The organism is Mesorhizobium sp. EU05-FHT14A09, from assembly GCF_058790995.1.
The window spans coordinates 112,505-169,356 of the sequence record NZ_JBYTDF010000005.1 but is presented as its reverse complement, the minus strand read 5'-3'; the positions used below and the strand labels follow the sequence as shown (position 1 = coordinate 169,356).

General features: G+C 63.0%; 52 protein-coding genes (2 of these 52 running past the window's edge). 19 read left to right on the top strand and 33 right to left on the bottom strand.

The window, feature by feature from the left end:
* Both gltB and AC3WTO_RS18795 read left to right on the top strand, forming a co-directional pair.
* On the top strand, nt 1-2,028 hold the final stretch of the coding sequence (gltB, locus tag AC3WTO_RS18800) for a glutamate synthase large subunit (RefSeq protein ID WP_492462323.1). Its footprint begins 2,727 nt before the window's first position; 2,028 of the gene's 4,755 nt are visible here — the last part of the coding sequence; its start codon lies beyond the left edge, outside the window; the stop codon is at nt 2,026-2,028.
* Between the two features lie 146 nt (nt 2,029-2,174).
* Entirely contained in the window at nt 2,175-3,629 is a 1,455-nt protein-coding gene (locus AC3WTO_RS18795; RefSeq protein ID WP_492462321.1) for a glutamate synthase subunit beta, read from the top strand.
* Between the two features lie 31 nt (nt 3,630-3,660).
* Here the strand turns inward: AC3WTO_RS18795 and AC3WTO_RS18790 are convergent, their stop codons facing one another.
* Together AC3WTO_RS18790 and AC3WTO_RS18785 are read right to left on the bottom strand one after the other, a co-directional pair.
* Nucleotides 3,661-4,827 (bottom strand): SGNH/GDSL hydrolase family protein, encoded by a 1,167-nt coding sequence (locus AC3WTO_RS18790; RefSeq protein ID WP_492462319.1) that lies wholly within the window; start codon nt 4,825-4,827, stop codon nt 3,661-3,663.
* A gap of 70 nt (nt 4,828-4,897) precedes the next feature.
* On the bottom strand, nt 4,898-6,055 hold the full coding sequence (locus AC3WTO_RS18785) for a lytic murein transglycosylase (protein ID WP_492462317.1): 1,158 nt from the start codon (nt 6,053-6,055) through the stop codon (nt 4,898-4,900).
* A gap of 464 nt (nt 6,056-6,519) precedes the next feature.
* On the opposite strand from AC3WTO_RS18785, the gene galU reads away from it, so the two are divergent.
* Nucleotides 6,520-7,425 (top strand): UTP--glucose-1-phosphate uridylyltransferase GalU, encoded by a 906-nt coding sequence (gene galU, locus AC3WTO_RS18780; RefSeq protein ID WP_492462315.1) that lies wholly within the window; start codon nt 6,520-6,522, stop codon nt 7,423-7,425.
* Nucleotides 7,426-7,565: 140 nt separating this feature from the next.
* Here galU and AC3WTO_RS18775 read toward each other — a convergent pair whose 3' ends face one another.
* Nucleotides 7,566-9,482 carry an outer membrane beta-barrel protein gene (locus AC3WTO_RS18775; RefSeq protein WP_492558428.1) on the bottom strand — a complete coding sequence of 639 codons (1,917 nt, stop codon included), beginning with the start codon at nt 9,480-9,482 and terminating at the stop codon, nt 7,566-7,568.
* Between the two features lie 126 nt (nt 9,483-9,608).
* On the opposite strand from AC3WTO_RS18775, the gene AC3WTO_RS18770 reads away from it, so the two are divergent.
* The gene (locus AC3WTO_RS18770) at nt 9,609-10,610 is read left to right on the top strand and encodes a KpsF/GutQ family sugar-phosphate isomerase (protein ID WP_492462311.1); all 1,002 of its coding nucleotides are present in this window, start codon (nt 9,609-9,611) and stop codon (nt 10,608-10,610) included.
* A gap of 48 nt (nt 10,611-10,658) precedes the next feature.
* Here the strand turns inward: AC3WTO_RS18770 and AC3WTO_RS18765 are convergent, their stop codons facing one another.
* From AC3WTO_RS18765 to omp10, 5 genes are all read right to left on the bottom strand, one after another.
* Complete coding sequence (locus tag AC3WTO_RS18765; protein WP_492462309.1) at nt 10,659-11,123, bottom strand: NfeD family protein; 465 nt, start codon at nt 11,121-11,123, stop codon at nt 10,659-10,661.
* Nucleotides 11,124-11,138: 15 nt separating this feature from the next.
* Nucleotides 11,139-12,095: an SPFH domain-containing protein gene (locus AC3WTO_RS18760; RefSeq protein ID WP_492462307.1), complete on the bottom strand. Its 957-nt coding sequence runs from the start codon at nt 12,093-12,095 to the stop codon at nt 11,139-11,141.
* 239 nt (nt 12,096-12,334) lie between these two features.
* Nucleotides 12,335-13,381 carry a ferrochelatase gene (hemH, locus tag AC3WTO_RS18755; protein ID WP_492462305.1) on the bottom strand — a complete coding sequence of 349 codons (1,047 nt, stop codon included), beginning with the start codon at nt 13,379-13,381 and terminating at the stop codon, nt 12,335-12,337.
* A 99-nt stretch (nt 13,382-13,480) separates the two neighbouring features.
* Entirely contained in the window at nt 13,481-15,454 is a 1,974-nt protein-coding gene (locus AC3WTO_RS18750) for a 5'-nucleotidase C-terminal domain-containing protein (protein ID WP_492462303.1), read from the bottom strand.
* 280 nt (nt 15,455-15,734) lie between these two features.
* Nucleotides 15,735-16,115 carry an outer membrane lipoprotein Omp10 gene (gene omp10, locus AC3WTO_RS18745; RefSeq protein ID WP_492462301.1) on the bottom strand — a complete coding sequence of 127 codons (381 nt, stop codon included), beginning with the start codon at nt 16,113-16,115 and terminating at the stop codon, nt 15,735-15,737.
* 349 nt (nt 16,116-16,464) lie between these two features.
* Between omp10 and AC3WTO_RS18740 the strand changes: the two genes are divergently transcribed.
* The 3 genes from AC3WTO_RS18740 to AC3WTO_RS18730 all read left to right on the top strand — a co-directional run bounded on the left by AC3WTO_RS18740 (nt 16,465) and on the right by AC3WTO_RS18730 (nt 18,712).
* Nucleotides 16,465-17,859: a PTS galactitol transporter subunit IIC gene (locus AC3WTO_RS18740; protein WP_492462298.1), complete on the top strand. Its 1,395-nt coding sequence runs from the start codon at nt 16,465-16,467 to the stop codon at nt 17,857-17,859.
* 87 nt (nt 17,860-17,946) lie between these two features.
* Nucleotides 17,947-18,408: a PTS sugar transporter subunit IIA gene (locus AC3WTO_RS18735; RefSeq protein WP_492462296.1), complete on the top strand. Its 462-nt coding sequence runs from the start codon at nt 17,947-17,949 to the stop codon at nt 18,406-18,408.
* Between the two features lie 16 nt (nt 18,409-18,424).
* Nucleotides 18,425-18,712, top strand: a complete 288-nt coding sequence (locus AC3WTO_RS18730; RefSeq protein ID WP_492462294.1) for a PTS sugar transporter subunit IIB — start codon at nt 18,425-18,427, stop codon at nt 18,710-18,712.
* Between the two features lie 180 nt (nt 18,713-18,892).
* Here AC3WTO_RS18730 and AC3WTO_RS18725 read toward each other — a convergent pair whose 3' ends face one another.
* From AC3WTO_RS18725 to AC3WTO_RS18700, 6 genes are all read right to left on the bottom strand, one after another.
* Entirely contained in the window at nt 18,893-20,338 is a 1,446-nt protein-coding gene (locus tag AC3WTO_RS18725) for a homospermidine synthase (RefSeq protein ID WP_492462292.1), read from the bottom strand.
* 138 nt (nt 20,339-20,476) lie between these two features.
* Nucleotides 20,477-21,388, bottom strand: a complete 912-nt coding sequence (locus AC3WTO_RS18720) for a heme-dependent oxidative N-demethylase family protein (RefSeq protein ID WP_492462290.1) — start codon at nt 21,386-21,388, stop codon at nt 20,477-20,479.
* Nucleotides 21,388-21,672, bottom strand: a complete 285-nt coding sequence (locus AC3WTO_RS18715) for a YciI family protein (protein ID WP_492462288.1) — start codon at nt 21,670-21,672, stop codon at nt 21,388-21,390. The genes AC3WTO_RS18720 and AC3WTO_RS18715 overlap by 1 nt, the downstream gene beginning before the upstream one ends.
* Before the next feature lie 30 nt (nt 21,673-21,702).
* Nucleotides 21,703-22,368, bottom strand: a complete 666-nt coding sequence (locus tag AC3WTO_RS18710; protein WP_492462286.1) for an aminotransferase class IV family protein — start codon at nt 22,366-22,368, stop codon at nt 21,703-21,705.
* Nucleotides 22,317-23,462, bottom strand: coding sequence for an aminodeoxychorismate synthase component I (locus AC3WTO_RS18705; protein WP_492462284.1), 1,146 nt, complete (start codon nt 23,460-23,462; stop codon nt 22,317-22,319). Before AC3WTO_RS18705 ends, AC3WTO_RS18710 begins: the two co-directional genes overlap by 52 nt.
* 105 nt (nt 23,463-23,567) lie before the next feature.
* Nucleotides 23,568-25,403: a M3 family oligoendopeptidase gene (locus tag AC3WTO_RS18700; RefSeq protein ID WP_492462282.1), complete on the bottom strand. Its 1,836-nt coding sequence runs from the start codon at nt 25,401-25,403 to the stop codon at nt 23,568-23,570.
* Between the two features lie 143 nt (nt 25,404-25,546).
* On the opposite strand from AC3WTO_RS18700, the gene AC3WTO_RS18695 reads away from it, so the two are divergent.
* Nucleotides 25,547-27,085 (top strand): sigma-54-dependent transcriptional regulator, encoded by a 1,539-nt coding sequence (locus AC3WTO_RS18695; protein WP_492462280.1) that lies wholly within the window; start codon nt 25,547-25,549, stop codon nt 27,083-27,085.
* Nucleotides 27,086-27,374: 289 nt separating this feature from the next.
* Nucleotides 27,375-29,186: a peptidoglycan L,D-endopeptidase MepK gene (locus AC3WTO_RS18690; protein WP_492462757.1), complete on the top strand. Its 1,812-nt coding sequence runs from the start codon at nt 27,375-27,377 to the stop codon at nt 29,184-29,186.
* Between the two features lie 117 nt (nt 29,187-29,303).
* On the opposite strand, the gene AC3WTO_RS18685 is transcribed toward AC3WTO_RS18690, so the two are convergent.
* The 3 genes from AC3WTO_RS18685 to AC3WTO_RS18675 form a co-directional block, all read right to left on the bottom strand.
* Nucleotides 29,304-29,765, bottom strand: a complete 462-nt coding sequence (locus AC3WTO_RS18685) for a GNAT family N-acetyltransferase (RefSeq protein WP_492462278.1) — start codon at nt 29,763-29,765, stop codon at nt 29,304-29,306.
* Between the two features lie 163 nt (nt 29,766-29,928).
* Nucleotides 29,929-30,570: a 2-dehydro-3-deoxy-phosphogluconate aldolase gene (locus AC3WTO_RS18680; protein WP_492462276.1), complete on the bottom strand. Its 642-nt coding sequence runs from the start codon at nt 30,568-30,570 to the stop codon at nt 29,929-29,931.
* Between the two features lie 104 nt (nt 30,571-30,674).
* On the bottom strand, nt 30,675-31,556 hold the full coding sequence (locus tag AC3WTO_RS18675) for an N-acetylmuramidase domain-containing protein (RefSeq protein ID WP_492462274.1): 882 nt from the start codon (nt 31,554-31,556) through the stop codon (nt 30,675-30,677).
* Between the two features lie 157 nt (nt 31,557-31,713).
* On the opposite strand from AC3WTO_RS18675, the gene trhO reads away from it, so the two are divergent.
* From trhO to AC3WTO_RS18660, 3 genes are all read left to right on the top strand, one after another.
* Nucleotides 31,714-32,637, top strand: a complete 924-nt coding sequence (gene trhO / locus AC3WTO_RS18670; RefSeq protein ID WP_492462272.1) for an oxygen-dependent tRNA uridine(34) hydroxylase TrhO — start codon at nt 31,714-31,716, stop codon at nt 32,635-32,637.
* 204 nt (nt 32,638-32,841) lie between these two features.
* Entirely contained in the window at nt 32,842-33,570 is a 729-nt protein-coding gene (locus tag AC3WTO_RS18665) for a tellurite resistance TerB family protein (RefSeq protein ID WP_492462270.1), read from the top strand.
* Nucleotides 33,571-33,785: 215 nt separating this feature from the next.
* Nucleotides 33,786-34,541, top strand: coding sequence for an SDR family oxidoreductase (locus AC3WTO_RS18660; RefSeq protein ID WP_492462268.1), 756 nt, complete (start codon nt 33,786-33,788; stop codon nt 34,539-34,541).
* Between the two features lie 176 nt (nt 34,542-34,717).
* Here AC3WTO_RS18660 and AC3WTO_RS18655 read toward each other — a convergent pair whose 3' ends face one another.
* Nucleotides 34,718-35,929: a pyridoxal phosphate-dependent aminotransferase gene (locus tag AC3WTO_RS18655; RefSeq protein ID WP_492462266.1), complete on the bottom strand. Its 1,212-nt coding sequence runs from the start codon at nt 35,927-35,929 to the stop codon at nt 34,718-34,720.
* Nucleotides 35,930-36,012: 83 nt separating this feature from the next.
* Between AC3WTO_RS18655 and AC3WTO_RS18650 the strand changes: the two genes are divergently transcribed.
* From AC3WTO_RS18650 to denD, 4 genes are all read left to right on the top strand, one after another.
* Nucleotides 36,013-36,687, top strand: a complete 675-nt coding sequence (locus AC3WTO_RS18650) for a GNAT family N-acetyltransferase (protein ID WP_492462264.1) — start codon at nt 36,013-36,015, stop codon at nt 36,685-36,687.
* Between the two features lie 130 nt (nt 36,688-36,817).
* Entirely contained in the window at nt 36,818-37,783 is a 966-nt protein-coding gene (locus tag AC3WTO_RS18645; protein WP_492462261.1) for a cation diffusion facilitator family transporter, read from the top strand.
* A 53-nt stretch (nt 37,784-37,836) separates the two neighbouring features.
* Complete coding sequence (locus AC3WTO_RS18640) at nt 37,837-38,046, top strand: hypothetical protein (RefSeq protein WP_492462259.1); 210 nt, start codon at nt 37,837-37,839, stop codon at nt 38,044-38,046.
* A gap of 2 nt (nt 38,047-38,048) precedes the next feature.
* Nucleotides 38,049-39,014: a D-erythronate dehydrogenase gene (denD, locus tag AC3WTO_RS18635; RefSeq protein ID WP_492462257.1), complete on the top strand. Its 966-nt coding sequence runs from the start codon at nt 38,049-38,051 to the stop codon at nt 39,012-39,014.
* 63 nt (nt 39,015-39,077) lie between these two features.
* Here denD and AC3WTO_RS18630 read toward each other — a convergent pair whose 3' ends face one another.
* From AC3WTO_RS18630 to AC3WTO_RS18615, 4 genes are all read right to left on the bottom strand, one after another.
* Nucleotides 39,078-40,175, bottom strand: a complete 1,098-nt coding sequence (locus tag AC3WTO_RS18630) for a nickel/cobalt transporter (protein ID WP_492462255.1) — start codon at nt 40,173-40,175, stop codon at nt 39,078-39,080.
* 4 nt (nt 40,176-40,179) lie between these two features.
* Complete coding sequence (locus tag AC3WTO_RS18625) at nt 40,180-40,821, bottom strand: DUF1007 family protein (RefSeq protein ID WP_492462253.1); 642 nt, start codon at nt 40,819-40,821, stop codon at nt 40,180-40,182.
* A 133-nt stretch (nt 40,822-40,954) separates the two neighbouring features.
* Nucleotides 40,955-41,854, bottom strand: a complete 900-nt coding sequence (locus AC3WTO_RS18620; RefSeq protein WP_326889953.1) for a LysR family transcriptional regulator — start codon at nt 41,852-41,854, stop codon at nt 40,955-40,957.
* A 4-nt stretch (nt 41,855-41,858) separates the two neighbouring features.
* A complete protein-coding gene (locus AC3WTO_RS18615; RefSeq protein WP_492462251.1) occupies nt 41,859-43,052 on the bottom strand; it encodes an amidase in 1,194 nt (397 codons plus the stop codon).
* 537 nt (nt 43,053-43,589) lie between these two features.
* Here AC3WTO_RS18615 and odc2 point away from each other — a divergent pair.
* Together odc2 and AC3WTO_RS18605 are read left to right on the top strand one after the other, a co-directional pair.
* On the top strand, nt 43,590-44,723 hold the full coding sequence (gene odc2 / locus AC3WTO_RS18610) for an ornithine/lysine decarboxylase (protein WP_492462249.1): 1,134 nt from the start codon (nt 43,590-43,592) through the stop codon (nt 44,721-44,723).
* Between the two features lie 100 nt (nt 44,724-44,823).
* Nucleotides 44,824-45,399, top strand: a complete 576-nt coding sequence (locus tag AC3WTO_RS18605) for a GNAT family N-acetyltransferase (protein ID WP_492462247.1) — start codon at nt 44,824-44,826, stop codon at nt 45,397-45,399.
* Between the two features lie 135 nt (nt 45,400-45,534).
* On the opposite strand, the gene AC3WTO_RS18600 is transcribed toward AC3WTO_RS18605, so the two are convergent.
* The 8 genes from AC3WTO_RS18600 to AC3WTO_RS18565 all read right to left on the bottom strand — a co-directional run bounded on the left by AC3WTO_RS18600 (nt 45,535) and on the right by AC3WTO_RS18565 (nt 51,882).
* On the bottom strand, nt 45,535-47,007 hold the full coding sequence (locus AC3WTO_RS18600; RefSeq protein ID WP_492462245.1) for a M20 family peptidase: 1,473 nt from the start codon (nt 47,005-47,007) through the stop codon (nt 45,535-45,537).
* A gap of 202 nt (nt 47,008-47,209) precedes the next feature.
* The gene (locus tag AC3WTO_RS18595) at nt 47,210-47,494 is read right to left on the bottom strand and encodes an SCP2 sterol-binding domain-containing protein (protein ID WP_492462244.1); all 285 of its coding nucleotides are present in this window, start codon (nt 47,492-47,494) and stop codon (nt 47,210-47,212) included.
* A 381-nt stretch (nt 47,495-47,875) separates the two neighbouring features.
* Entirely contained in the window at nt 47,876-48,424 is a 549-nt protein-coding gene (locus AC3WTO_RS18590; RefSeq protein WP_492462243.1) for a DUF2076 domain-containing protein, read from the bottom strand.
* Nucleotides 48,425-48,460: 36 nt separating this feature from the next.
* A complete protein-coding gene (locus AC3WTO_RS18585; protein WP_492462242.1) occupies nt 48,461-49,177 on the bottom strand; it encodes a Bax inhibitor-1/YccA family protein in 717 nt (238 codons plus the stop codon).
* A gap of 23 nt (nt 49,178-49,200) precedes the next feature.
* Nucleotides 49,201-49,965, bottom strand: coding sequence for an anti-sigma factor family protein (locus AC3WTO_RS18580; RefSeq protein WP_492462241.1), 765 nt, complete (start codon nt 49,963-49,965; stop codon nt 49,201-49,203).
* Nucleotides 49,962-50,492: a sigma-70 family RNA polymerase sigma factor gene (locus tag AC3WTO_RS18575; protein WP_492462239.1), complete on the bottom strand. Its 531-nt coding sequence runs from the start codon at nt 50,490-50,492 to the stop codon at nt 49,962-49,964. The genes AC3WTO_RS18580 and AC3WTO_RS18575 overlap by 4 nt, the downstream gene beginning before the upstream one ends.
* A 61-nt stretch (nt 50,493-50,553) precedes the next feature.
* On the bottom strand, nt 50,554-51,204 hold the full coding sequence (locus AC3WTO_RS18570) for a DedA family protein (RefSeq protein WP_492462238.1): 651 nt from the start codon (nt 51,202-51,204) through the stop codon (nt 50,554-50,556).
* Between the two features lie 261 nt (nt 51,205-51,465).
* A complete protein-coding gene (locus AC3WTO_RS18565) occupies nt 51,466-51,882 on the bottom strand; it encodes a hypothetical protein (protein WP_492462236.1) in 417 nt (138 codons plus the stop codon).
* A 182-nt stretch (nt 51,883-52,064) separates the two neighbouring features.
* Between AC3WTO_RS18565 and AC3WTO_RS18560 the strand changes: the two genes are divergently transcribed.
* Complete coding sequence (locus tag AC3WTO_RS18560) at nt 52,065-53,315, top strand: GGDEF domain-containing protein (RefSeq protein ID WP_492462235.1); 1,251 nt, start codon at nt 52,065-52,067, stop codon at nt 53,313-53,315.
* A 36-nt stretch (nt 53,316-53,351) separates the two neighbouring features.
* On the opposite strand, the gene AC3WTO_RS18555 is transcribed toward AC3WTO_RS18560, so the two are convergent.
* The 3 genes in view from AC3WTO_RS18555 to AC3WTO_RS18545 are tightly spaced (each overlapping or abutting the next) and all read right to left on the bottom strand, a layout consistent with a single transcriptional unit that may run on beyond the window.
* A complete protein-coding gene (locus AC3WTO_RS18555) occupies nt 53,352-54,035 on the bottom strand; it encodes an SDR family oxidoreductase (protein ID WP_492462234.1) in 684 nt (227 codons plus the stop codon).
* Nucleotides 54,025-55,437, bottom strand: coding sequence for a GH1 family beta-glucosidase (locus tag AC3WTO_RS18550; protein ID WP_492462233.1), 1,413 nt, complete (start codon nt 55,435-55,437; stop codon nt 54,025-54,027). The genes AC3WTO_RS18555 and AC3WTO_RS18550 overlap by 11 nt, the downstream gene beginning before the upstream one ends.
* Nucleotides 55,418-56,852 carry the 3' portion of an amino acid ABC transporter permease gene (locus AC3WTO_RS18545; protein WP_492462232.1) on the bottom strand. Its footprint extends 206 nt past the window's final position, so 1,435 of the gene's 1,641 nt are visible here — the last part of the coding sequence; its start codon lies off the right edge, out of view — the gene reads right to left on this strand; its stop codon occupies nt 55,418-55,420. The genes AC3WTO_RS18550 and AC3WTO_RS18545 overlap by 20 nt, the downstream gene beginning before the upstream one ends.

Here is a 56,852-nt window from a genome sequence, read left to right as displayed (position 1 = left end):
AAGAAGGTGGCGCTGGAAGAGGTGATGTCTGCGGCCGACATTGTGAAGCGCTTCTCTACGGGCGCGATGTCGTTCGGCTCGATCTCGAGGGAAGCCCACACCACGCTGGCGATCGCCATGAACACGATCGGCGGCAAGTCGAACACCGGCGAAGGCGGCGAAGAGCCGGATCGCTATCTGCCGCTGCCCGGCGGTGGCCGCAATCTCGAGCGTTCGGCCATCAAGCAGGTGGCGTCGGGCCGTTTCGGCGTGAGCGCCGAATATCTCGTCAACTCCGACATGATGCAGATCAAGGTGGCGCAGGGCGCGAAGCCCGGCGAGGGCGGCCAGCTGCCCGGCCACAAGGTCGATGCGACCATCGCCAAGGTCCGTCATTCGACGCCCGGCGTCGGTCTGATCTCGCCGCCGCCGCACCATGACATCTATTCGATCGAAGATCTGGCGCAGCTGATCTACGACCTGAAGAACGTCAACCCGACAGCCGACGTGTCGGTGAAGCTGGTGTCGGAAGTGGGCGTCGGTACGGTTGCGGCCGGCGTTGCCAAGGCACGCGCCGACCATATCACCATCTCAGGCTATGACGGTGGTACCGGCGCATCGCCGCTGACTTCGCTCAAACATGCCGGCTCACCTTGGGAAATGGGGCTGGCCGAGACACACCAGACGCTGGTGCTGAACGGCCTGCGCTCCCGGGTGGCGCTGCAGGTCGACGGTGGCCTGCGCACCGGCCGCGACGTCATCGTCGGCGCGCTGCTTGGCGCCGACGAGTTCGGCTTCTCGACGGCGCCGCTGATTGCCGCCGGCTGCATCATGATGCGAAAGTGTCACCTCAACACCTGCCCGGTTGGCGTCGCCACCCAGGATCCGGTGCTGCGCAAGCGCTTCAAGGGCACGCCGGAGCACATCATCAACTACTTCTTCTACGTGGCGGAAGAGGTGCGCGAACTGCTGGCTGAAATGGGCTACACCCATCTCGACCAGATTATCGGTGACACCGACCTTCTCGAAAAGCGCGAGGTCATCAATCACTGGAAGGCACGCGGACTGGACTTCTCGAAGATGTTCCATAAGCCCGAGGCGCCGCGTGAGGCCGTGCACTGGACCGAGCGCCAGAAACATCCGATCGACGACGTGCTCGACCGCCAGATGATCGAACAGGCCAAGCCGGCCCTCGAGGCGCGCCAGCCTGTCGAGATCGCGCTGCCGATCCGCAATGTCGACCGTTCCGCAGGCGCCATGCTGTCGGGCGAGATCGCCAAGCGCTTCAGGCACAAGGGTTTGCGCGAAGACACCATCAAGGTGACGCTGACCGGTACGGCCGGGCAGTCCTTCGGCGCTTTCCTGGCGCGGGGCGTGTCGTTCGAACTGATCGGAGCCGGCAACGACTATGTCGCCAAGGGCCTGTCGGGCGGCCGCATCGTCATCCGTCCGCCGGAAGACGCCAAGATTGTCGCCGAGGACTCCATCATCGTCGGCAACACCGTGCTCTACGGCGCCATCGAAGGTGAGTGCTACTTCCGTGGCGTTGCAGGCGAACGTTTCGCCGTGCGCAACTCCGGTGCGGCGGCCGTCGTCGAAGGCGTCGGCGACCATGGCTGCGAATACATGACCGGCGGCGTGGTGGTCGTCATCGGCAAGACCGGTCGCAACTTCGCTGCCGGCATGTCGGGCGGCGTTGCCTACGTGCTGGACGAAGAGGGCGATTTCGCACTCCGCTGCAACATGGCCATGGTCGAACTCGAGCCGGTTCCGGAAGAAGACGACCTGATGGAGAAACTGCTCCATCATGGCGGCGACATCGACCACAAGGGCCGCGTCGACGTATCAGGCGACATGACCAGTCATGACGAGGAGCGTCTCTATCAGCTGATCTCGAACCATGTGCACTTCACCGGTTCGACACGCGGCAAGGAGATCCTCGACAATTGGGCAAGCTTCCGGCCAAAATTCCGGAAAGTCATGCCGGTCGAATATCGCCGCGCGCTGCAGGAGATGGAGCGCGCCCGCATGAGCGTGGCGGCCGAATAGGCATCCGGTCAGCCGGGAAGCAAGCGCTTCCCGGCGCCCGTCACAACGCAGCCAATCATTGACCCGATCCCGCGGTTGCGCTCGCGACCGGATGAGGATAACGGGTGCGGCGGTAACCCCGCCACGTGCTCTACAGGAACCGAGACATGGGCAAGGTAACAGGTTTTCTCGAGATCGACCGGCAGGTGCACAAGTACCAGCCGGCATCCGATCGTATCCGGCATTTTCGCGAATTCACGCTGCCGATGTCGCAGCCGGAGGTGGAAAAGCAGGCGGCGCGCTGCATGGATTGCGGCATTCCGTTCTGCCACGGTCCGACGGGCTGTCCGATCCACAACCAGATCCCCGACTGGAACGACCTCGTTTACAATGGCGACTGGGATGCAGCGATCCGCAACCTGCATTCAACCAACAATTTCCCGGAGTTCACCGGCCGCATCTGCCCGGCGCCCTGCGAAGAAGCTTGCACGCTGAACCTTGAAGACATTCCGGTGGCCATCAAGACGGTTGAGCAGGCGCTGGCCGACAAGGCTTACGAGACCGGCTATGTCCGTCCGTATCCCCCGGAGAAGAAGACGGGCAAGAAAGTTGCCATCATCGGGTCGGGCCCGGCCGGCATGGCGGCCGCACAGCAACTTGGCCGCGCCGGCCATGACGTGCATGTCTTCGAGCGCGAAAGCCGCCCCGGTGGACTGCTGCGCTTCGGCATTCCAGACTTCAAGATGGAAAAGCACTATATCGACCGCCGCGTCGAACAGATGGCGGGCGAGGGCGTGACGTTCCATTGCGGTGTCAATGTCGGTGTCGACAAGAAGGTTGAGGACCTGCTCGCCGAATATGATGCGGTGCTCTATTGCGGCGGTTCGGAAACACCGCGTCCAGCCGGGATTCCTGGCGACGATCTGGCAGGCGTGCATGACGCCATGCCTTACCTCGTGCAGCAGAACAAGCGTGTCGGCGGCGAAGACATCCAGTCGGTTGCCTGGGCGTCGCAGCCGATCGTGGCATCCGGCCAGCATGTCGTGGTCGTCGGCGGTGGCGATACCGCTTCCGACTGCGTCGGCACGGCATTTCGTCAAGGTGCGGTGCGCGTCACTCAGCTCGACATCCGCCCGCAGCCACCCGAAAAGGAAGACAAGCTTGCGGTCTGGCCCTATTGGGCGACCAAGATGCGGACCTCTTCCAGCCAGGCCGAAGGCGCCGAGCGCGAGTTCCAGGTGGCGACGCTGGAGTTCATCGGTGAGGAAGGCCAGCTCACCGGCGTGAAGTGCTGCGAGGTGGACGAGAAGCGCAAGCCGATCCCCGGTACGGAATTCGTCATCCGCGCCGATCTTGCCTTCATCGCCATCGGCTTCGCCGGTCCGATCGACGGTGGCGTGACCGCCGAGATGGACGGCAAGCTCGACATCATCACCGACGTGCGCCGTTCGAGGAACGTTGCCGCCAACGATCATGACTACCGCACCAGCGTGGACCGGCTCTATGCCGCCGGCGATATCCGCCGCGGCCAGTCGCTGGTGGTATGGGCAATCCGTGAAGGTCGCCAAGCCGCGCGCGCGATCGACGAGGCTCTGACCGGAGCGAGCGTGCTGCCGCGGTGAGTTGAGGCAGCAGAAGTCATTTCCCTACTGCCTACTGCCTATTCACTATGAAATCGTCGGCGCGGCCAGGTGAGGCCGCGGGCGCGATGCCCTGGACGGCCAGCTTTTCGCCTGGAAGGATCAGGGCAGGTTTTGCAGGCGGCGTTGCCCCCAGCAATTCGGTTCCGCCGTCGAGTGCGGGGTCGCCAAGCGCCATCGGTTCAGTTCGGTCGACCGGCATGGGCGCGGCCGGCGTCGCCGGCTGGCCCGACGGCAGGGGACCGGCCGGCAAGGATGCCGGTGCCGCCGGCGTTGACAGGCCGAGGATCTTCATCAGCGGCTTTTCGGCATAAAAGGCCAGCTTGCGCTTGCCGCCGCGGGTCAGATTGATGCCGTCATCGGCACGCAGGCGCACCGGCTGGCCATTGACGTCGGGACCGGTCGAGACGAAGGCGCCGTTCTCGTCGACGAAACCATCCCAGATGTCGACGAATTCGCCATTGTAGGCCTCGGCCGCCGCGCGATAGATGCCGTTGAAGGCCAGCATGTCCGCGGTCATCTTCTGGGTCTTGAAGGCCGGCATGCCGACCCAAAGATAGGGGATCTTCGAATTCGCCAGCGCTTTTGCAAGCGCCTCGGTGCGCAGTTCATAGGCCTTCGTCCAGATTTCCGTGCGCGGTTGCTCGCGCTCTTCCCCTACCTTCATCTGCTGTCGGTCGTTGGAGCCCATCATGATGATGACTGCAGCCGGCTTTTCGGCTGTCAGGAGAGCCGCGATCTCCTGCGGCCAGTTGTAAACATCATCGCGCACGAAACCCGAGGAGCCCTTGGCCTTGTCTGCGACACGGATGGCAGGATTGTTGGCAAAAACCTCGTTCAATCCTTCGGCCAGACCGCTCGCCATGAAGTCGCCAATGACCAGGATGGTGCGGGCATCGGTCGTCTTTTCGACCACCGGCACCTGCGGCTCGGCAGGCTTGCGCACGACGGGCTTCTTCTTTTTCGGACGCGCGGGAAAGCGATCTTCAGGTGGCGGCGCCACACGTTCGCTCCGACGCGGGAAGAAGAGATCACGCAGGGACCATGGCCGCGCTTCTTCCTCCTGTGCAAAGGCCGGAGCGTGGACCGTTGCAGCCGTGCCAACCAGCAACATGGCCGCTGCCACGAGGAGCAACGGCAGCCGGCGTAGTCCTGCCATCAAGCGCGTTGCCGCCGCCAAGCTGCCTCTCCGTTTGTGACATGGGCGATCCGGCCGGGCCGGATCGCCTCTCTTCAGGTGCTGAGGGCGCTTACCGCCGCCGCAGCGTCTTCAGCACTTCCATGCTGGGATTGCCGTCGGGGGTCAAGCCGACCTTGGATTGATAGGCCATGATGGCATCCTTGGAAGCCTGGCCTATCTTGCCGTCAAAATTGCCGCTGTAGTAGCCGTGATCGGCCAGACGTTGCTGCAATTCCTGCTTTTCAGCGAAGCTCAGCTTGGTGAATGGCCGGCTCCAGTCGTTCACCAATGTGCCGTAACCGGCGATCTGGTCGGCGAGCAGGCCGACGGCGAAGGCATACTTGTCGGCGTTGTTGTAGCGCTTGATCACCTGGAAGTTCCGGGTCACCAGGAAGGCTGGGCCTTCGCGGCCGCCCGGCAGCTTTAGCTCGGCCTTGTCGGCACCATTCCTGAACGGCTTGCCGCTGGCGCGAGCAACACCAAGCGACTGCCATTTGGCGAGAGACATGGAGCCGCCCGGCATCTTGCCGTCGGGCAGGGCCACTTCGTAACCCCAGGTCTTGCCCGACTGCCAGCCATTCTTCTTGAGCAGATTGGCTGCGGTCGCGAGCGCATCGGGTACCGAATTCCAGATGTCGCGGCGGCCGTTGCCGTCGAAGTCCACCGCATAGCTCTGGTAGCTTGTCGGAATGAACTGGGTGTGGCCCATCGCGCCGGCCCACGAACCTTGCAGATGGCTTTCATCGATATCGCCGGTCTGCAGGATCTTGAGCGCTGCGATCAGCTGGGTGCGGGCGAATTTTGAGCGTTTCTTGTCACCATAGCCCAACGTCGCCAGCGAGCGGATGACATTGCGCATGACATCGGTGCGCTTCAGCATCTCGCCATAGTTGGATTCCATCGACCAGATGGCGAGCAGGATGTAGCGATCGACGCCGAAACGGGCTTCGATCTTGTCCAGCCACGGCTTCCACTTGCGTGCCATCGCCTGGCCGTTGGCGACCGACTGCTCATGCACCCGGTTGTCAAAATAATCCCAGGCAGGGGCGGTGAATTCGGGCTGGAAACGTGCCTTTTCAAGCACTTCCAGGTCAGGATCCCTGATGTTACGGAATGCCTCGTCATAGACTGCACCCGACACGCCCGATTGCACGGCGGTGGCGCGGAACGAAGCAACCCAGTTGCGGAAGCCGGCATCGGCTTGCGCTGGCCCGGCCGGGATCAGCAAGGCAATCGACAGCGCCGTCGCCGTGGCAAGACTGGCAAGTCGTTTAGAGCAATTCCAGCAAAAGTGCGCAGCGGTTTTGCGTCCGGAATTGCGCAAAAACAAAGAGCTAGAGCTTACCCGCGTTTTCGTAAAGAACGAAAACGCTCTAGCGGCGGTGCGAAAGGGCATCATGTCCTCCATTTTCATCGCAGGAAGAGCATTCATGACCGAAGCCGGTTAGGATTTGGTTTACCATAGAGCGGCCGGTCTACAAAAACACAACCGACAGAAATTTTGACAGGAAGCGTGCAGCCGTTCATTAGAGGGTTTCCGCGTCAGCGGAGACACGGAAACACTCTAACTCCTTGTTTTTGCGCAATTCCGGACGCAAAACCGTTGCACACTCTTGCTGGAATTGCTCTAGTCTTCAATTCCGGCATGAGAATGTCCCGGCAAAGGGGTTACCCGCAACGGATGATGGATCGATGAGAAAAGTCAGAAAGGCAGTTTTTCCGGTCGCGGGCCTCGGCACGCGCTTTCTTCCGGCTACCAAGGCCATTCCGAAGGAAATGCTGACCGTCGTCGACAGGCCCGTCATCCAGTATGTGGTCGATGAAGCACGGGAAGCCGGTATAGAACACTTCATTTTCGTCACTGGTCGCAACAAGGCGGTGATCGAAGACCATTTCGACGTGCAGTTCGAGCTTTATGATACGCTCGCCCAGCGCGGCAAGGATCAGGTTCTCGAGCGCTTGCAGCGCCTGCAGCCGGCGCCTGGCCAGACTTCGTTTACCCGCCAGCAAGTGCCGCTGGGCCTCGGCCACGCCGTGTGGTGTGCACGCGAACTCGTCGGCGACGAACCCTTCGCCCTGTTGCTGCCGGACATGATCATGCAGTCGCAGAAAAGCTGCATGAGGGACATGGTCGAACTCTACGAGGAGACGGGCAACAACATCATCGCCGTACAGGAATGCGACCCGGCCGAGGCGCATAAATACGGCATTGTCGGCCGCGGCGAGGACACTCACACCGGGTTCCGCATCACCGAAATGGTGGAGAAGCCGAAAAAGGGTACGGCGCCGTCGAATTTCTACATCAACGGCCGCTACATCCTGCAGCCGGAGATCTTCCGGATCCTGGAAAACCAGGAGCGCGGCGCCGGCAACGAGATCCAGCTGACCGACGGCATGTTGAAGCTGATGAACAACCAGTCGTTCTACGGCTACCACTATCGTGGCCGGACCTTCGATTGCGGCTCGCCGGAGGGTTTCGTCGAAGCCAACGTCGCCTTCGCCCTGTGGCGCGAGGGGACCGACAGCAGCATGGCCGGTGTCATCCGTGGCCTGCTGGACGAGTTCGAGAACGCCGGTATCAAGACGTCCGCAGTCTGACCGTCATCGGCCGGGTTCGCTACCCGGCCGGATACGTTTTGCAATATGTTGCAGCGGCAATTGGATCGTTGCCGCTTTTCCCCCTTCGTTCTGAAGCAGTTGCGGACGGAAAACCGCTACGCACTCTTTCGGGAATTGCGCTAGCGCTGCATGGTGAGGCCGAGATAGACGCTGTTGGTCTTGCTGTCGCGGTTCTCGATGTTGCTGGTCAGCCGCTCGTGGCGCACATAAGACGTCAGGCCAAGATAGCGGTTGAGCCACCAGGTCGCGCCGATCTGGGCACTGTAGATCAGGTCATGATCGCCGGTGTTCTTGTAGTCACGATACGAAAAGCCCAATGCCGCGTTTCCGGTTAGATTGGCGCGCATCTGGCGCTCCAGGGTGATGCCCGTGGTGTAGAGCACCGAGCCGCTCTGGCCGGGGGTGGTGGTATCCTCCAGGACGGTCTGGCCGTTGAACCCGACGATGGTGCCGCGTACAGGCGACCAGCGCAAATTTGCTGCCACCGTCGCGCCTGACATCGAAAGCAGCCGGCTGTCGTCGAAATTCTGGCGCAGCCAGCCGACCGACATCTCGCCGTTCAGCTTCTCGCCCAGATCGAGCTCAACGCCGCCGCGCAGGCCGAGCCGCTTCGACGAACGCTCATAGCCACTGAGGTCGACCGTTTCGTCGAAGACGCGCCGGCCGATTTCGACCTCGGCGAAGGGAGTCAGCGCCGGCGAGATCTGGTACCCGCCGCGCAAGGTGGTGGTGTAGAGCGTCGAGTTGCGGGTCTCCTGCGACTGGGTCGTGCCGTCGCTGAGCGTCGCGTCGCCATAGATAGTGCGTTCGGCCCCGCCGGTCAGGCCGAGGCGCAGCTTGCCGACTTCCTTCTGCAGGGCAAGGCTGCCGTTGAAGGTCTTGCGCTGTGGCTGCGTGACTGCGCCTGCTACGCCTTCCGGCGAGGCGGCGCCTTCCGGCGCCGTATCGAAACCAAGCCTGGCGACGGCACGCCAATCATGATCGAGGTCGACATTGAACGTGCCTTGCAGGCTGCCACGCCATTCCTTGAGGTCCTGGCCGGAAAGGCTCTTCTGATAATTCAAATTGCCGTCGACAACGGCCGAATTGGTGGCCCAATCGGACGTCGCGTTGAGGCGAAGCGTGCTTTGCGAGATCGTCGCAGCACGGCCGAAGGCGCTGTTGCTGGCGTTCGACGTGGCGAGCACGCCCTGTTCCAGGGACGGCCTCAGAGTGAATGTGCCGACCTTGATGCCGAGAGGGGCGTAGGGCGTATCGTCCCGTCGCAGCACACCACCTTCGATCCCTCCCGTGCGAGCCTCGCGCGGATCGAGCGGAGCGCGATCTGGTGTGTCGATCGTCGCGGTGCGGACATTGCGGTCGACTTCCTGCCCCTCTGGCGTGGCCGCAGTGCCGGGTCGGCGGGCCGGGTTGCGTCTTGCTCGTGCAGTATTGGCCTGTGCGGGGTTGGCCTGGTCGGGATTGGCCTGATCTCCGTCCTGCGCCGCGGTCGCTCCGTTTCGGGCGCGCTGCCGGGCATCCTGAGGGTTGGTGGGGCGCCGTCCTGCCGCGCCCGCGGTCTGCCGGCGGGTTGCCGGTGCCGCTTGGTCTGCGAAAGGATCCGCCGCCTGGGCCGCGCCTGGCGCGTTCGGGTCTGCGGGTCGTGCGGCATCCAACGGGTTGGGAGCACCAAGCGGGGCGCCACCCAGTACGTTGGGATCGTCCGGCAGTGCGCCCGGGCTGGCGGGCTGATAGGCCGGATTCGGAATACCTTCGGCTGGTGCGATACCTTGAGGCTGGGCGCCGGCAGCACGGTTGAGTGGTGGCAAGCCAATGGCGCCACGCTGACCTACCGGCGGCAGCCCGCGGAGCTGATTCTGCGGGATGGTCTGCTCGTCGAGCGGGCCCCGCAGGTCGAGTTGCTGGGCAAAGGCGGCTGATGTCACCAGCAAGGGCAAAGCCGTTGCGGCCAGCAGCAGAGCGCTGGCGGCCGTCTTTCCTTGGCTGCTTTTGTCAGGCTGGGCCCGCGACATCATTACCACACGTTTGCGACGCACACCCCTGGCGCCATGCTTACCGAACCGTAAATTGGGATGGTTAATGGAGTGTTAGGTTTGGATGCCGTGTGGCCGGCAAACGAATGAAATGGACAGACGAAGCTGGAAAGGATAATCGCTTCGTCCATGCATGCTGCAAGCTTGAAGAAGAAGCCGGCGGATCGTCAGGCCGCCATCGCGTCGGCGCTTAGGACCGTGGCCACCGAGCAGACCGGCCTGGTCGCGCTCAGTACCGCGCTGAACGATGGCCTGGCCGAGCCTTTCGCGCAGGCCGTCGATGTCCTGTCCAGGATCACTGGTCGCGTCATCGTGACCGGGGTCGGCAAGAGCGGCCATATCGGCACCAAGATCGCGGCGACCCTTGCCTCCACCGGCACGCCCGCCTTCTTCGTCCATGCCGCCGAGGCGACACATGGCGATCTCGGCATGATCGCGCCGGATGACGCCATCATCGCGCTGTCCTGGTCGGGCGAAAGCGTGGAGTTGAAAAGCATCATCGCCTATTCGCGGCGTTTCTCGATCCCGTTGATCGGGCTGACATCCGGCGAAAAATCGGCGCTGGGGCGCGCAGCCGATGTCGTGCTGGCGTTGCCGAAGACGCCGGAAGCCTGTCCGCACGGGCTTGCGCCAACCACTTCGACGCTGCTGCAATTGGTGATAGGCGACGCGCTGGCGATTGCGCTGCTGGAAGCGCGCGGTTTCACGCCGGACCATTTCCGCACGTTCCATCCTGGCGGCCAGCTGGGCGCCAACCTGATGCTGATCTCCGAGATCATGCGCACAGGCGACCAGATCCCCGTCGTCCCGCTCGGCACCAAAATGCCGAAAGCGGTGCAGACGCTGGCGGAGAAGAAGGCCGGCTGCGTGTGCGTGGTCGATGGCGCAGGCAAGCTGGTCGGCATCATCACCGACGGCGATCTTGGGCGCAACCTGCACCGGAACCTCGCCGAAGCGACCGTCGACGACATCATGACCAAGTCGCCGAAGACGATCGAGCCGAGCCTGATGGCTGGCGCGGCGATCAGCCTGATCAACAAGCACGACATCGGCGCGCTGGTGGTGGTGGAGAACGAGATGCCTGTCGGCCTCGTGCATTTCCACGACCTGTTCCGTATCGGCGCCGCCTGATCTGCGCGCGGCGGGCAGCCGCCGCGCTGCTGCATGGAACGCTGAAAGTCAGATCTTTTCGACGGTCAGTTCCAGGTCGGTTTCCGCTGCGCCCGTCACCCGCACACGCGCACCAGCCGGCAGATCCGGCCCTGAAACCCGCCACAGTGTGTCACCGAGTTGGATGCGGCCACGGCCTTCGCGGATCGGTTCGGCCAGTGTCGCGGTGCGGCCGATCATCTGTTCGCCGCGCCGGTTGAGCAGCGGCTGGTCGCTGCTCTCGCGTTTGCTGCTGAAGAAGCGCTTGCCGGCATAGGCCGACAGCAAGGCCAGCACCAGGAAAGACAGCACCTGCGCTTGCCAGGTCCAGAAGGCGGCGTCCCACAGCACAAGCGAGGCCGCGCCGATCAACAGCGCGGCTATGCCGATCCACAACAGGAAGACGCCGGGGGCGAGGATTTCCGCCACCAGCAGCGCAAAGCCGAGAACCATCCAGTTCCAGGGGCCGAGTTCCAGAAGAAGCCGCTGCAGCATGGCCGTGCTCCGCAATCAGCTTTCGTTCGGACGGACCAGCGGCGGGCGTGCCGTCTGCCGCTGCGCGCCCGGGCCGTCGCCCTTGAACACTTCCTTGGCGATCTCGCCGATGCCGCCGAGGGTGCCGATCAGTGACGAGGCCTCCATCGGCATCAATACGATCTTGGAATTGCCGGCCGTGCCGATCTTGGCCAGCGCCTCGGTGTATTTCTGTGCCACGAAGTAGTTGATCGCCTGCACGTCGCCCTTGGCGATGGCTTCCGACACCACCTGCGTGGCGCGTGCCTCGGCTTCGGCGGAGCGCTCGCGCGCTTCCGCGTCACGGAAGGCGGCTTCGCGGCGGCCTTCGGCTTCGAGGATCTGGGACTGCTTCAGACCTTCGGCGGCCAGGATCTGCGCACGCTTGTCGCGCTCTGCCATCATCTGGCGGGCCATCGAGTCGACCAGATTGGCCGGCGGGTTGATGTCCTTGATCTCGACGCGGGTGATCTTGACGCCCCATGGATGGGCAGCCTCGTCGACCACGCGCAGCAGGCGCTCGTTGATGGCATCACGGTTGGAAAGCAACTCGTCCAGGTCCATCGAACCCATGACCGTGCGGATGTTGGTCATGGTCAGGTTGAGGATGGCATTCTCCAGTCCCGCCACCTGATAGGCGGCCTGCGCCGCATTCAGGATCTGGTAGAAGGCGATGCCGTCGACGCCGACAATGGCGTTGTCGCGGGTGATGATTTCCTGGGTCGGAACATCGAGCACCTGCTCCATCATGTTCATCTTGGCGCCGATGCGCTCGAAGATGGGATTGATGATGTTGAGGCCCGGCGTCAGTGTCTTGGTGTAGCGGCCGAAACGCTCGACCGTATGGTTGAAGCCCTGAGGCACCGTGCGGATGCCTTTGAAAAGCAGGATGAGGACCAGTGCGACCAGAACGACGATCGCGATGTCGAAACCCGTGAAACCGCTGAAATCCATTCGGCTCTCCCTCAATTGCCGACGCCGTGGCGAGATCCGCGCAGCAGCCTGAAATCAGATCGATTCCCGCAGGCACGATGCGCAGCTCAAGCGTGCCGGAGCATCCTTGCGCGTCCTATGGACCCGGGCCACCCCAACAGCTCACGAAACACTTAAGTGCGTTTCACTGCCGTTACAATCGGGGGAGGTGGTTCTGCTGGGGACTGCAGCCCTGTCCGGGCTGAATACCGGGAGCCGGATCAGATCCAGCCGGCCAGTTCGCGCCGCGCCAGGGTCTCGATCACGTCCATGCCTTCCGGGCTGTCGTTCAGGCAGGGGATGTGGGCAAACTTCTCGCCGCCGGCATGCAGGAAGATTTCCTGCGCCTCCTGTGCGATCTCTTCCAGTGTCTCGATGCAGTCCGACGAGAAGCCCGGATTGAGCACGGCAATGCGCTTGATGCCTTCCTTGCCCAGCCGCTCCATCGTCTTGTCGGTATAGGGCTGCAGCCACTCCTGCGCGCCGAAGCGGGACTGGAAGGTGGAGATCAGTTTCGCCTCGCTCCAGCCAAGCCGTTCGCGCAGCAGGCGTGTCGTTTCCAGGCAGTGCTGCTGGTAAGGATCGCCCTTGTCCGCATAGGGCTTTGGAATGCCGTGATAGGAGGCGACCACCACTTCCGGCTCGAAATCCAGCGTGGCGAGATGTTTTTCGACCGAGCGGGCGAGCGCGTCGATGTAGACCGGCTCGGCATAATAGGGCGGAACGGAGCGCACGGCCGGCGCGCGCCGCATCGTCATGAGCGCGCGGAACAGCTGGTCGTTGGCAGTGGCGGTGGTCGTTGCCGAATATTGCGGGTAGAGCGGGAAGGTGAGGATGCGGTCGCAGCCTTGGGCGACCAGCTTTTCCACCACCGAGCGGGTCGACGGGCTACCGTAGCGCATCGCCCAGTCGACGCTGACATTGGCAAGATCGCCAAGCCGTTGCACCAGCTTCTCGCCCTGACCGCGCGTGTAGGTGCGTAGCGGCGACTCGTTCTTCTCGCGATTCCAGATCTTGGCGTAGTTTGCGCCGGACTTCTTCGGCCGCGTCGTCAGGACCAGGCCGTAAAGGATCGGATACCAGGCCCAGCGGGGCAGCTCGATGACGCGGGGATCAGACAGGAATTCGCGCAGGTAGCGCCACATCGGCCCATATTCGGTGCCGTCCGGCGTACCGAGATTGATGAGCATAAGCCCGACTTTTTCGGGGCTGTTTTTTGTCAGGCTGCCAGAGGACAAGGGAGCCTCGATTTCGGTAGCGAATGTCATGGGCATCTAATTAGCAGCGCATGACGCGGTTTCAATGCCGCGTCTGGCCGCACCCCGGAAATGCCGATCTCCTCGCTAAGGAGGAGATCGGGGCACCCTTCATTTTGCCGGTATCTTCAGTTCGCTGCCCACCAGCAACCGATGCGGCTGCTGGCCGGGATTGGCATGCGCGATGCGCCGCCATTTGGTGCCGTCGCCATAGGCCTTGACGGCGATGTCCCAATAGGTGTCGCCCTTGGCGATGACGTGGGTGCCGCCGGCCTGGACCGGCGCTGCGGCTTCGGCCGGCTTGGCGGCTTCCGCGGGAGCGGCTTCGGCTGGTTTCGCGGCAGGGGCTTCGACGGTCGGTGGCGTGTTGGCGATATCGCTGGATGCAGCCGGTGGGGCCGGCACTGCCGGCGTGGCCTCGCCGCCGCTGGCGGCCGGAGCCGGTTCGGCGGGCTTCGCAGCCTCGGCCGGTTGTGCGGCAGCGATGTCGACGATGCGGCCGTCGAGCTTCGGCGTGTAGGGATTGTGGGCGCCGAGATAGTCGGCCACGGTCTGCTCCAGGCCCGGGCCGTAGTCGTAGGCGTTCTTGCCCTTGTCGGCGAACACCTTGTAACCGTCGCCGCCCTGGCGGGTGTAGTTGTTGGCCGCGACCAGGTAGTCCTTGTTCGGATCGAGCGGCACCCACTTGCCGTTCTCCATCACCTCGACCGACTTGATGCGGCTTTGCGCGGGCGCGGCCCGGTCGAGGGAATATTTGAGGCCGGCGACCTGGGCGAAGCGGCCGCCGCCTTCCTCCACCTGGCTGGCGCCGTTCTCCAGCGCGGCCTTCACGTCGGCGCCGGAAAGCTGGAAGGTGGCGATGGTGTTCTGGAAAGGCAGCACCGTCAGCACTTCACCCATCGAGACCTTGCCCTGGTCGATCGAAGCGCGCAGGCCGCCGCCATTGGTGAAGGCGATCTGCACGCCCTGATCCTTGACGCGATCGAGCACCGCATCCGAAACAAGATTGCCCATGGCGCATTCGCGCGTGCGGCAGTTCTCGCGGCTGCCGTCGATGACCGCGGTGGTCTCGCCGACCTGCTTGGCCTTCAGCTCCTCGATCGGCGCGCCGAGCTCCTTGATGCGCGCCAGCACCTGCGGATCCGGTGTTACGGACTTGTCGAGCGGGATCGGGTTGCCGCTGGCTTCCTTGACGATGCCATTGTCGTCGAACACCACCTTGAATTCGCCGAGCAGCTTGGAATAGGAGGCGGCCTGGGTCACCGGCACCTTGTAGCCGTCCGGATTGTCGATCATGGTCGGGTAGGGACCCTCAGCCTTCGGATCGGTGTTGGACAGCAGCGAGTGCGAATGTCCACCGACCACGACGTCGACGCCCGGGATCCTGGCGATCATCTCCTTGTCGCGCGGGTAGCCGACATGGGTCAGCGCGATGATCTTGTTGACGCCCTGGCCTTTCAGCTTCTCGACCTCGGCGGTGATGGTCTTGACGTCGTCCTCGATGGTGATGTTGGGGCCGGGGGTGGCAAGTTCCGGCGTGTCGTTGGTGACGGCGCCGACAATGCCGATCTTCTGGCCACCCAGCTCGATCACCACGGACGGCTTGATGCGGTCGCCGACCTTGGCGGCGGCGCTAGCCTTCACATTGGCCGACAGCACCGGGAACTTGATGATGTCGAGGAACGGCGCCAAGGCGTCTTCACCGTCGTCGAACTCATGATTGCCGACGGTCATGGCGTCGAACTTCATCTGGTTCAGGAATTCGGCTTCGGTCTTGCCCTTGTAGGTCGTGTAGAAGAGCGAGCCCTGGAAGTTGTCGCCGCCGTTGAGCAGCACCACGTTCTGGCCTTCCAGCCTCTTGCGTTCGGCGGCGATCGCGGTAACCAGCCGGGCGGCGCCGCCGAAGCACTCACCCTTGGTCTCTTCCTCTGCGGAACAGGTGGATTCGTACTTGTTGTTGCTTTCGATACGGCTATGCCAGTCGTTGATGTGCAGGATGTTCAGCGTGTAGTCGGCAAAGGACATGCCGGTGCTCATGCCGAGGGCCGAGGCCGACAGTGCGGTGGCGACAGCGATCTTCTTCATTCCTGCTCTCCCGTTGCGTTCGTGATGCCGCGCTCCGCGCAGCGATCGTGTCGATCGCGGGAGCGATGCGGATGGCCTGCCGTGGTGTTGTAGACGCCCTGCTTGACTGGAGTTTTACATGCCCTCGACAGGCATGTTCCCATTGCCTTTCCGTCGTTGCAAGCGGATTCGGGGCGGGGTTTTTGCCGGCGAAACGTTGCGCGTAACAGAAACGGCCGCACCTTGCGGATGCGGCCGTTCGACAAGATGTCGATTGCGAGCGCCTGTGGCGCGGCTTGCGTCAGCTGCGGCGCGTCAGCACGAAGTTCTGGCCGGCCTGGCTGGTGCAGTTGAGCTGGTTGATCGAGACGAGCAGGCAGTTGAAGGCGATCGGCGACTGGCGGATCAACGAGGTGCCATTGATCTCGATCGACGTCTGGCTGGTCGAGCGATAGCTGCCGTCGGCGAGCTTCTGGCCGGTATCGGTGGCAACCGTCTGGAACTTGCCGCCCGAAATGGTCGAAAGCCCGGTGCCCTGGGCATCGATCCAGGAGCCTTCCACACCCTTCGGCGCTGCCGCCGGTGGCGGTTCGCTGGGGCCGCCGCCGGTCTGGCAGGCTGCCAGTGCCATGGTCGCGACTACGGCAAGGCTGGCCGAAACAAGTTTGCGCGCTGTCATCATGTCGTAAAACCTCTCCTCGGTCCGCGTCCCTTCCATCGCTCGAATTGATGATGAAAACAAGGCTCGCTATAGCAATTCCAGCAAAAGCGCGCAGCGGCTTTGCGTCCGGAATTGCGCAAAGACAAGGAGTTAGCGCGCTCTGCGTTTCCAAGAAAATCCAAACTCTCTAACAATGCGGTTTGCAAAGCGTGGCGTGTCGGCAACAGTTCAAAGAGGTGCTGCGGTCCACCGGTTTGTCGGGGAGAGTCGATTGACAGCCTCTTGAAAGGCTGCAACTTTCGTATATCGAAGAACACAAATGTTCTTGGAATGGCGCGCCGGAAACAACCGGGCGTCTTGGGGAGGAAAAATGGACACGTTTTTGACCGGCCTTAAATCGGCCGTGGACACGCTTGGCGCGACGGTTCTGTTGCCCATCGTCATTTTCATCATCGCGGTGGTGCTGGGGGCCAAGGTCGGCAGGGCGTTTCGCGCCGCCGTTACCATCGGCGTCGCCTTCATCGGTATCAACCTGGTGCTCGGCCTGATGCTCACCTCGATCGGCGACGTGGCCAAGGCCATCGTCACCAACACCGGCATCCAGCGCGATATCGTCGATGTCGGCTGGCCGTCTGCCGCGGCCATCGCCTTCGGATCATCCGTCGGTCTCTGGGTGATCCCGATCGGCATCGCCGTCAACGTGGTACTGCTCCTCCTGCGCCTGACACGCACGCTGAATGTCGACGTGTGGAATTTCTGGCACTTTGCTTTCGTTGGCTCGCTGGCCACGGCCGCGACCAACAGCCTTGCCTATGGCCTAATCGTTGCAGCCCTCGTGGCGGCCCTGGCACTGCTGTTCGCCGACTGGTCGGCTCGCGCCGTGCAGCAATTCTATGGTATTCCGGGCGTCTCGGTGCCGCATCTGGCTTCGGCCCAGATCCTGCCGATCGCCATTGTGCTGAACTGGGTGATGGACCGTATCCCGGGCATCAACAAGATCAACATCAGCACCGAGACGATCGAAAAGCGTTTCGGCGTGTTCGGCGAACCGGTGGTGCTCGGCCTGATCATCGGCCTCGTGCTTGGCCTGATCGCCTATTACAACGCCGGCGATTTCGGCACCGTGCTGTCGAAGGTGCTTTCCACCGGCATGACGCTTGCCGCCGTCATGCTGCTTTTGCCGCGCATGGTGAAGGTGCTGATGGAAGGCCTGCTGCCGGTCTCGGATGCCGCACAGGAATTCGTGCGCAAGCGCACCGGCGACCGCGAGCTGCTGGTGGGTCTCGACTCGGCGATCCTGATCGGACATCCGGCCGCAATCTCGTCGTCGCTGATCCTGGTGCCGATCGCCATCATCCTGTCGGTGATCCTGCCCGGCAACCGCGTCATCCTGTTCGCGGACCTTGCGGTCATCCCGTTCATCGTGGCCATGACCGCGCCGCTGCTCAAGGGCAACGTCTTCCGCATGGTGGTGGTGGGTACCATCACGCTCGCCCTCGGCTTCTACGTCGCCAACGCACTCGCCCCGCTGTTCACCAGCGCTGCCGTCGCCTCCGGCTTCAAGATGCCCGAACATGCGGTGCAGATCACCTCGGTGGTCGACGGCTTCCTGTGGATCCCCTACGTGATCATCGAGGCGATCCAGGGTCTTGGTGTTGCCGGACTTGCCGTGCTGGCGCTGTTGATCGCGGGAGCCTTCGTGCTCTACCGCCGCAACACGCTGGCCTGGGAACGTGCGGCCGGCGCCGAGGACGAAGCAGCCTGAGGCTGATCGTCGGGTAGCCGTCACCTGAAAGGAAACATGGGGCCGGAGGCGGAGATCGCCGTCGGCCCCAAATCTGGAGAACAAAGCATGGCGCAAGCCCTGATCGACCACATCGACCCCGAAGCGATCCTGCTGGGTGTGAACGCCGCCGACAGTGAAGCGGTGATCCGTCAGTTAGCCGCGCGCCTGGAGTCCCTGGGTTACGTCAAGCCGAGCTATGTCGATGCGGTGGTGAAGCGCGAGCAGACGATGCCGACCGGCCTGCCGCTCGGTCTTGCTGAAAACGTCGCCGTGCCGCACACCGACCCGGTCCACGTCAACAAGGCGGGCGTGGCGCTGGCGGTGCTGTCGCAGCCGGTCGACTTCGCCAATATGGAAGAACCGGATGAAGCGGTTTCCGTCGGCATCGTCTTCCTGCTTGCCATCAACGACAAGGACAAGCAGATAGAAATGCTGCAGGAGATCATGGGCACCATTCAGAGCCCTGAAGCGCTGGCCGGCCTGAAACAGGCCACGAGCGTCGACGATGTCAGGGCACTATTGAGCTAGCAGGAGTAAATTCGACATGGCCAGACAGAAGACCATTCTTTTCGCCTGCGGCACCGGCGTCGCAACCTCGACGGCCGTCAATGTCACGGTGACGGAAGCCATGAAGGCACGCGGACTGACGTTCAATGCCCTGCAGTGCAAGGCGACCGAAGTGGCCAGCATGGCCGATGGCGTCGACCTGATCGTCTCGACCACGCCGATCTCGGCTTCGGTGACGGTGCCCATCATCAAGGGGCTGGCCTTCCTTACCGGTATCGGCAAGGACAAGGCGCTGGACGACATCGAAGCGGAATTGCGGAAATAGCCATTCCTGGAGGGTTTCCGTTTTTAACGGCAACGCTCCAACTCTTTGTTTTTGCGCAATTCCAGACGGAAAACCGGTACGCACTTTTCCTGGAATTGCTCCAGCTCCGCCAGAGGCCGTTCTGATCCGAACAACGAAAAAGGGCGCCGATCGGCGCCCTTCTTGTTTATGGATTGGCGGTCAGCGCACCAGGATGTTGCGGAACTGCCAGGGATCCTTCTGGTCGATGTCTTCCTCGAACAGTCCCGGCCGGCCGTCCAGCGGCGTCCAGTCGGTGTAGTATCCGTTGACCGGGCCGAGATAGGGCTTCTGCACTTCCAGGCAGCGGTTGAAATCCATCTCGTCGGTCTCGACGATACCGGCTTCCGGATTTTCGAGCGCCCAGACCATGCCGGCGAGCACCGCCGACGACACCTGCAGGCCAGTTGCGTTCTGGTGCGGAGCCAGCTTGCGGGCTGCCTCCAGCGTCAGCTGAGAACCGTACCAGTAAGCATTCTTCTTGTGACCGTAGAGGAGCACGCCAAGCTCGTCGGAACCATCGACCAGTTCGTTTTCCTCGAGCACGTGCTGTACCGGCTGCGCCTTGCCTGCAGCGCCGAACATCTCGTGCAGCGACAGCACGGCATCGTTGCTCGGATGGTAGGCGTAGTGACAGGTCGGACGGTAGGTCACCTCACCATGCTTGTCGCGCACGGTGAAGAAGTCGGAGATCGAGATCGCCTCGTTGTGGGTGACCAGGAAGCCGTATTGCGGACCGGGGGTCGGCACCCAAGTGCGCACGCGGGTGTTGGCGCCGGGCTGTTCCAGGTAGATCGCCGCCTTCGAGCCCTTCTTGTGCTTCTTGGCGTTCTTGGGCATCCACTTCTCATGGGTGCCCCAGCCGAGCTCGGCTGGCTGCAGGCCTTCCGAGATGAAGCCTTCGACCGACCAGGTGTTCCAGAACACGTTCAGCGGCTTGGGCTTCTTTGCGCGCTGGGTGTCGCGTTCGGCGATGTGCACGCCCTTGACGCCAGCCTTCTTCATCAGCTTGGCCCAGCCTTCGCGGTCGTCCTGCGCGGGCGTCTCGATCTCAAGGCCAAGGTCCTTGGCGAGATTGACCAGCGCCTGCTTGACGAACCACGACACCATGCCGGGGTTGGCACCGCAGGTGGAGACGGCGGTAGGGCCGCCCGGATGCTTGCGCTTTTCCGCCAGCAGGCCTTCGCGCAGCGCGTAGTTGGTGCGCGAGGCGTTGCTGGCTTCGGTGTCGAAGTAGAAGCCGAGCCACGGCTCGACGACCGTATCGACATAAAGGGCGCCGAGCTTGCGGGTGAGCCGCATCAGGTCGACCGAGCCGGTGTCGACCGAAAGGTTGATGCAGAAGCCCTGGCCGCCGCCATTGGTCAGCAGCGGGGTCAGCACTTCCTTGTAATTGTCCTTGGTGATGGCCTGCTTGATGAAGGTGATGCCGCGTTCATCCGCCAGTTTGCGGTTTTCCTCGCTGGGATCGATGATCACCATGCGAGACTTGTCGAATTTGAAATGGCGCTCGATGAGCGGAAGCGAGCCACGGCCGATCGAACCGAAGCCAATCATCACGATTGGGCCGGTGATCTCACCATAGACGGGCCATTTTTCATTCGCCATTTTTTGCGGCACTCCTTCGTTTTCGTATGTCCTCAACAGAAAAACCGGACGCGGATGCGTCCGGCTGCGACTGCTAAACCATACATGCTTGTCACAATAAAGCGAATCTGGTCGCTGGCGTTAACGGCGCAAAGGCCGTCAGCCGTCAGCCATCCCGCGAAGGTAAGCCACCAGCCGCTCCCGATCGGCGGTCAGGCCCTTGTAGTCGAGTTGGGCATCGTCCAGTTCCCCGAGTTGCGTGGCGAAACCGGCCGCGACGCGGGCGCGGTCGGGATGGCGGGCGAGCACGGCCAGCGGGTCGAGATAGATGCGAATGGTGAAGAGGATGTCGCGCGAGTGGGGCAGTTTGCGCAGCGTCTGCCGCTCCACGCGAATGAAGGCGTGCGCGTTGAGGTCGCCATTCGGGAAAGTCGACTGTCGCTCAGCGGAGCGGGCGATGCGCTGGCGGTCCGACAGCGGATGATAGAGCGCATCGTTGGCCTGGACCGACCAGTTGAAGCGCTCCACCGCCTGGCCCTGCAGGTTGTCGAACATGCGGCTGATGATGTCGGCCGGCCGCGTGCCGGTGCCGAACCCCGGGACAGGGTCATGGATATGGTGCAGCGGCTTGCCGAATTTTTCCCTCAGCGACCAGGACGAAGGAAAACACAGCGAACCCGCCGCCAGGCGCCAGCCGTCGTCGCTGCGGCGCATCAGGATGAGATCGTCCTGCGTCATCAGCGAAGCGGTCACCAGCGGAGCATCGGCCAGCACGGCTGGTCCGGTCGTGCCCAGGGATCGAGCCTCGGCCAGTGCCTGCGTGTGATGCTCGTCCATACTCGCCTCGACGAGTTCGAGCACTTCGCGTTGCGCGTCGCGCGTGTCGGGCTCTTCGACGAAAACCTTGTCCGGCAGCTCGCGATAAAGGCGATGTTTCTCGGCCAACTGGGCGCCGAAATAGCCGTCGACCTCCAGCCAACGGTCGAGTTCCAGCGGTTTCAGGCCGATGGCGAAGGCTTTTGAAGAGCCGTCATAGGGTGTGTGCGGGGGCAGGGGGCGTTGCACGTCCATCAGTCTTTCAAGGCTTCCAGTCCTGCCTCGGTACTCGTCGCGGCAAAGTCGATCACGTCGTAGTCAGCGACATCGGCTTTGGTAAACGGATCTTCCGCCAGCCGTGCATCGAGCGCTTCGCGTGTGCCACGGGCCAGGATCACGCCGCCGGTACGCGGGCGCTTGGCGCCGGAGGCTATGAAGATGCCATCGGTGTAACCGGCTTTCACCCATTCCATATGCGCGTCGCGCAGTTTGTCGATCTCGGTCAGCGGAACCTTGTAGGTGAGATTGACGACGAACATGTTTTCTCCGGATCGGTTTCGACGTTCGGCTCAGACCAGCTTTGCCGCGATCAGTCCGCGCAGCGAATTGCCGACAAACAGCTGTCTTGCCGCCGTCAGATCGCGCAAGGTTAGAACTGCTTCGCGCGCTCTGCCTTGGTCCAGCAATTCGCCGCGCAATATGCCTGGCAGCAGGCCGCAGGTCAGTGCCGGAGTCAGCAATGGGCCGCCTTCGCCCGTATCGACGAACAGATTGGTGATGGTGCCTTCGCAGATTTCGCCGCGCTCATTGGCGAGCAGCACTTCGTCGGCTTCGGCGGCTGTATGTTCGGCGCGCGCCTGCTGATAGGCATCTCGGCGGCTGGTCTTATGACGCAGCAGCGTGTCCCGCGAGGAAAGCTGTTCGCGCGCCAGCCGCAAGGTCCAGACCGTGCCGTCCGGCAGGGGGTGGAACGGCTGGGTCGTCACAGCCACACTGCCGTCCGTGGTGAGCGCGAGGCGCATGCGTTGCGGTGCCGATGCACCTTGGACGGCGCTCAGCAATGCGGCGCTTGCGGCGTCATTGTCGTAGTGGAAGCCGAGGGCTGTGGCCGAGGCGCTCAGTCGAGCAAGGTGGCGATCGAGGCGCAGGAAGCCGGTTTGCGGTTCCCAGCGCAGCGTCTCGATCAATGTGAGGCCGGAAGCGTCCCCGTCGCAAAGCGGGCTTTCAGCAGGCACTCCTCATACTCCTCCTCCGCCGTGGAATCGAACACTACGCCGCCGCCGACATTGTAGACGGCTTCACCGTTTGCAAAGAGCGAGATGGTGCGAATGGCCACCGAAAAGCGCATGGTGCCGTTGGGCGCGATCCAGCCTATGGCACCGCAATAGGCGTCGCGCGGCGTTCCTTCCAGCTCGCGCAGGATCTCCATGGCGCGGATCTTCGGCGCCCCGGTGATCGAGCCGCAGGGAAAGAGAGCGGCAAAGATGTCGCGGATGGCGAGATCCGGCAACAGTCTGGCCCGCACCGTCGAGACCAGCTGATGCACGGTCGGGTAACTCTCGATGCGAAACAGGTCCGGAACGTCGAGGGTGCCGACCTCTGAGATCAGCGAGATATCGTTGCGCAGCAGGTCGACGATCATGCGGTTCTCCGCCTGGTTCTTCTCGTCGTTGCGCAGGAATTCCTTGAGAGCGGCATCCTCTTCCGGCGTCTTGCCGCGCGGCGCGGTGCCCTTCATGGGATGTGTCTCGATCCAGCCGTCGGTATCCACCTGGAAGAACAGCTCCGGCGAGCGCGACAGCACCGTCGGGCCCGCCAGGGAGACGAGTGCGCCATATTTCACCGGCTGGCGGGCGATGAGTGCATTGAAGGCGGCAAGCGGATCCCCCGACCATTGCGCCTTGACGGGAAAGGTCAGGTTGCCCTGGTAACAATCGCCTTTGCGCAGGTGCAGATGCAGGCGCGCAAAGCGCTTTTCGTAGTCTTCATAAGACCATTGTGCCCGCGCGTCGAAGATCGGGCCATTGGTGGCAGCCTGGGCTGACGGCAAGATGCGATCGGACGGTCCATCGAAGACGCCGAGCGCGACCAGGGGTGCCCGTCGGCCTTCGGGCAGCAGCGGCTTCAGCTTGGGCTCAAGCAGATAGCCGGCCTCATAGGAAAAATAGCCGGCCAGCCATTTGCCGTCGCGGCGCGCTGCCTCAGCCTGCTCCAGCGCGTGTTCGAAATCCTGCGGGCTATCGGCAACGATCAATGCGGACGGCTGTTCGAACAGCACGTCGCGACCGGCCGGATCATCGCGAAAAAGTGCGAAACGGGACGCCGTCAATTTATCTTATACCCCCAAACCCCGTCCGGCTTTGCCGCAAAACGCATGACGCCAAAAATCGTCTTCGGCTCTTAGCATCATGCGCCGGGTCGGACCGGAAATGCTCTAGTCCAGGGCTTCCAATTCGTCGATCAGATTGGAGATCACGCCAAGCCCGATCTGCCAGAAGGCCGGATCGCTGGCATCCAGGCCGAACGGCTTCAGCAGCTCGGAGTGATGCTTGGTGCCGCCGGCGCGCAGCATGTCGAAATACTTCTCCTGGAAGCCGCGTTCGGCGTTCTGGTAGACGGCATAGAGCGAGTTCACCAGGCAATCGCCGAAGGCATAGGCATAGACGTAGAACGGCGAATGGATGAAGTGCGGGATGTAGGTCCAGAAGGTCTCGTAGCCTTCCCGCAACTTGATCGCCGGCCCCAGACTCTCGGCCTGCACTTCCAGCCAGAACTTGCCGAGCTGGTCGGAAGTCAGTTCGCCGTTCTTGCGCTCGGTGTGCACCTTGCGTTCGAATTCGTAGAAGGCGATCTGGCGCACGACCGTGTTGATCATGTCCTCGACCTTCTGGGCGAGCATGGCTTTGCGCTCGCGTCGGTCCTCGGTCTTGTCGAGCAGCGACCGGAAGGTCAGCATCTCGCCGAACACCGACGCGGTCTCGGCCAGCGTCAGTGGCGTCGATGCCATCAAGGCGCCCTGGCCGCCGGCCAGCACCTGATGCACGCCATGGCCGAGTTCGTGGGCCAGCGTCATCACGTCGCGCGGCTTGCCCATGTAGTTCAAAAGCACATAGGGATGCGCCGACGGCACCGTGGGATGCGCGAAGGCGCCGGGCGACTTGCCGGGCCTTACGGGGGCATCGATCCAGTTGCGATCGAAGAAGCGGCGGGCAATGTCGGCCATCTCCGGCGAGAAGCGGTGATAGGCTGACAGAACGGTGTTCCTGGCTTCGTCCCACGATATGGTCGCCTGCGGCGTTTCGGGCAGTGGCGCGTTGCGGTCCCAGTGGTTCATCTCGTCCATGCCGAGCCAGCGCGCCTTCATGCGATAATAGCGGTGCGACAGGCGCGGATAGGCATCGCGAACGGCGCTCGCCAGCGCATCCACGACGCTGCGCTCGACGCGGTTGGCGAGGTGGCGGGAGTCGGCAATGTCCTCGAAGCCACGCCAGCGGTCGGAGATTTCCTTGTCCTTGGCGAGCGTGTTGGTGATCAGCGTAAAGGTGCGCAAATTCTTGGCGAAGGTTGCTGCCAGCGCTTCCGAAGCCTGACGACGGACCGCGCCATCGGCGTCCTGCAACCGGTTCAGCGTCGGTTCCAGCGTCAGCTTTTCGCCGTCGATGTCGAAACGCAGCTCCGTCATCGTCTCGTCAAACAGGCGGTTCCAGGCGCCGCGTCCGGTGACGGACTTTTCATGGAACAGCTGCTCGATACGGTCTTCGAGCTGGAAGGGTTTGTCCTGCCTCAGATCCAGCACCCAGGGCCGATAATGACCGAAACCCGGATCGGCATCGAGTGCCTGCTCGATCGCCTGGTCTTCGACGAGATTCAGTTCCAGGCCGAAGAACAGCAGATGCGAGGACGCATCCGTCATCTTTTCCTGCACGTCGCCGTAAAGCTTGGCGCGCTGTGGATCGGAAGTGTCGCCGGCGTAGACCAGACCAGCATAGGAGACGATCTTGCCGACAAGCTCTTCCAGGGCTTCATAGGCTTTCAGTGCCTCGCCGAGCTTGCCCTCGGCACCACGCGCGGCCTCGGCAGCCAGCGTTCCCTTCCAGCGGTTCTCAAAAGCGACGGCATCCGCGGAGGCCTTGTCGATGTCGCGCTTCAGTTCCGGGGCATCCATGCCGGGATAGAGGTCGGCAAGGTTCCACTCAGGCAGGTTGCCGAGCTCCAGAGCTTTGCGACCGGATTGAGCCGGCGCATGCAGTCGGCCGAAAAAAGTATGCATTCCAACACCTTCCGGAAATGTCGCGCGAAGCCGATCAACTTCTAAGCAATTCGTTCACCGGCTTTTTTGAAAGCTTATTTAGAACCCTGTGCCAAGATGATCCATAGGCCAAGGCATAGCGCAGGGGCGAATTCGCAACACTCATGACAGGTTCGATCCTCATCGTCGATGACGACCCGGTTCAGCGCAGGCTTGTCGAGGCTGCGGTCGGACGTTTCGGCCATTCAGCGCTGACCGTCGAAAACGGCGAAGCAGGCCTTGCGATGATCGACGGTCCCAATTCCCGCGACGTTTCGGTGGTGGTGCTCGACCTCGCCATGCCCGGTATGGATGGCATCGCTGTCCTGCAGGCAATGCGCGACCGTGACATCCACATACCCGTCATCGTGCAGACCGCGCAGGGCGGCATCGAGACCGTGGTCAAGGCGATGCGCCATGGCGCCTTCGATTTCGTCGTCAAACCGGCCTCGCCGGAGCGTCTGAATGCCGCGATCACCAGCGCACTCAAGGTGGAAGAGGTCGAGGTCGCGGTGAAGCGCTCGTCGCGCCGCCTCGGCCAGGCGCTTACCTTCAAGGATCTCGCCACGCGCAGCGCGTCGATGGAGCGGGTCATCCGCCTCGGCCAGAAGGCGGCAGCGTCTTCTATTCCGATCCTGATCGAAGGCGAGTCCGGCGTCGGCAAGGAAATGGTGGCGCGGGCGATCCAGGGCAGCGGCGACCGCCGGTCGAAGCCTTTCGTCACCGTCAATTGCGGCGCCATTCCGGACAATCTGGTCGAATCGATCCTGTTCGGCCACGAGAAGGGCTCTTTCACCGGCGCCACCGAAAAACACACCGGCAAGTTCGTCGAGGCGCACACCGGCACGCTTTTCCTGGACGAGATCGGCGACCTGCCTCTCGACGTGCAGGTGAAACTGCTGCGTGCCGTGCAGGAAGGCGAGGTCGACCCAGTTGGCGCCCGTTCCACCGTCAAGGTCGATATTCGCCTGATCTCGGCCACCCATCGCGACCTGTTGCAGCAGGTGAAGGACAGCCGCTTTCGCGAGGATCTGTTCTATCGCCTCAACGTCTTCCCGATCCTGGTGCCGCCGTTGCGCCGTCGCAAGGAGGATATACCCTTCCTGGTTCGGCATTTCATGGACAAGGTTCCGCCGGTCGGTCCGCGTCGGCGCCTCACCATCTCCGATGCCGCGCTCGCCATGCTTCAGGCCTATGACTGGCCGGGCAATATCCGCCAACTGGAGAACGCCATTTATCGCGCGTCGGTGCTAGCCGAAGGTGAGATGCTGACGCCTGAGGAGTTTCCGCAAATCCGCGCCCAGGTGGAGGGCACCGTGGTGCTGGAGGCTCCGGTACCGTCGGTCGTGCCCGATCTGCCGGGCGAAACCGTCATCGAACCCGAGCTGCCCCCGGAGGGACCGATTGACGCAGAGGTCGTCGGTGACCGCATGCTCAGGATCGAACCAAGGTTCGGTACGCTGACCGCGCTCGACGAACGCGGCAATGTCCGTTCGCTCGCGGCCGTCGAGCTGGAGATGATCAGGCTGGCCATCGACCATTACAACGGCCAGATGAGCGAGGTGGCCAGACGGCTTGGCATCGGGCGTTCTACGCTGTACAGAAAGCTCAAGGAGTACGGCATCGACCCGGAAACCGGGCGCGCGGAAAAACTGGCTTCCTGAATCCCGCGCAAGCCTGGGGCGAGTTTCCTGGTTTAAACCAGTGGTTTACCACGTGCTGAGGAGCTGCATTTTGGGCGGGATATCGCCATGGTGTTACCGCATTTCAGCTTCAATAAGCGTCGATTAACCATTAGGATCGATTATCGGGTGTGAATCCAACCGCATCCGTTTGATCAAATCCGGGGACAAACGGCAGTCTGCAAGGCCATTTGATTTGAACAGAATCGAACGACACCAGAACGGGCGTCCATCCTCATTGAGCGTCTGGCAGAAGTGGTTGACCGGCGCGATGATGGCTGTCGGCCTGCTGGCCGTGTCGGCGGGAACCGCCAGTGCCGAAGTCCGCGCTTTGAAGCTGCGCAACCTGCACACGGGCGAAGTCGACGAGATCGTTTTCAAGCGTAACGGCCGTTACGACCAGGCCGGCCTCAAGAAGCTGAATTTCTTCCTGCGCGACTGGCGCCGCAACGAGCCCACCAAGATGGATCCGCGCCTGATGGATCTGGTCTGGGAAGCCTATCGGCAGAGCGGCTCGCGCGGCTACATCCAGGTGATCTGCGGTTACCGCGCTCCCTCCACCAATGCCATGCTGAAGTCGCGAAGCCGCCGCAGCGGCGTCGCCGAGAAGAGTCAGCACATCCTCGGCAAGGCGATGGACTTCTATATCGAAGGCGTGCCGCTGAAGAAGCTGCGCGACATCGGTCTCAAGATGCAGGGCGGCGGCGTCGGCTATTATCCGACCTCAGGCTCGCCTTTCGTGCATATGGATGTGGGCAATGTGCGCCACTGGCCCGGCATCAGCCGGCAGGAACTCGCGCGCCTCTTCCCGAACGGCAAGACGCTGCACGTGCCGAGCGACGGCCGGCCGCTGCCCGGCTATGAGCAGGCAATGGCCTCCTACAAGGCGCGCAAGTCCAACGGCACGCCGAACATCGAACTCGCCAGCGCTGGTGGCTCGACGCACAAGTCGGGCGGCTTCCTGGCCGCCTTCTTTGGCGGCGGCGAGGACGAGGAAGACGATTCGGCCGATGTCGCCATGGCGCCGGCGCCGAAGCCGAAGGCGGCGATGAAGCCGGCCGCATCGGCCAAGAGCACTTTGCCGGGTATCGCCATCGTGTCGCCTGAGAATGCGCAGCGCGTCGACATGCCGGCGACCGAGGCGGAAGAGCCGCAGGTGGCTGAGGAACCGAAGCAGGAGACTCCTGAGACGATCCTGGCCGCATTGCCGGCGCGTTCGGTACCCGTTCCGGGCGCCGCGCCGCGTCCGCAGGCGGATGTCGGTGTTGCCGCTGCGCCGACGCCTGAAACCGTTCCATTCGGTGTTGCCGACGCTTCTGCCGTGCAGGCAGAGCAGCCCACTGTGATGGCTGCCGCCGCGCCGATCCCGCCGGAGAACGTGCCTTTCGGCATGGCTGATGCCAATGCGCCTGCACCGGCTGCCGAAGTCGCGCAGGTCGCCGGTGTTCAGGCTGTGGCCGGCAATGTGCCAGTCCCGACATGGCGTCCCAAGGCGCCTGCCGTTGCTGAACCCAACCAGGAATCGGTGCTGCTCGCGCTTGCCGACACCGCCAAGCGGGATGGACAGCAGACGGCGACCGATGCACTGGCGATGTTGCCGACAGAGCGTCCTGACGAGGTCAAGGCGGTGCTGGAGCAGGCGTCGACCGACACCTATCAGGTCGCAGCGCTGCCGGCTTCGCGTTCGGCCTTCAGCGATCCCTCCGGTGTCGATGCGGCTACGCCGCGCGCCGTCGTGGCAAGCCGTCCGGCTGGCTCCGATCCTGCTGCGGCTATGGGCGGCAATGTGAAGACGACACGCAAGGCGGCTCGCGCCAGTGCGCAGGATGCCAAGCCCGATCACAAGTCGGTGGTCGTTCCGGCCGCACCGAAGGTGGCGCGCTGGGCTCTCCAGGGCAATGAGAAGATCGCCAAGGTGACCGATGCCACCACGGCGCCGCGTATGGCTTACAATGTGGTTCGCACGGCACCGAGCGAGGTCTATACGGCCGGCTTCCAGACCGCGAACGAGATGGCGGATTCGAACCGCTTCACCGGGACCGCTGTGAAGTTCATGTCGGTCGCACGGTTCCCGACTAAATAGGTCGCAGGTTTCCCGAAACACAAGAACCGCGCCATTTGGCGCGGTTTTTTGTTTCTGGCTGACAATTGCGGCCGCATCTGTTCGGTGAAGCAGGGCCTGGTCCGATCTCGCCGGATGTCATCCCAGGTCGTAGCGCTTGCAGATGGTGCCCGGCGACAGCCGATAGGTGCGAAAGCCCATTGCTTCATAGTAGCCAAGACCGAGCGGGTTATCATCGGCGATGCTGGCGTCGATGCTTGGCAATCCGGCCTTTTGCGCGGCGTCTCGGGTCACGGCAAACAAACCGGTGCCCACGCCCTGCCGGGCGGCGCGCGGGCTGACATGGGTGCCGATGATACCCCACCCTTCCGCGACATCGTAAGGATTGCCCTGTGTGGCCAGCAGCAGTGACTGGAAACCGAGGATCCTTCCGCTGTCGTCTTCAGCGACGGAGCAGCGAATTCGGTCGGGATGCTCCAGATAGCGCGTGCGCACTGCCTCGACGTCCCTGGGACGCTCGCGCCCGGTCATGACGACGATTTCCGATAGGACATCGCTCATACCCTGAGCGTCGTCGATCGTGGCAGCCCTGATCTTCATGGAATCTCCAGCCTCGAATGCGTCGGCAACAATGCATGAGGGGATGCATGCGGCCAGAGCGTTTCCGTTCTTCACGGAAACACTCCAGTTTTTGTCTTACGCCATTCCGGTCGGAAAACGGCCGCGCACTGTTCCTGGAAGTGCTCGATCAGGCAGGCTTCTTCTATGACTTGCGCAGTTTGTTCGCTTCGCGTGCGAGGGCCTCGATGCCGGCCCAGTCACCGGCCTTGACCATCTCGTCGGGCGCGACCCAGGAGCCGCCGACGCAGATCACGTTGGGAAGGCTGAGGTAGTCGTTGGCGTTCTTGGCGCCGATGCCGCCGGTCGGGCAGAACTTCACGTCAGCGATCGGCGAAGCCAGCGCCTTGAGGAAGGCAGCTCCGCCTGCCTGCTCGGCCGGGAAGAATTTCAGGAAGTCGAGTCCGGCCTCGCGTGCGGTCATGATCTCGCCTGGCGTGATCGCTCCTGGCAGCAGGGGTACCGGACTGTCGGCGGCGGCCGACAGCAACTGGCTGGTGATGCCCGGGCTGACGATGAATTGCGACCCGGCTCGGGATGCCTCCTCGAACTGGCGGGCATTCAAGATGGTGCCTGCGCCGACGATCGCTTCTTCCACTTCCGCTGCCGCGCGGCGGATGGCCTCGAGCGCGGCGTCGGTACGCAGCGTGATCTCGATCGCCCTGAGGCCACCGCGCGCCAGCGCGCGCGCCAGTGGCACGGCATCCTTGGCGTCGGCAATCTTGATCACCGGGATGACGGGTTGGCCGTCGAGCAGAGACAGGAGTTTCTGGGTTTTGCTGGTCATGATTTCGCGCTCTCTCACCGTCTTTCAATCGATTTAACAGACCATGTTTTCCAAGTCTACGGCGTCATGATGACACTGTGTCGGAATGACCGGCCATCGGTAGGTCAGGCACGGCGGGGCCCGAAAACGCTGCGAACGCACTGCGCTGCCCAACTCCAGAAAGATGATCCGCCCTTGGTCGCCCGCAACGCATTTTCGACGGCGACCTGGGTGGCCTGACCGGCAATGCCATCGGCGGCCAGGCCGTGTTCCTGCTGAAATCTGCTCACCACACCGGCCGTTCCGGGACCGTAGATGCCGTCAGTATCGACCGCATACCCCAGGGCAACCAGAGCCTCCTGCAACTCGGTGACCAATTCGCCGCGCGAGCCGATCTTCATCAGCCGTTCGCCTGGCGCCGGCCCTTCGACCTGCTGCCTGTAGGCTTCCGCCAATTTCAGGTGATAACCGTTCTTCGCGAAACCGGGCCCATTGTAGCCATGGCCAACGGCTTCCCAGTCGTGGCTGTTGAGTGCCGTCGTCAGTCCGGATTTGTCGATGTAGCGCGCCATCAGCCGGGCCTGGCCGGCCGCTCCCGAGCGCGCTTCTTCGACCAGGCCGTCGACTGTATCGAAACCCAGCCATTGCCAGTGTGCGCCCATGACCTGGCCCAGCCCCCAGGATGTCGATTCATAAGCCGCCTGCCGGTCGATCTCCGCGGCTCGTCCGATCAGCAGCCAGCGCTCCGCCTGACTGCGCGGATTGGCGACCGCGCCGGCGACGGGAGAGGCAAGGCCAGAGGTTCGTGCCCTTTCCTGCCTGTCGCCCGAAAGGCGGCGGTCGAAATAATGTCCCTCGAAGCGGATCAAGGGTTCGTTGCGTCCATCGATCCTGGCAAAAACCTGGCCGGCACTTTCCACTTCGGCGATGGCAAGCAGGGCCTTGGGCTCCAGGCCGAACTCGCGTGCCGCCTTTTCGATTTCGTCGGCCGTGTGCTTGCTGAACATGTGATGCCCTCGGGCGGAGGTGTTGTCGGGCGACCCTATCGGCTGCGGGTGAACATTTGGGTAACTGGACTGTCTTCTGGGCCAGCGATGCGCCTGGAATCCTTGATTTTTCCGGCTTGCATTGAAAATTTTCGGGCAAGGCGCTAGGCCACCGCGTATGAATCTTTGCACTTCTCCCTTCCGCGTTGCTGCGCTTTACCGTTTCGTGCGCCTCGCCGACCATGAAGCGCTGCGCCAGCCGCTGGCCGCCTTCTGCTGCGGGCGCGACATCAAGGGGACGCTGCTTCTGGCGCACGAGGGCATCAACGGCACCGTCGCCGGCAGCGAAGAGGCCATCACGGAGCTTGTTGCCTATCTGGAAGCAATGCCGGAGTTCCGTGGCCTGGAGGTCAAATATTCCTCAGCCGCCGAGATGCCGTTCCATCGCATGAAGGTGCGGCTGAAGCGCGAGATCGTTACCATGGGGGTGGAGGACATCGATCCGCTCCACGCCGTCGGCACTTATGTCGAGGCCCGCGACTGGAACGCCTTGATCTCCGATCCGGGTACCGTCGTCATCGACACGCGCAACGACTACGAAGTAACGCTGGGTACCTTCGAAAATGCGATCGATCCCCAGACCAAAAGTTTTCGCGACTTTCCGCAATGGGCGCGTGAGCACAGTGCGGAACTCGAAGGCAAAAAGATCGCCATGTTCTGTACGGGCGGCATACGCTGTGAAAAGGCGACGGCCTATGTGAAGTCGCTTGGCTTCGACGAGGTGTTCCATCTCAAGGGCGGCATCCTGAAATATCTGGAAGATGTGCCGCGGGAAGAGAGCCTCTGGAAAGGCGAATGCTTCGTCTTCGACGAGCGCGTCTCGGTCTCGCACGGGCTGGAGGAGGGGGAGGCGGAACTCTGCCGCGCCTGCCGGCACCCGCTGAACCCACAGGAGCGGAACTCGCCATTGTACCAGCCGGGCGTTTCCTGCCTTCATTGCTACGAAACGCGCAGCAACGAGGATCGCGCCCGTTATGCGGAACGCCATCGCCAGGTGGAATTGGCGGATCAGCGCGGCGAGCGCCGGCATATCGGCAGCTAGAAGCGTTTTTGTCGGCTTCCGGCCGGAAACAGGTTCAGAAACGTTGTTGTAATACAGCCCTGGCAGACCTACCTCTGCGGGATCAACCGCCGAGCCTGGAGCGGTTCCGTTTTTCACGGAAACGCTCTAACTGTTTTGTTTTACGCAGTTCCAACGCAAAGCCGCTACACGCTTTTGCTGGAATTGCCCTAGCTGGAGCCATGGATGTTCGACCCCAAGAAACTGCTCGACGATCTCCTGAGTTCACAGGTTCCCGGCACCGCCGGAACGGTGCGTGACAAAGCTGATCAGGCCGTGCAGATGGCCAAGGACAATCCGCTGGCAGCGGGCGCACTGGCAGCCGTCCTGCTCGGTACCGGTGCCGGGCGCCAGGTCACCGGTACGGCCGTGAAGCTCGGCGGTCTCGCTGCCATTGGCGGTCTCGCCTACAAGGCTTATCAGAACTACAAGGCAGGTCAGCAGCCGGCCGAAGCCACCAAGCAACCGGAGTTGCTGCCGCCGCCGGCGGGAGACAGTTTCGACCCCGCGCAGGCGCCGCAGGGCGAGGGCGAGTTCGCGCTTACCATCGTGCGCGCCATGATTGCGGCCGCCAAGGCTGATGGTCGCATCGATGAAGAAGAGCGCGGCAAGATCATCGACAAGGTGAGCCTGTCCGGCCTGGGTGCCGAAGCGACGGACTTCCTGCGGGAAGCTCTGGCGGCACCGGCCGACATCGATGCGCTGGCCTCTGCCGCGAAGAACGAAGCGCAGAAGATCGAGCTCTACACCGCTTCACGCCTGGCCATCGAGCCGGACACGCGCTCCGAGCGCGGTTATCTCGATATGCTCGCCGGAAGGCTCGGCCTGGACGACAAGCTGGTCGACCACATCGAGGCGACGGTTTCGGCAGCAAAGGCGCCCGTGCCGGCGTCTGGCGGCAACACCAAGTGGTAGCCGCCAGCTTTGCGCGGGCTGCTCATTAAGCTTTCGTTAACCAGTCAGGCGCATCATTTTAATTAGTCGGATCGGCTTTCCTCCTCCCAAGCTGGTTCAGATCGGGGCGGTCGCCAATGACCGCCCTTTTTGTTGGCGCCAAGCTCTGCGGGCTTCATGGCGCTTGTCTTCGATGATGTCATTTGCCATGCCTGCCTGATTGCAGGGAGGACGACATGACAATCAAAGGCACGGCAATCGTCACCGGCGCCGGCACCGGTATCGGCGCAAGCGTGGCAGGCGCGCTGCTGAAGAACGGCTGGAACACGGTGTTCTGTGGTCGCCGCAAGGCCATGCTCGACACGGCGATCGCAGCTGCTGGCAAGACCGAGGCGCAAGCGCTGGCCGTGGCCTGCGATATCACCCAGCCGGATCAGGTCGAAGACCTTTTCAAGGAAACTGTCGCTGCCTTTGGGCGGGTGGACCTGCTCTTCAACAACGCCGGCATGGGCTACAAATCGACGCCGATCGACGAGATCCCGGTCGAGGTGTGGAACGATGTCGTGGCCGTGAATCTGACCGGCTCGTTCCTGTGTGCGCGCGCGGCCTTTGCCGCCATGCGGCGGCAGACACCGATGGGCGGCCGCATCATCAACAACGGCTCGGTCTCCGCGCAAGCGCCGCGCCCCGGTTCCGTACCCTACACGGCGACAAAACACGCGATCACCGGACTTACCAAGACGCTGGCGCTCGACGGGCGTCCCTTCGACGTCGCCTGTGGGCAGATCGATATCGGCAATGCCTTGACCGACATGGCGGTGCCGATGACTGTCGGCGTGCCGCAAGCCAACGGCACGATCGCCGCCGAAGCGGTGATGGATGTCGAGCGGGTCGCGGAAGCGGTGGTCTACATGGCCGGTCAGCCGCTCGACGCCAATGTGCTGTTCATGACGGTGATGGCGACCAAGATGCCGCTGGTGGGGCGCGGGTAGGGACTGTTCCCGACCAGCACTCCCCATCCTTGAGCTTGGCGGCATCTGCCGCACGAAGCGCGCAGTCATTGCCATAAGCCTTGCCGTCGCAGCTGTAGACCGGCCCATCGGCAAGGCTGGGGCGCATGGTCGCAGCAAAGATGGCGAAGCCTGCAAGTCCAATGGCAATCACCGTTTCATTGCGCGCGCTCCCGGGTCTCTGCGCGCGTTGCGAGGAAGTCGCCGATACGCTCCAGCGCGCGGAGAATATTCTCTTCCGAATTGGCGTAGGACAGGCGCATGTAGCCTTCGCCGAGCACGCCGAAATCGGGGCCGCCAATCAGGGCGACACCTGCTTCTTCCAATAGCGCCGAGGCCAGTTTTTTGGCCGCCCAGCCGGTGCCCGAGATGTTGGGGAAGGCGTAGAAAGCCCCCTTCGGCGTGATGCATGAAATGCCGGGCAGCGTGTTCAGACCCTCGACCACCAGCTTGCGGCGGCGGTCGAAGGCTCGCATCATGGTCGCGACCTCGTCCTGCGATCCGTCAATCGCCGCGATGCCTGCATGTTGGCTCGGTGCGTTCACGCAGGACCAGCAGTTGACCGCAAGCTTGCGCACCTTGTCGTAGAGATGCGCGCCTTTCTCCCCGTTCGGCCAGATCGACCAGCCCATGCGCCAGCCCGTCATCGCCCAGGTCTTCGACCAGCCGTTGAGCACGATCAGCCTGTCGCGGATCTCCGGGAATTGAAGCAGGGAGGTGTGTGCCTCGCCGTCATAGGTCATGACGTCGTAGATTTCGTCGGAGAGGATGGCGACATGCGGGTGCATCTCCAGTCTCTTCACCAGCTTCTCGATCTCTGCACGCGGGGTAACGCCGCCGGTCGGATTGGCCGGGGAATTCAGGATAAGCAGGCGGGTGGCCGGCGTGATCAAGCCCAGTGTCTCCTCGGCCGAAAAGGCAAAGCCGTTTTCCTCGCGGATCGGCACCGGCACCGGCCGCGCGCCGGTGAACTCGATCATCGAGCGGTAGATCGGGAAGCCCGGGTCCGGATAGAGGATTTCGGCTCCCGGCTCTCCGAACATCAGGATGGCCGCGAACATGGTCGGCTTGCCACCTGGCAGGATCATCACATTGTCCGGTGAAACCTCGATGCCCGTGGTCGTCAGCGTGCGGCGCGCAACTGCCTCACGGGCCGCCAGCAGGCCGGTGGCCGGCGTGTAGCCATGATGGCCGTCACGCAGCGCCTTGATCGCGGCCTCGACAATATGGCCCGGCGTGCGGAAATCCGGCTGGCCGATGCCGAGATTGACGATATCGCATCCCTGTTCGGAAAGCGCAGTGGCGCGGGCGAGCACGGCAAAGGCATTTTCTTCGCCGAGACGGTCGAAAGCAGGAACTGTGTGGATCATTTTGTTGGTCCAGCTGGAGCTAGTTGCGGGCTCATGTTTTTTGAAAGGGTGGCGAGGCCCTGTCAAACAATATGGAGCGGATGGTGAGCGAGGATCTGAAGAATTGGCAGCCGCGTCCGCGTCCCGAACGCAAGGTGCTCGAAGGTCGCTACGTGCGGCTTGAACCGCTCGATGCCGCTCGCCATGGCGACGGATTGTTCGAGGCTTCTTCGGTCAGCGATGCCGACGGCCGTTTCCGCTGGCTGCCGGAATTCGCACCCCAGAAACGCGAGGATTTTCAGCCTTGGCTCGACAAGGTCGAAGCCAGCCAGGATCCACTCTATTTTACGGTGATCGACAAGGCGAGCGGCCGGGTCGCCGGCCGGCAGACACTGATGCGCATCGAGCCTGCTTTCGGTGTCATCGAAATCGGCAACATCTATTGGGGTCCGCTGATTTCGCGCAAGCCTGCCGCGACGGAAGCGCAGTATCTGTTTACCCGCTATGCCTTCGACGAACTTGGCTACCGACGCTATGAATGGAAGTGCAACAACAACAACACGCCGTCGAAGCGCGCGGCGGAGCGATTCGGCTTTACGTTCGAGGGAATTTTCCGCCAGCATCTCGTGGTCAAAGGCGAGAACCGGGATACAGCGTGGTATTCGATCATCGACAAGGAATGGCCTGCACTGAAAAAGGCTTACGAAGCCTGGCTCGATCCGAGCAATTTCGATGAAAAAGGCCAGCAAAAGCGCCGTTTTGAGCAATTTCGAGCCTGAATATATTTTAGCGTCCTAATGAGCCTTTGTTAGCTGGAAAAATCTTGTCTGGTTCAGTGCATGATCATCATCGGATACTTTAACATCCAAATCACTTGAATTAAGTTCGGCGCCCAAAGAGGGGTGGCCGATGGGTCATGAACATCATTCCCACGTGGGCGATGACCACGGCGCGGAACATCAGCATGGGACGTCCGACAAGAAGCGCGTGTTGATCGCCGCGCTGCTGACCGGTGGTTTCATGGTCGCGGAAGTGGCCGGCGGCATGCTTACCGGTTCCCTGGCGCTGCTCGCCGATGCCGGCCACATGTTCACCGACACCATCGCGCTGGCCCTTGCATGGTACGCCTTCCACCTGGCCGACAAGCCTGCAACGGGCCGCCACACCTATGGCTACGGCAGGGTCAAGACGTTGGTCGCCTACACCAACGGCCTGGCGATTTTTTTCGTCGCCTTGTGGATCTGCTATGAGGCCTGGCGGCGGTTCCAGGCGCCAACGCCAGTGCTGGGCGGGCCGATGCTCGTGGTCGCCATGCTTGGGCTTGTCGTCAACATAGCTGGCTTCGTGATCCTGCATGGAGGAAGCCGCGAGAGCCTCAACATGCGCGGCGCTATCGTGCATGTCCTCGGCGACCTGCTGGGCTCGCTGGCGGCAATCGTTGCCGCTTTTGTCATCATGGCGACAGGCTGGACGCCGATCGATCCGATCCTGTCGGTCCTGGTGGCTGTGCTGATCCTGTCGACAGCCTGGAGCCTGATGCGCGCAGCCGCGCATGTGCTTCTGGAAGGTTCTCCGGCAGGCCTTGATCGGGACGCCATCACCCATGACCTGCAAACCTCAATCAAGGGTATTCGCGAAATCCACCATGTGCATCTGTGGTCGATCGACGGCGCCAGCAACATGGCGACACTGCATGCAAGCCTGATGGACGGGCTGGATGCGCACATAGCCGTCGATGCCATCAAGCAGCGGCTGCTTACACAGCACGGCATCAGCCATGCCACCGTGGAAATCGATTTCGACCGCCGCGCCGAGGACGGCCGCACCCGCGACCAGGCCCGTGGCGTCACATCGCAGCCCAGGCACCTGCACTAGAGTGCCGTCTGTGCTAACCATCTGTGCAAGAAGCGCAGGCTGGTTTCGGAGTTATGATGAGTCCTGAAAACAAGAGCGCCGCGATCGCGGCGCTGTCGATCATGCTGCTGTTCGGCGTGACGGCCTATTATCTGCCGACCATCATGCTGGCGATCGGTCACGTCTCACCGGTGCTTGCCGGCATTTTCGCAGTTCTGTTCGTAGCCGCCTTCTTCATGGTGTTCTGGTTGCGCGGGCGAAAGCGTGCGCAAAGGAGAGATTGAGCATGCGGGTGCTGATCACCGGCGCGGCTGGCATGATCGGCCGCAAACTCGTTGCGCGGCTTCTCGATGAGGGGATGCTGCGCGGTAACAAGATCAGCCAGCTCGACCTGCATGACATCGTGACGCCCGAAGGGAACGCCAGCGCTGATGTCGTTATCAACACCCGCACCGGCGATCTTGCGGCTCCCGGAGCCGCCGCCGCACTGGTCGCATCGAAACCGGATGTGATCTTCCATCTTGCCGGGGTCGTTTCGGGTGAAGCGGAGGCCAATTTCGACCTCGGCTATCGCGTCAATCTCGACGGCACACGTGCCTTGTTCGATGCGGTGCGGCAGGCCGACTACAATCCACGCCTGGTGTTCACGTCCTCGATTGCGGTGTTCGGCGCACCCTTTCCCGACATCATTTCCGATGATTTCCACGCGACGCCGCTGACCTCCTATGGCACCCAGAAGCTGATGGGAGAAGCGCTGCTGTGCGACTATTCGCGGCGCGGCCTCTTCGACGGTGTCGGGATCCGGCTGCCGACCATTTGCGTGCGACCGGGCAAGCCGAACAAGGCTGCCTCCGGCTTCTTCTCGGGCATCATCCGCGAACCGCTGAAGGGCGAGGCCGCCATGCTGCCGGTGCCGCGTTCGGTGGTGCATACCCACGCCAGTCCCCGCTCGGCCGTCGGCTTCCTGATCCGTGCTGCCGAGATCGACGGCGCGGCCGTCGGGCCACGGCGCGCGCTCAACATGCCGGGCGTCGGCGTCAGTGTCGCCGAGCAGATCGAGGCACTCGGCCGCGTTGCTGGGAGTGAAGCCGTCGCGTTGATCCGTGAAGAGCCGGACGAGGCTGTCTGGGCGATCGTGAAGAACTGGCCGACCCGTTTCGAGGCGCGCCGTGCGCGAGAACTCGGATTTGTCGCCGAAACCAGCTTTGACGAAATCATCCGCGCCCATATCGAGGACGAGATGAGCCGGTAACGCTCCCAGGAAATTCCGGACGCAAAACGCCGACGCGCATTTGCCGGAATGGGAGTGGGGGCATCAAGCCCCGAGGCTGGCGGTCAGCAGGATCAAGCCGAACAGGAAAACCAGCGCCGCGCCACCGATCTCGATGGCCGAGTGGACGCGGTTGCCGAGACGGCCGTCGCCCGCAAGCGCCACGGCCCAATCCTTCGCGGTGACGGCCAGCGTCGCCAGGATGGAAACCGTGATGGCGGTACCGACAGCCATCGCCAGCACCGACAGGATACCGCCGGCCCACAGCCCGTTCAGGAAGGCGAAGGACAGTACGATCAGGGCGCCGGAGCATGGCCGGATGCCGACGGCCGCGACCGCGGTCCAGGCTGTGCGCCAGTCGAAGTGATCGCCGGAAAGCAGGCCCGGATCCGGCGCATGGGAGTGGCCGCAGGTCGAGCAGACTTCGCCCGGCCCGTGATGGTGGTCGTGGTGATGATGGCCGCCATGGTCGTGGCCATGGTGCTCGTGATCATGGTGGTCGTGATGATCATGCGCAGCGTGACCATGGGCGTGGCTGCCGTGCGAATGGCCGGCATGTGCGGCCGACAGGCTGTATCCCGGCGCTGTTCCAAACAACCGCATCAGCGACGGCCCAAGTTTGCGCCACAGCAACCAGGCGCCGAACAGCGTGACAAAGGCATAGGACGCGATCTCCAGAAACCAGGCGGTGTCGGTCATGGAGATGGAGGTGCCACGCAGCACGAAATAAGCCAGCAGCATCACCACGATCGCCGTCACCGCCTGCAGGAAGGCGGAGATGAACGACAGCAGGATGCCGCGCCGCAGCGCGACCTCGTTGGCCAGCATGTAGGAAGAAATCACGGCCTTGCCGTGGCCAGGACCCGCGGCGTGGAAAATGCCGTAGAGGAACGACAGGCCAATCAGCAGCCACAGTTTCGAGCCGTCCTGGCGCATCGCTTTGATGGCTTCGGCAAGGGCGTGGTAAAAACGCTGCTGGTGCAGGTTTACCCAGTTCAAAAAGCCCGCAAACAGGCCCGTCGTCGGCGTCATCGCATCATTGGTGCCGATGCCGAGCGAACTCTGCGCATAGGCATGGCCGGCCGCGGAGATGAAGGCAATGCCGAGCAGGCAGACAATCAGGCGCGTCGTCGTCCTGTTCATCAGGTCACCCTTCCGTGCGGCAGTTGAGTTCGAGCTTGGTGGCAAAGATCTTGCTCATGTCGGTGCCTGTCGGGTCGTTGAAGAAGGCCTCGGTGAGCGTTTTCTGATTCTGTGCGATCGCCGTGTCCGGATCGGGGCGCAGGACGGTACGCGCGCATGAAGCGGGAAGACCCTCGGCAGTCATGTTGGCATCGTCGGTGAAATCGATGGCGGTGTAAAAGGTCGGGTCGTAGACGCCGAGGTCGATCTTGCCCTTGAGCTTGATCGGCTGCTGCGGCTGGTCCTCGAACAGCACGATCAGCTGGTTGTTGTCGAAAGAGGCGACGATCTCGGGCGGCGCCTTCATCTTGACGTCCTTGCCGTCGACCGTGACCATCTGGAAATAATTGTACTCGGCCAGCGACGCTTTGATGGTGTTCGCCACTTCCTTCAGCTCGGCGTCATCCAGCTTGAGGTCGGAATTCTTGTCGAACTCCATCAACACGGTGGAGGAAAACAGCTCGTCGAAGCGCCAAAGATGGCGCAGTGCGGCAATGGACTGATGGTCGGGAGAAAGCACGACGTCCAGGCGGGCCTCGGCAAAGACGTGCGGGTGGACAAAAGCCGGCGTTGTGCCAGCGAGAAGCAGACCGCAGGTAACGGCCATGGTGGCTTTTGATGCCCGAACGTGCATGGCCGGCGACGATTCCCCAAGTTAGCGTGGCCTGAGGGTTAGCAGAAACCGGGCGAAAATGGGACCGGGCACGAAAATGTTATCACATTTCGTGCGCTTTGGATCGTCACGAGGTTTCGTGCGTCTTGAACCACTGCACCATGAAGTCGACGAAGACGCGCACCTTGGCCGGCAGGTAGCGACGGTGCGGATAGACAGCGAAGATGCCGCCATTGAAGTCGATGCGGTCTTCCAGCAGCGACACCAGTCGGCCGCTCTTGATTTCAGGCGCGGCGATAAAATCGGGCAGCAACGCGAAACCGAGCCCATCCAGCGCGGCCATGCGGGTGGTGATGGGGCTGTTGACCATCATCGGGCCGCTGATCGGGATGCTGGTGATGTCGCCATCGTCGTCGCGGAACGGCCAGTTCGACGCCCAGCGGCCGTTGGTGTCGACCACGCAAGGCATATGCGCGAGGTCCTGTGGGCGGGTCGGCTTGCCGTATTTGGCGATCAGCTCGTGCGAACCACACAGCTTGAGCGAGAAGGGGGCCAGCTTACGGGCGATCAGCGAGGAGTTTTCCAGCCGGGTGATGCGGATGGCGAGGTCGAACCCCTCCTCGACGAGATCGACGAAACGGTCATCGAGGTGCACTTCCAGCGAAACGTCGGGATATTGCTTGGCAAAGTCGATCATCGATTGACCAACTGCCGCATCGGCCATGGTGCGCGGCGCGGTCAGCTTGATCCTGCCGCGCACGTCGCCGGCACTGTCGCGCACCGCGTCGGACAGGCTGTCGATCTCGCGCACGATCTCGGAGGCGCGGCGATAATAGGTATGGCCGGCTTCGGTCAGCGAGAACTGGCGGGTGGTGCGGTTGAGCAGCAGCGCGCCGAGTTCGTCCTCCAGCTCGCGCACATATTTGGAAAGCAGTGCCTTGGAGCGGCCGATCTTGCGGCCGGCCGCCGAAAAGCCCTCTGCCTCGACAACGTCGATAAAGGCGCGCATCCGGGTGAGCGTGTCCATGGCGTCAGGCCTTTCCAACTGTTTCGAGAATGCGCCGTCCGAGCCTGATCAAGGCAAGATCGCTTCCGGGAGGGCCAAGCAGGGAGATGCCGAATGGAGCATCGTCGACTGATCCGAGAGGCAGGGTCAGCTGAGGGAAGCCGGAGAGACCGGACAGGCAAAGCAGATGCAGCGCGCGCTCGCGATAGGTCTGGGTGTGTTCGAAAGGCGAGGCGGCAAGCGGCGCTGCCCCCGGTACGGTCGGCAAAACAAGAATGCCGTCGGTGGCGAGACGCGCGGCCAGTTCAGCGCGAAAGCCATTTCGATATGCGGTCTCTTCCCGCACCGTGGCCGCGTCGATGTCGGCCCCGAACGCAAAACGCTCCTTTACACCCGGGCCGAGGCGGCGATCTTTCCCGGATATCCAGGCGCCGTGCGAGCCCCACGCTTCGTGCGCCTGCAGCTTGCGGAAACACCAATAGAGATCGTCGAGATCGTGACCGAGGGCTGGAGCCTGCTTCGGCTCGCCCATGATCGCGGCAGTTGCCTCGACCATGCGTTCGTAGGCCAGCGCCTCGTCGTCGCCGAGCAGCAGGGCGTCGAGAGCAGCCAGGCGGAACGCGCGGGAGGGGAGTGCTGCGTCGTTCTCCCCGAGCAGGACCAGCGCCACCTTCTCGTACAGTGCGATATCCCTGGCGAACCAGCCGAAGGTGTCAAAGCTCGGTGCCAGCGGCATGGTGCCTTGCAAGGATATTGCGCCATGTGTGGCGCGCAGGCCGACCAGGCCGCAGAAGCTGGCAGGAGCGCGGATCGAACCGCCGGTGTCGGAGCCGGTTGCGATATCGGCAAGCCCGCCAGCAACCGCTGCCGCCGAGCCGGAGGAAGAACCGCCGGTGACGCGGCCAGGCGCGGCAGGGTTCACGGGATGCGGAAAATGCGCGTTCTGGCCCATCAGCGAAAAGGCAAGCTCGTCGGTCTGCGTCTTGCCGACGAATCGCGCGCCAGCATCAATCAGCCGCTGCACCGTCGGCGCCGTCGAATGCGCCGCGTGGCCGGTTTCAGCCTTGTCCGGATTGCCGCAGCCGGTGACATAACCGGCGACGTCAAAAATGTCTTTCACCGCCAGCGTCAGTCCAGCCAGAGGTCCGGATTGTGCATGAGAAACAGGGATTTGGCCGAGATCGAGGAAGGCGTTGAAGCGGTCGTTCTGCTGGGGCATCGTTCAATATCTGGATACGGTGCGTCCACAGTCGTTCGACAACGGATTTTTTTCAAGCCGGGGTTCGATTTTAATTGATTGTGAAAGCATGCGCGCCTATATCGCGCTTGCCCAAAGTCGCACGTGCCTGTGGGCGTCCCCCGAACCTCGAATGGCGAGGATATCGGGACGGTACCCGGGAAGTAACGAGCCCGGTCGGTTCAGCGGCCAACCGCCGATCCGAGGACGTCTTGAAGCAACGACGGTGCGGGCCTTTCTGGTGTTTTCCGGTTGTCCATAGACCGGGGTTACTGAAGAGGCACACCCTCATTGCCGGCAGTGCGGTTGGGAACTCCCATCCAAGCCAAGGCAGACAAAGCGGATCATAGCCGGGCAAGGCTAGGTCCATCGCCGCGAGACGGCATTCAATGGCTCCGGGGTCTCCACCGGCTGGCGCCATCGGATATTCGTCCCGCCTTTGTTTGACCGCGTGTTCGCGAGGCCGAGAGCCCGTGTTCCGCACCTTTGCACGTGCCGCAAGGCGCGATGGAGAGTCCTATGGCTACGCAACGTGTTCTCGACTTCCTCGCCACCCGACGTCCGGAAGGCCCCTGCCTTGTCGTCGACCTCGATGTGGTGCGTGACAATTTCCGCGCCTTCGAGAAGGCGCTGCCGGATTCCAAGATCTATTACGCGGTGAAGGCAAATCCGGCGCCGGAGATCCTGCGCCTGCTTGCTGCGATGGGTTCGTCCTTCGACACCGCGTCGGTTGCCGAGGTCGAGATGGCGCTGGACGCGGGTGCAACCGCCGACCGCATCTCCTTCGGCAACACCATCAAGAAGGAGCGCGATATCGCCAAGGCCTATGCGCTCGGCATCCGTCTTTATGCCGTCGACAGTGTCGAAGAGGTCGAGAAGGTCTCGCGCGCCGCTCCAGGTGCCCGCGTGTTCTGCCGCGTGCTGACCGATGGCGAAGGCGCCGAATGGCCGCTGTCGCGCAAGTTCGGCTGCGTGCCGGCGATGGCCGTCGACGTGCTGCGTTATGCCAGGAAGCTCGGCCTCGATGCTTATGGCGTGTCGTTCCATGTCGGCTCGCAGCAGACCGACCTGACCGCCTGGGACCGTGCCCTGGCCGACGCCAAGCGCGTGTTCGCGACGCTGGCCGAGGAGGGCATCGTGCTGAAGATGGTCAATATGGGCGGCGGTTTCCCGACCCGTTATCTGAAGGACGTGCCGGCGGCGCAGGCCTATGGCCAGGCGATCTTCGGCGCACTGCGCAAGCACTTCGGCAACGACATCCCGGAAACCATCATCGAGCCGGGCCGTGGCATGGTGGGCAATGCCGGCGTCATAAAGTCGGAAGTCGTGCTGATTTCGAAGAAGGCCGACAACGACAATGTGCGCTGGGTCTATCTCGACATCGGCAAGTTCGGCGGTCTCGCCGAGACCATGGACGAGGCGATCCGCTACCCGATCGTGACCGCGCGTGACGCGGACGAGAAGGCGCTTTGCGTTCTCGCCGGCCCGACCTGCGATTCGGCCGATGTCATGTACGAGAAGGCGCCGTATCCGCTGCCGCTCTCGCTCACCATCGGTGACGAAGTGCTGATCGAAGGCACTGGTGCCTACACGACCACCTACTCGGCGGTCGCGTTCAACGGCTTCGAGCCCCTCCGATCCTACGTGATCTGACGGGCGCACAGCCAGTCAGATCACCCCGCCCGCCGGCGCTTTCCGCGCCGGCGACGGGTTCGCTCGTGGAACAGATCTCCGCTTGTGAAGGATCGCGGAAATGGACATTGCCAAAACCCTGCCGGCAGCTTCGCCGGCCATCATGATCACCACCGAAACCGGCGCCGATATCGCCGCGCGCGAGGCGCTGCTCGACCGCGCCATGGGCGCCGGTCGCAAGCGCAAGTCGTCGGAAAAGCTGCGGCGTGGCCGCCGCCCCTCCGAAGGGCTGGCCTTTGTCGCGCGCAATGAAGGCGGCGCCGTCGTCGGGACCGTCCGGCTGTGGGATATTCGCCTGGGTGACCATGGCGGCGCCGGGCTGCTGCTCGGTCCGCTCGCCGTCGATCCGACGGTCAAGAGCGCCGGCATCGGCTCGGCGCTGATGCAGCACGCGGTGGCCGAAGCGGCCCGTCTCGGTCACCGGGTCATCCTGCTTGTCGGCGACGCGCCTTACTACGCGCGTTTCGGTTTCTCGGCCGACAAGACCGGCCGGCTGGCGATGCCGGGTCCGTATGAGCGGGATCGCTTCCTGGCGCTGGAACTGGTGCCAGGTGCATTGGATGGCGCACGAGGCACGTTGAAGGCTTCGGGGCGCAAGGCAGGCGAGCGCGCGGCGATGCGGGTCGCAGCAGCCTGAAACGGCGGGGGGTAGAGCGTTTCTGTTTTTCTACGGAAACGCGGAGACGCTCTACATTTCTTACGCAATTCCGGACGGAAAACCGTTGCACACTTTTCCTGGAATTGCTCTCGACGGCGGCGGGCGGGTTTCGGCTCAGCCTGCCGCTGTTGCCATCAAGCGGGCATAGAAGGCGACCAGCCGCTTCAGATTGTCCAGCGTCATATGTTCGTTCGTGCCGTGGATCATTGCGGTTTCGGCCAGTGAAAGCACGATCGGCTGGTAGCGGTAGACATCCTTGGCGACCGGCGCGAGATGGTAGCTGTCGGTGCTGCCGAGAACCAGGCTGGGCGCCACCGGTACGCTGCCGTTTTCCGAAGCGAGCGCCGCGATCCACTTCCAGGCTTCGGATGTGGTCGAGGAGACGGGCGAGGGGGTCTTGGGCTCGCCGATCCAGGACAGGTCGACCGCAAGGTCGCCGATGGAATTTCTGGCGCGGGCCATGACATCGGCCGGCGTCTGGCCTGGAAGGATGCGATAATTGATCGCCGCCGTCGCCGTCTGCGGCAGCACGTTCTCCTTGGGACTGCCGCTCAGCATGGTCGGTGCCGTCGTGGTGTGCAGCATGGCAGCACCAGCCGGCGTCTTCGACATCTCAGCGATCAGCAGCCGCCCGAACAGCCATTCATTGGCGATGGCCATGCGTGTGAGCAAGGAAGCATGCGGCGCCACAGCCCGGATCGTCTGGGCGCCGGGGCCAGCGAGGCTCGCCGGGTCGGGATTGTCGGCGATGGCGAGCACCGCCCCGGCCAGGATCTGCACGGCGGTGCGGGGTGGCGGCATCGAAGAGTGGCCGCCGGCGGCCTTCGCCTCGAGGCGCAATGTGCCATAGCCCTTCTCGGCGATGCCGATGAAAGCGGCGGGCCCTTTCAGCAGCGAGAAATCGGCCACCGTGACCAGGCCTTCGTCGAGCACGAATTCAGCCTGGACACCGCGTGCCTTGAGTGCCGCAGCCGCAGCCATCGATCCGCTCTGGCCGCTCTCCTCGTCATGTCCGAAAACCAGGATGATGCTGCGCTTCGGCTTGAAACCCGAAGCGACAAGCGCTTCGGTTGCCTCCATCAGCGACACCAGTGAACCCTTGTCGTCGACGGAGCCGCGTCCCCAGACCGCGCCATCGGCGACGACACCGTCGAACGGCGGGTGTTTCCAGGCGCTTTCGGTGCCTTCGGCGACAGGCACGACATCCTGGTGCGCCATCAGCACGATCGGGTTCAAGGCCTTGTCGCTGCCCTGCCAGGTGTAGATGAGGGTCTTGCCGGCGACGGTCTCGCGTGTCAGCGCGCCATGCGTGGCGGGATAGGCCTGGCTCAGCCAGGCGTGCAGGGCATCCCATTGCGTGATGTCGTTGCTTGCCGCGTCCTGGTTGGTGACGGTGCGGATGCGAACCGCCTGCGACAGGTGTTCGGCTGCGCGCCCCTCGTCGAATGGGGGTGCCGGTGCCAGCCTGACGGCGCTGAGGTCGACCGCCGAGGGCGGTGAGAAGGTGAATGTCCTGTAGGCAAGGACGGCCACAAGCACGACGAGCGCAGCAGCCAGCGCCAGAATGATCCTGCCCAGAACGCGCATACACCCTCCCCAGTGCAATCCCGGGAAAGGTGTTTCACGGTTTTCCGTCCGGAATTGCGCAAAAACAGAAAATTCGTTGGTTTTCGTGGTTCCGTGAAAAACGGAACCACTCTAACGGGCGCGGCGTCAAAGCGCGCTCCAACGGTCATTCAAAAGACCGTTGGTGTCGATGGCGGTCGATGCCGCAACGATGTCTTGCGGATCAGCCGATCAACTGGCTGAGCGCCATGGCGACCGACATGTCGCCCTCGACCTTCAGCTTGCCGGTCATGAAAGCCATGGTCGGGTTGAGATCGCCGGCGAGCAGCGATTCCAGATTGTCCAGCGAAAGCTTGATGGTGCAGTCGGTCGGGGCATCGGTGGTCGAGATCGAGGCGCCGTCGATGACGATGACGCCATCGGCACCGGTGTCGAACTTCACCGACTTGTCGAAGCCGGCGCTTTCGACCTTGGATTTGAGGCCTGCCGCGATTTCCTGAACGCCCATGATCATCTCCCAGTCTTTTGCGCGTCGCGCATATTCGTTTCAGCCCGGTCCTGCCGGGCGCCGCGGCGCACAAGCCTCGCGCAGAACGCGTTTCAAGGAGGCATCGGCACCGTGCCCGTTCTATAGCCTTTGGTTGACGTTTACGTCAACGTGATTTCTAGCGATAAACGACGTGCGGCTTCTTTACAGGAGAGGGTGCTGCCGGAGGCGGGATCCGGGCAATCTACGAGCTTTCCTCCGCCGTCGGGCTGCATCCCGGTTCGGAGGCCACTCAGTCCGCTTAGCAAGAAACAGCCTGCGCATGCAGTTGCGCAGGCTGATCGTAGTCGTGAACAGGGCGGTCCAACTGAGGAACAATTGTCCAGACCTGTGGGGCGGAGGCTAGAACTCCATGTCGTCCATGCCGCCGTCGTCGAGGCCTGTCTCCTCGGCGGCGGGCTCCTTGGCCGGTTGTTCGGCCGCCTGGGCTTCGCCGGCACCGAACATGCTGCCGACGGCGTTTGCCAGCAGCATGCCGCCGGCAACGCCCATCGCGGTTTGTGCTGCGCCGGCGAGGAAGCCGCCGCCCGCACGCTGCTGGCCGAAGCCGCCGCCCTGGTTGTAGCCGGGGGCATATGCTGCGTTGCCGCCGACCTGCGGAACGGATGCGCGAGCGGGTTGCCGGCTGCCACCGAACAGTCCGCCGAAAAGGCCGCCGCCTGACGAACGAGAAGCCTCAGCTTCAAGCCGTTCGATCCGGGCGTGGGCGGATTGCAAGGCCTGTTCCTGCACGACGATGGTTTGCGCCATGTAGTACGGTGCGCCCGGCTGGGATGCGACCTTGTCGCGGATGAGGGCCTCTGCCTCGGTGTCACGCGGCGGCGATTGCTGCTCGACAAGGGCAAGCTTGCCGAACAGCTGATCGATCGCCTGGCTGTCGTTGCGGTCCATCTTGTTCTCCTTGACTGTGCCGATCACCGAGCGCGCTTACTCGCGCTCGCCGGTGAAGTTCAGCAGCAGCTGGAAGATGTTGACAAAGTTCAGGTACAGCGAGAAAGCGCCCCAGACGGCCATCTTCTGCCGCGACTCGCTGTCGAAGTTCTCGGCATACTGTTCCTTGATGTTCTGCGTGTCCCAGGCGGTCAGGCCGAGGAAGACGAGGATGCCGATGACCGAGATCGCAAACTGCAGCGCCGACGAGCCGAGGAAGATGTTGACGATGCTGGCGATGACGACGCCGATCAGGCCCATGATCAGGAAGGACGAGAACTTCGTCATGTCGGTCTTCGTCGTGTAGCCGTAGAGGCTCATGGCGCCGAACATCGTGGCGGCGATGAAGAAGGTGCGCGCGATCGAGGTGCCGGTGAAGACCAGGAAGACCGAAGCGAGCGACAGGCCCATGACCGCGCAGAAGGCCCAGAACATGGCCTGTGCGCCGGCGACCGACATCGTCTGGATGCGGAACGAGAACAGCAGCACGAAAGCGAGCGGCGCGAGCATCACCACCCATTTCAGCGGGGTGGAGAAGATCGGCACATAGAGCGCGGGGACCGAGCTTACCGTGAAGGCGATGACGCCGGTCAGGACAAGCCCGAGCGCCATGTAGTTGTAAACACGTAGCATGTGTTGGCGCAGACCCTCATCGAAGAGGACTGCACTGGGCTGGCCGAAGCCAGCCTGTTGACGGTAATTGGGCGAGTTCATGTCATGTCTCCTGGGGTGGATGATCAATAGAGGCTGTCGGCAAGTTTCCTGGCCGAGGCGCCGAGTTCTTTCGGATTGCCGCGTCCGACCAGCGCGTAGGCGACATTGCCGATCTGGAAGTAGCTGGACGCCGTGCCGCCGACGTCCGTCTGCGTCGGCTTGACGACGTCGAAGGTTCCCGGGCGCACCGCGAACAAGGACGCGTCACCGATGGAATCCGAATGGACGGCCAGTTCGACGCTCGGGCCGAAACGGGACGGGTAGATCTGGACATCCCTGACGCTCCAGTCCCTGGGCAGCGCAGGCATGGTGATGGCGGTTGCCGACAGGATCTCGGCGGGGTCGTAGTCGCTGACTTTCGGCTGCGACGTCATCGACGCGCGCAGCAGGCTGGTGCCATGCGCGCGCACCGCCTCCTCGACATAGGCCGGTGGCTGAACCGAAGCGATCGACTGGCTGATGCCGAACGGTCCGATCGCCTCATGCGCGACCCAGCCCGCTCCGACGAACATCACCACTGTCGCCGCGCGCTGGAGCACGGAGGTGATGCGACCGCGCAGCAGGCCTCGCTGCAGCCGCCTTGCGGCTTCCGTCGTGGCCGGCCGCACCGCATATGATGGCACGGAAAGCGCCAGGCGAAGTTCATCATGCAGCCGCAGATCCGCCATCACGCGGGCGGCCTCCTCGGGGCGGGCGGCAAGATAGGCCTCGACGTCGATCCGGCGCGAGGTATCGAGCTGATCGTCGACATAGGCGAGGATATCGGTGTCCGTCACCGGGTCCGTCACGATGTTCCTCCTACGATCCTGAGATGCCCGGGCCGGGACGAAGGGTTCTCTTCCATGTCGCGCAGCGCGGCGCGTGCGCGCCCGAGGCGCGACATCAGCGTGCCCACCGGAATGCCGAGCGCGTCGGCAGCCTCCTGGTAGGCGAGCCCCTCGATGGCGACGAGATGGAGCGCGGCGCGTTGTTCCTCGGGCAATGCGAGAAAGTTCTCACGCACCTTGGCAAGGCGCGCCGAATGTTCCTGCGGCGCCTCCATCGAGACATCGGCGAGCTGCGCCGCAGCGTCGATGCGCCGCTGTTCGGCGCGAGCCGAGCGTATGCGGTCGATGAAGGTGTTGTGGACGATCGACAGCAGCCAGCCGCGCAGGTTGCCACCGGAGCGGAAGCCCGAGCGGCGTTCATAGGCGCGCACCAAAGCGTCGTGTACGAGATCCTCGGCATCCGCGTCATTGCGCGTCAGTGAACGCGCGTAGCGACGCAGCGAACCGAGCTGAGCGAATACGTCAAAGGATGACCTTCTGGTCTTCATGCGAGGTTTACGGTGCCTGTCCGGCATTTAATCCCTCATGGGACGAAATAATTTTCAGGGCTCATCGCAACTGGCCGGCTCTACGGCGTTGAGGTGTGGTCTTTTTGAGGATCCAGGCGATCAATACGGCGGCCAAGGAGGTCAGGACCATCAGGCCTATGGCCAGTCCGAGCCAGTGGAATTCATTGAGTTCGCCGAACCGAGAAGCGCCTTTTGCGGCCAGCCATCCGGGCGCGAGCATCAGCGGCGCCCAGACCATGGCTGACCCGATGTTTGCCAACTGAAACCGCTTCTGGTCCATCGCCATCATGCCCGCGACGAGTGGTACGGTGGAGCGAAGAGGACCGAAGAAGCGACCAAAGAAAATCGCGGCAAAGCCGTATTGTTTGAAGAACAGACGCGCCCGCGCCACCCCGCTCCGGTATCGTTTGAGCGGCCATCGATGGACGATGCCCGGTCCCGTCGCGCGGCCCAGAACATACGACACGATGTCGCCGAGGACCGCCCCGATGATCGCACCCAGCACCACGGGAACCGGGTCGATCACACCGGCGCCCACCAATCCTCCGATCAGCATCATCAGCGCTGTCGCAGGAATGAGCAGGCCGACAAGAACGAGGGATTCGCCGAAGGCAATCAGGCCGACCGTCACCCCAGCCCACATCTGGTGGTCGCGCAAAAAGGTCTCTGTCGTCTGAAGAATTGCATCCATGGTCAGGGTCCAGCCTTGATCAGTTCGAAAGGGCAGTTGCCATCGGGATCCTAAGCTCCACCTGGGTGACGGAGTTTGGAGCTGCGGGATCGCTCGCACGTCAGCCCTTGCAGGCGTACGGGCCGCGTTGGGCAGACTTGCGAGGAAGATCGTTCAGATGAGCGCTACCCGCGGAGAAAGGCTGAGGGAGCCAAAGGCGGAAATCCGCCCGGCGCCAGTTTTCTCACATGGCGAATGGCTGCAACGGCCGATCTGTGGGGATCAGGCTGTCGGCGGTGCGCAGGCGTCGTAGACGCGAACCGAGTCGGTGGGTTTGTTGTGTCCTGCAACCGTCGCGACCAAGACGATCGCCGTTGGCGGGGCCAGTGCGGGGATGACGGGCAGGATTCCGACGCCATCACGCCCGCCTTCTCTCAACGAGAGTGGACGATTGGCCTTCGCTGTCGAGACGGCGATGTGGTTCGTCTGGCGTGCCAGAGCCAGTTCCGTGCTCTTCGTCTGAGATAGCGGAGCGGAGGCTGGCAGCTGACCGAACGCGAAGATCGCAGCCAGGAACAGCATCGCGGCTGACAACAGTGTCAGGCTGGGCTGTCTCACATGTCTGCGATGGTTCATGAAGCTCCGGTCGGTCACAGGCTGGATCGGCCGCAGACGCATATAGTGATATCCGCTCGCCATTCCTAGCGCCTTCGATCACATTGCCGCGAACCCGGTTGCGGGTGTTGCGAGCCAAGGCGGAATACCTTAGATGGCCAGCTGGCTTCTAAAGGGGGAGCGGCATGTCTGCCGACAGACAGTGCCGCAACGCGCAGGCGCGCACCAGGCATCGGGGCGCCTCGCGCTCGGGGGGTAATCGCTAAATGTCCGGTTTCCTGGTTCTGCTGATGCAGGCCTCCGTCTATTTCGCCGCGATGGCGCTGGTTTTCCGCGTCAGGACCAGCCTCGGCATGGGCGTGTTTTTCTGCACGCTCGGAGCGATGCACTTCCTGGAGACCTACCTCGCGGCAGTCTATTTCATCCAGCTGCCGTTCGGGCTGATCTCGCCCGGCTCGACTGTGATGTTCGCCGGCAAGCTCGCCTTCTTCCTGCTGCTCTACATCAAGGAAGACGCCGAGAGCATGCGCCAGCCCACTTACGGTCTGCTGATCGGCAATCTGCTGATGGTGGTGCTGGCCCTGCCGCTGAACTACTACAACGATCCTGCGCAGCTCGCCTGGCGCCAGCCGGAAATGCAGTTCATCAACCAGATCGGTTTCCTGATGGTGTGGGGGACCGCTCTGCTTTTTGTCGACCTGATCGGCATGGTGTTGCTGTTCGAACGGCTGGGAGCAATCGTCACGAACACCATACTGGGCCGGATGTTCATCAGCCTGGCGATCGTCCTGAGCTTCGATCAGGTGTTTTTCTACCTCGGCCTGTATCTCGTCACCGGGGCTCCTTTGTCTGCCTTTTACGGGGGGTGGATCGCCAAGATCGGCTCGGCATTCTTCTTCAGCGTGATGCTGGCGCTTTATCTGCAGTTTGTCGAAAAGAGCCCGCTTCCCGTCGGCGTGAGACGGGCCACCGATGTGTTCGACAGGCTCACCTATCGGCATCGTTACGAGAAGCTCGTCGGGCGGATCGGCAAGGATCCCCTGACAGGCCTTCAGGATCGTGGCCAACTCGATGAAAAAGGTCCGCTCATGCTGGCGGAAGCCCTCAAGTCGGGGCTTCCGCTGAGCTTGATGATGATCGATATCGACCATTTCAAAGCCGTCAACGACAATCACGGACACGCCGAGGGCGACAGGGTTCTTCAGGCCGTGGCAGCCGCTCTTTTGAACGCCAAGCGGGAAGGCGACGAGCTCTTCCGGTATGGCGGCGAAGAATTCGCGCTGCTGTGCCCGGAGGCGCCGGCGGGTGCATCCATGCTTGCTGAACGCATGAGGATGGCTGTTGCCGACATGGTTCATCCGCAACTCAGGCGACCGGTGACCGTCAGCATCGGCATCGCGACCTGTCCCGCCAACGCCAGGGATTTTCACGAGCTTCTGACGTTGGCCGACGCTGCCTTGTACGAGGCCAAGGCGCAGGGCCGGGACCGCGTGTTGGTTTCTGCGGTTCCGGCCTGAGGCGGTCGGCCGGCTATCGTCGGGTTTTTCGAGACGTTACCAGCCCACCTTGCGACCATCGAAGGCCAGGAAGGCCCCGCTGTGTTCGGGTTTTGCCGCCGCGATGATCGTTCGCAGGGCTTTCGCGCTTTCCTCTACGGGCAGCACGGCTTCTTCACCACCCATGTCCGTCTTCACCCAGCCAGGATGCAGTGACAGCACAGTGATGGCGTCCGGCTGCAGATCGCGCGCGAGCTGGACGGTCGCTATGTTGAGTGCGGCCTTGGAGCAGCGATAGGCGTAGTCGTCATCATCGTCGTCGAGCAGGCCTTCCGCCATCGAACCGGCGCGCGAGCTGATGTTGGCGACGACCGCGTTCTCACCGAGGCGCAGGTTTGCCCGCAAGGCGCGGATCAGCAGCACCGGGCCGAGCGTGTTGATGCACAACACTTCCAGGAACGCGTCCGGCTGCAGGCGATTCAGGCCGGCGGCCGGGCTGCGCACGCCGGCGTTGTTGATCAGCACGTCCAATGGCCTGCCGGCGAGGCGCCCCCCCAGCGCGGAAATCGACGCAGGGTCGGCAACGTCGAGCGGCTGATACTCGATGCCAGCTTCAAAGCTGTCGGCCGGCCGGCTGCGGCCGCAGGCGATGACCTGCCAGCCGCTCGCCGCATATTGCCGCGCCAATTCGCGTCCAAGTCCGCGCCCTGCACCGGTGACAAGGACCGTCCTAGCCGCCAATTGCGGCGCTCCGCGGCTTGGCTGCCGCTTCCTGGCGCGCGATCGCGGCATAGATTTTGCCGGAATACTTCACCGTGCGCTGCTGTGTTTCGTAGTCGACATGGGTGATGCCGAACGGCGTGGTATAGCCGTAGGCCCATTCGAAATTGTCCATCAGCGTCCAGGCGAAATAGCCGCGCACAGGCACGCCTTCGTCCGCAGCCTTCGCGACCTGCTCCAGATGTTCGACATAATAGGCGGCGCGCAACTCGTCCCAGACATGGCCGTCCGCGCCGACCGTTTCCGGCCGCGTGGCCACGCCGTTCTCGGAGATGTAGATCTCCTTCGGGGCATAGTTGTCATTCACATAGCGCAGCACGTCATACATGCAGCGCGGCCAGATCTCGTAGCCGACGGCAGAGTAAAGGCCTTCCGGCTGGACGCGCCGATAGTTCAGCGGCGCCAGCTCAGTGCCTTCGGCGATGACCGAGCGGCGGTAGATGTTGACGCCCAGATAATCGATGGGCGCGGCGATGACGGCGTTGTCGTCGGCATGGATCTCGGGGAGCAGATCGCCATAGAGCTCCAGCATGTCCTGGGGGTAGCTGCCCTTGAAGACGGCATCGAGGAACCAGCGGTTCTGCGCGCCATCGAAACGTCGCGAAGCGGCGACATCACGCGGATCGCTGCTGGCGGGTTCAGCCACATTGAGGTCGAAGACGATGCCGACGGAGGCGTCCGGCACCTCGGCACGAATGATCGGCACCGCCTTGCCATGGCCGAGCAGAGCGTGATGGCTCGCGGTCACGCCGCCCTTGGTGCCGTCGCGCAGGCCCGGCGCATCTTCGCCCGAGGCATGGCCGGACCAGCAGAAGGTCCACGGTTCGTTGAGGGTCGTCCATTTCTTGACACGGTCGCCGAAGCTGCGCGCAGCGAGTGCGGCATAGTCGGCCAGCGCGTCGGCAGTGGTGCGATTGTACCAGCCGCCCTGGTCCTGCAATGCCTGGGGCAGGTCCCAATGGTAGAGGGTCACGTAAGGTTCGATGCCGGCGGCCAGCAGATCGTCGATCAGGCGGTCGTAAAAAGCTATGCCCTTGGGATTGGCTGCGCCGCGTCCTTCGGGCAGCAGCCGTGTCCAGGCAAAAGAGAAACGGTAGGCGTCAAGCCCGAGCGTTTTCAGGACGGCGATATCGTCTTTCCAGCGGTTGTAGCTGTCGCAGGCAACGTCGCCGCTGGAGCCGTCGATGATGACGCCGGGCACCTTGCAGAAACGGTCCCAGATGCTTTCGCCCTTGCCGTCGGCCGCCGGCGCGCCTTCGATCTGATACGCGGCCGTGGCGGCGCCGAAGACGAAACCCTGCGGCAGGACAAGCGACGCCGCTCGTGCGTCCAGGTTACGCCTGTTATCGATGCTTGATGTCATATTTTCTCTCGACTGTGCTGATCAGGCTGGCCGCCGCCAGTGTCAGCAGGATGTAGAAGATGGCGGCGGAGTTGTAGGGCGCGAACGGCAGGAAGCTCGCCGACTGGAATTCCCGCATGCGCTGGGTGATGTCGCGGATGGACAGGATCGACAGCAGCGAGGTGTCTTTGAGGATGGCGATCAGTTCGTTGCCGAGCGGCGGGATGATGATGCGGAAAGCCTGCGGCAGGATGACGAGACGGGCCGTCTGCCAGCCATTGAGGCCGAGGCTGCGCGCCGCCTCGATCTGGCCGCGCGGGATGGCATTGATGCCGGAACGAAAGATCTCGGCCAGATAGGCGGAATAGGCCAGCGCCATGGCGGCGATGCCGCGCGCAAGATTGGGCGGATCGAACACGCCCTGGGTGGCGTCCTTCAGCGCGCCGGCGAGCGGCAGGCCGACATAGAGCACGATGACCAGCATGGGGATGCCGCGGATCGTGTCGACGATGAATTCCGAGCCGATCGAAAGCGGGTGGCGGCGATGGATGTGGCCGCCGAAGGTAAGCAGGCCGGTGATGATGGCGAGCACCGCAAGGGTGATGCCGGAAGCTCTGTCGGAATCCTTGAGGGCGGCGGTGCGCCAGAGCACAGGCAGATCGGCCGGTGCCGCAGCCGCCGGCAGCAGTGCTGCGCTGACATCGGCGTTCTTGCCGAGCGCGGCGATGGCTTCCATCGGCCCTTTGAAGGTGCGCAGCGGCACCTCGTCGCCCGGCGCTTCGGGAAATTGGCCGTAGCGAACAGCGCCGATCGTACCGGATGGCGTTCCTGACACGATGGCGACCTTGCCGTCCAGTTTGCCGACCAGCACATAGTCGTCGCTCGGCTGCAGCAGGAACCATGCGGCGGCACAGGCGAGCAGCGCGGTCAGCGCAACGAAGACGGAATTGGCGCGACGGCTGTAGTCAAGCTTGAGCAGGCCGACCCAGACGAGGCCGAGCAGGGCCGCCAGTATGTAGGCGGCAACGGCGGCGCGAATGGTCGTGGCGACGCCGGCGGCGAATGCCATGGGCGCCAGGAACAGGATGGCGACAAGACCGAAGCCATTGACCGCAAGCAGCGTCGCCCGGGCGGCGTTCCTTGCACGGGTTGCTTGTCCGCCGAAGAAGAAAAGTGCGAGTGCCGCAACGGTGATCGCCAGATAGGCCCAGAAGAGTATTGACGCATAGCCTTGGACCATCGCGTCGGCGGCATCGGTGAGCCGGCGTGGCGTCACGCCCTGCACCACCAGTTTCGAGGTAAATGGATCGACCGCGTTGGCGACGACGGAAGCCACGTAGGGTCGAATGATGTCGGTGCCGGCAGCTGCAACCGCCGCCAGCAGGCTCAGTGCGGCGCAGATCCTGGCGAGATAAGACCTTGGCGCCGATGCGCGC

Coding starts and splice junctions, on each gene's coding strand:
- AC3WTO_RS18795 (WP_492462321.1), top strand. CDS start 2,175: ATGGGCAAGGTAACAGGTTTTCTCGAGATCGACCGGCAGGTGCACAAG.
- galU (WP_492462315.1), top strand. CDS start 6,520: ATGAGAAAAGTCAGAAAGGCAGTTTTTCCGGTCGCGGGCCTCGGCACG.
- AC3WTO_RS18770 (WP_492462311.1), top strand. CDS start 9,609: ATGCATGCTGCAAGCTTGAAGAAGAAGCCGGCGGATCGTCAGGCCGCC.
- AC3WTO_RS18765 (WP_492462309.1), bottom strand. CDS start 11,123: ATGCTGCAGCGGCTTCTTCTGGAACTCGGCCCCTGGAACTGGATGGTT.
- AC3WTO_RS18760 (WP_492462307.1), bottom strand. CDS start 12,095: ATGGATTTCAGCGGTTTCACGGGTTTCGACATCGCGATCGTCGTTCTG.
- hemH (WP_492462305.1), bottom strand. CDS start 13,381: ATGACATTCGCTACCGAAATCGAGGCTCCCTTGTCCTCTGGCAGCCTG.
- AC3WTO_RS18750 (WP_492462303.1), bottom strand. CDS start 15,454: ATGAAGAAGATCGCTGTCGCCACCGCACTGTCGGCCTCGGCCCTCGGC.
- omp10 (WP_492462301.1), bottom strand. CDS start 16,115: ATGATGACAGCGCGCAAACTTGTTTCGGCCAGCCTTGCCGTAGTCGCG.
- AC3WTO_RS18740 (WP_492462298.1), top strand. CDS start 16,465: ATGGACACGTTTTTGACCGGCCTTAAATCGGCCGTGGACACGCTTGGC.
- AC3WTO_RS18735 (WP_492462296.1), top strand. CDS start 17,947: ATGGCGCAAGCCCTGATCGACCACATCGACCCCGAAGCGATCCTGCTG.
- AC3WTO_RS18730 (WP_492462294.1), top strand. CDS start 18,425: ATGGCCAGACAGAAGACCATTCTTTTCGCCTGCGGCACCGGCGTCGCA.
- AC3WTO_RS18725 (WP_492462292.1), bottom strand. CDS start 20,338: ATGGCGAATGAAAAATGGCCCGTCTATGGTGAGATCACCGGCCCAATC.
- AC3WTO_RS18720 (WP_492462290.1), bottom strand. CDS start 21,388: ATGGACGTGCAACGCCCCCTGCCCCCGCACACACCCTATGACGGCTCT.
- AC3WTO_RS18715 (WP_492462288.1), bottom strand. CDS start 21,672: ATGTTCGTCGTCAATCTCACCTACAAGGTTCCGCTGACCGAGATCGAC.
- AC3WTO_RS18700 (WP_492462282.1), bottom strand. CDS start 25,403: ATGCATACTTTTTTCGGCCGACTGCATGCGCCGGCTCAATCCGGTCGC.
- AC3WTO_RS18695 (WP_492462280.1), top strand. CDS start 25,547: ATGACAGGTTCGATCCTCATCGTCGATGACGACCCGGTTCAGCGCAGG.
- AC3WTO_RS18690 (WP_492462757.1), top strand. CDS start 27,375: ATGATGGCTGTCGGCCTGCTGGCCGTGTCGGCGGGAACCGCCAGTGCC.
- AC3WTO_RS18685 (WP_492462278.1), bottom strand. CDS start 29,765: ATGAAGATCAGGGCTGCCACGATCGACGACGCTCAGGGTATGAGCGAT.
- AC3WTO_RS18680 (WP_492462276.1), bottom strand. CDS start 30,570: ATGACCAGCAAAACCCAGAAACTCCTGTCTCTGCTCGACGGCCAACCC.
- AC3WTO_RS18675 (WP_492462274.1), bottom strand. CDS start 31,556: ATGTTCAGCAAGCACACGGCCGACGAAATCGAAAAGGCGGCACGCGAG.
- trhO (WP_492462272.1), top strand. CDS start 31,714: ATGAATCTTTGCACTTCTCCCTTCCGCGTTGCTGCGCTTTACCGTTTC.
- AC3WTO_RS18665 (WP_492462270.1), top strand. CDS start 32,842: ATGTTCGACCCCAAGAAACTGCTCGACGATCTCCTGAGTTCACAGGTT.
- AC3WTO_RS18660 (WP_492462268.1), top strand. CDS start 33,786: ATGACAATCAAAGGCACGGCAATCGTCACCGGCGCCGGCACCGGTATC.
- AC3WTO_RS18655 (WP_492462266.1), bottom strand. CDS start 35,929: ATGATCCACACAGTTCCTGCTTTCGACCGTCTCGGCGAAGAAAATGCC.
- AC3WTO_RS18645 (WP_492462261.1), top strand. CDS start 36,818: ATGGGTCATGAACATCATTCCCACGTGGGCGATGACCACGGCGCGGAA.
- AC3WTO_RS18640 (WP_492462259.1), top strand. CDS start 37,837: ATGATGAGTCCTGAAAACAAGAGCGCCGCGATCGCGGCGCTGTCGATC.
- denD (WP_492462257.1), top strand. CDS start 38,049: ATGCGGGTGCTGATCACCGGCGCGGCTGGCATGATCGGCCGCAAACTC.
- AC3WTO_RS18630 (WP_492462255.1), bottom strand. CDS start 40,175: ATGAACAGGACGACGACGCGCCTGATTGTCTGCCTGCTCGGCATTGCC.
- AC3WTO_RS18625 (WP_492462253.1), bottom strand. CDS start 40,821: ATGGCCGTTACCTGCGGTCTGCTTCTCGCTGGCACAACGCCGGCTTTT.
- AC3WTO_RS18620 (WP_326889953.1), bottom strand. CDS start 41,854: ATGGACACGCTCACCCGGATGCGCGCCTTTATCGACGTTGTCGAGGCA.
- AC3WTO_RS18615 (WP_492462251.1), bottom strand. CDS start 43,052: ATGCCCCAGCAGAACGACCGCTTCAACGCCTTCCTCGATCTCGGCCAA.
- odc2 (WP_492462249.1), top strand. CDS start 43,590: ATGGCTACGCAACGTGTTCTCGACTTCCTCGCCACCCGACGTCCGGAA.
- AC3WTO_RS18605 (WP_492462247.1), top strand. CDS start 44,824: ATGGACATTGCCAAAACCCTGCCGGCAGCTTCGCCGGCCATCATGATC.
- AC3WTO_RS18600 (WP_492462245.1), bottom strand. CDS start 47,007: ATGCGCGTTCTGGGCAGGATCATTCTGGCGCTGGCTGCTGCGCTCGTC.
- AC3WTO_RS18595 (WP_492462244.1), bottom strand. CDS start 47,494: ATGGGCGTTCAGGAAATCGCGGCAGGCCTCAAATCCAAGGTCGAAAGC.
- AC3WTO_RS18590 (WP_492462243.1), bottom strand. CDS start 48,424: ATGGACCGCAACGACAGCCAGGCGATCGATCAGCTGTTCGGCAAGCTT.
- AC3WTO_RS18585 (WP_492462242.1), bottom strand. CDS start 49,177: ATGAACTCGCCCAATTACCGTCAACAGGCTGGCTTCGGCCAGCCCAGT.
- AC3WTO_RS18575 (WP_492462239.1), bottom strand. CDS start 50,492: ATGAAGACCAGAAGGTCATCCTTTGACGTATTCGCTCAGCTCGGTTCG.
- AC3WTO_RS18570 (WP_492462238.1), bottom strand. CDS start 51,204: ATGGATGCAATTCTTCAGACGACAGAGACCTTTTTGCGCGACCACCAG.
- AC3WTO_RS18565 (WP_492462236.1), bottom strand. CDS start 51,882: ATGGCGAGCGGATATCACTATATGCGTCTGCGGCCGATCCAGCCTGTG.
- AC3WTO_RS18560 (WP_492462235.1), top strand. CDS start 52,065: ATGTCCGGTTTCCTGGTTCTGCTGATGCAGGCCTCCGTCTATTTCGCC.
- AC3WTO_RS18550 (WP_492462233.1), bottom strand. CDS start 55,437: ATGACATCAAGCATCGATAACAGGCGTAACCTGGACGCACGAGCGGCG.